This is a genomic window from Schumannella luteola, from assembly GCF_013408685.1.
Classification (GTDB): domain Bacteria; phylum Actinomycetota; class Actinomycetes; order Actinomycetales; family Microbacteriaceae; genus Schumannella; species Schumannella luteola.
This window is the reverse complement of the sequence record NZ_JACBZY010000001.1, coordinates 1,307,052-1,362,290: the sequence shown is the minus strand read 5'-3', so window position 1 is coordinate 1,362,290 and position 55,239 is coordinate 1,307,052. Positions and strand designations below refer to the sequence as shown.

The following is a 55,239-nucleotide window of genomic DNA, read 5'->3' as shown; positions in this document are numbered from 1 at the left end:
CCGTCTCGAGACAGCCGCGGTTGCCGCAGTGGCACACGGCGCCCTGCTCGTTGATCGTCGTGTGGCCGATCTCGCCGGTGACCCCGATGTTGCCGTAATAGGGCTTGCCGTTGATGATCAGCCCCGAGCCGATGCCCGAGCCGATCTTGACGAACATGAGGTTCTCGACCTCGCTGTAGGCGCCCCAGGTCACCTCGGCGAGCGCGCCGAGATTGGCGTCGTTGTCGAGCAGCACGGGCAGGTCGAGCTGCTCGCTGAGGTCGTCGGCGGTGACGCCGATCCACTCGGGCAGGATCGTGCCCTGCACGACCGTTCCGCTGCGGCGATCGATCGGGCCGGGCATGCCGAGGCCGGCGGCGAGCACCGCCGAACGGCGCACACCGCGCTCGGCCATGAGCTCGTCGAGCACGTCGCGCACGGCCCGCACGCCCTCGAGAGCGGGGTAGCCGCGCGGCAGCTCGATCGCCCGCTCGGCCACGACCTCGTAGCCCGGGGTGACGAGCACGATGCGCGCGTGGCGACGGCCGAAGTCGAGGCCGACGACGAGGCGGCCGTCGTCGGAGAGCCGCACGGAGGTGGCGCGGCGACCCGAGCTCGTGGTCGTGTCGGTGCTCACGGCGCCCTCATCGGCGAGCAGGCGCACGATGTTCGAGATCGTCGCCGCGCTGAGCCCGGTGCGACGCGACAGCTCGGCCTGCGTCAGCGGCCCCGCGTCGCGCAGCGCGTCGACGATGCGCTGGCGATTGCGGCCGCGCAGGGCGCTCTGTGACCCGGGACGCGGGCGTCGCTCTGCCTCAGAGAGCCCCGTCGTCCTCATGGCGTTCAGAGTGCCCCACCTCTCGTCTTGTCGTCAACTCGTGAACGCAACGATCGCATAACCACACGCGTGCGCGCCGATCCGCGCATCCGCTCCGCGCAGCCGCGTGGCGCATCTCCACGACACGGACCCGAGAAGGCGTCGTCGAAGCGCCGCGATGGTCCGAGATCGTCGCGGCGCGGGGCCGACTGCTCAGAGGCGGTCGAGCGCGCCCAGCAGGTCGCCGGTCAGATCGTCGATGTTCTCGAGGCCGACCGAGAGGCGCACGACGTTGTCGGGCACCTCGAGCGCGGTGCCTTTGACCGAGGCGTGGGTCATCTCGGTCGGGTAGCCGATCAGCGACTCGACGCCGCCGAGCGACTCCGCCAGCTGGAACAGCTGGGTCGACTCGGCCAGCTTGCGCGCCGCCACTCCCCCGCCGCTCAGCGCGAGGGAGATCATGCCGCCGAAGGAGCGCATCTGCTTCGCCGCGATGTCGTGACCGGGGTGCTCGGGCAGGCCCGGGTAGTAGACGCGGTCGATCTTCGCGTGACCGACCAGGCGCTCGGCCAGGGTCTGCGCGTTGCTCGAGTGGCGATCCATGCGCACCGGCAGCGTCTTGATGCCGCGCATCGTCAGCCAGGCGTCGAACGGCGACGACACGGCGCCCACGCCGAACTGGATGAAGCCGAGCTTCTCGGCCAGCTCGCGATCCTTGAGAATCACGGCGCCGCCGAGCAGGTCGCTGTGGCCGCCGATGTATTTGGTGGTCGAGTGCACGACCACGTCGGCGCCGAGCGACAGCGGCTGCTGCAGGTACGGCGAGGCGAAGGTGTTGTCGACGACCACGATCGCGCCGGCCTCGCGGCCGATCGCGGCGAGACCCTCGATGTCGGTCACCTTCATGAGCGGGTTGCTCGGGGTCTCGACCCAGAGCACGCGGGTCTGACCGGGCTTGACCGCGGCGCGCACCGCATCCGGGTCGCCCATCTCGACGGTGTCGAGGTGCACGCCCCAGGGCACGTGCACGCGGTTGACCAGGCGGTGGGTGCCGCCGTACACGTCGTTGCCCATGACGACGTGGTCGCCCGGCTTCAGCACGGCGCGTAGCAGCGCATCCTCGGCGGCGAGCCCCGAGGCGAAGCTGTAGGCGACCTCGCCGCCCTCGAGCGAGGCCAGCAGCTCCTGCAGGTGGTCACGGGTCGGGTTGCCGCCGCGCGCGTACTCGTAGCCGCCGCGGAAGCCGCCGATGCCGTCCTGCACGAAAGTCGAGCTGAAGTGCACGGGCGGGTTGACCGCACCGGTCGCCGGGTCGAAGGCCTGACCGGCGTGGATGGCGCGGGTCTCGATGGCGGAGTCGGGCGTGAGGAAGTCGGACATGGTGCTCCGGTGGTGTCGGTCGGGTCGGTCGAGGAGTTCGGAGAGCTCGGCGCTCTGAGCGCGCCGGTCAGGGCGCGCCGGTCGGGGCGCGCCGGTCAGGCGTCGCGGAAGTCGAGCAGGTCGGCGCGGGTCAGCACCGTGACGGGCAGACCCTCGTCGAGCACGAGCAGCGCATCCGTCTCGCGGAGCGCCGCCGTCGCCGTCTCGACCGGCTGGCTCAATCCCACGGAACGAAGGGCCGGGCCGGTGAATTCCCGGATCGGGGTGTCGAGCCCGGCGCCGTCGGCGAGCGCGGCGAGGATGTGCCGCTCGTCGATCGACCCGATGATCTCGCCCAGCACGAGCGGCGGCTCGGCGGTGATGACCGGCATCGTCGAGACGCCGTACTCGCGCAGGATGTGCACGGCCGTGCCGAGGGTCTCGTCCGGATGCACGTGCACGAAGGCGGGGATGGCGTCGCCCTTGCGCGCGACCACCTCGCCGACCGTGGGTCCCGGCTCGGCGGGCAGGAAGCCGTGGCTGCCCATCCACTCGTCGCTGAAGATCTTCGCCAGGTAGCCGCGGCCGCCGTCGGGCAGCAGGATCACGACCGTGTCGTCGGGTCCGAGGCGGCGGGCGAGCTTGAGGCCCGAGGCGACGGCGAGTCCGCTCGATCCGCCGACCAGCAGGCCCTCCTCGCGGGCGAGGCGGCGCGTGTAGTCGAAGCTCTCGGCGTCGCTCGAGGCGATGATCTCGTCGACGACGCTGCCGTCGTAGGCGGTCGGCCAGAAGTCCTCACCGACGCCCTCGACCAGGTAGGGCCGGCCGGTTCCACCCGAGTAGACGGAGCCCTCGGGGTCGGCGCCGACGATCTGCACGCGGCCGTCGCTGACCTCCTTGAGGTAGCGGCCGACGCCGCTGATCGTGCCGCCGGTGCCGACGCCGGCCACGAAGTGCGTGACCCTCTGCTCGGTGTCGCGCCAGATCTCGGGGCCGGTGGTCTCGTAGTGGCTGAGCGGCCCGTTCGGGTTCGAGTACTGGTCGGGCTTGAAGGCGCCCGGGATCTCGCGGGCGAGCCGGTCGCTCACGTTGTAGTACGAGCGCGGATCCTCGGGCGCGACGGCCGTCGGGCAGACGACGACCTCGGCGCCGTAGGCCTGCAGGGTGGAGCGCTTGTCGGCGCTCACCTTGTCGGGGCAGACGAACACGCAGCGATAGCCGCGCTGCTGGGCGACCAGCGCGAGGCCGATCCCGGTGTTGCCGCTCGTGGGCTCGACGATCGTGCCGCCGGGCTTCAGCCGCCCCTCGCGCTCGGCCGCGTCGATGATGCGCACGGCGATGCGATCCTTCGACGAGCCGCCGGGGTTCACGTACTCGACCTTGACGAGCACGGTGGCCTGGATGCCGTCGGTGACGCTGTTGAGCTTCACGAGCGGGGTGTTGCCGACGAGGTCGAGAACGGACTCCGCGTATGCCATGGTTCCGAGGGTACCGGCGGCGTCTCGCGCTGTTACGCCGGTGACAGCCGGATGCGCGCGACGCCGACGCGGGGGCGCACGGAATGCGCGTCGTGGCGGGCGAGTTGCCAGCTTCGTGAGGACAATATCTATGTCTTCGCATACACCGCGCTCAGCCAGCGCATCCGCCCGAGGAGAATCATGCCCCGCGACGAATCCGCACCGAGCGCCGGTTCCGGCAAGCCGACCACGAAGCAGGCCCGCGCCGAGCAGCGCGCCGAGAAGGTCGCCGCCTTCAAGAAGAAGGAGGCGGCACGCAAGCGCAACCGCCGCCTCGCCATCGGCGGCGGCATCACGGTCGCCGTCGCGGCCGTCGTCGCGATCACCCTCGCGATCGTGCTGCCGCTGAGCTCCGGCGGCGGCAGCACCGCTTCGGGCCCGGTCAAGCTCAACACCGTGCAGACGTGGGAGGGACTGTCGTCGCAGCACACCGCGAAGAAGGTCGACTACCGCATGTCGCCGCCCGCGGGCGGTCCGCACAACGCGACCTGGCTCAACTGCGGCGTTTACGACCAGCCGGTGCCCAACGAGAACGCGGTGCACGACCTCGAGCACGGCGCGCTGTGGTTCACCTACAACCCGGACGAGATCTCGGGCGGGAAGCTCGACGCGCTGAAGAAGATCGTGCCCGACGTCTACGCGACCCTCTCGCCGTATCCCGGCCTCGACGCCCCGATGGCCGTCTCGGCCTGGGGCGCGCAGATCAAGTTCTCGAACCCCGAGAACGCCAAGGTGACGCAGTTCATCACCGACTACTACCGCTCCCCCAACGCGCCCGAGCCGGGCGCCCCGTGCACCGGAGGCCTCGACGCCCCCGGCAAGGTGAGCTGATCGCATCCGCTGACCTCGAACACGACAGTGGGAGCATGAGCCGGTGAGAAGCGCCGCGAAGGACCCCTCGGCCGCGAGCCGACGGCCGAGCCGCCCCTGGTGGATCGTCGCCGCCGCCCTCGCGCTGCTGCTCTTCGCGTCGGGGCTGCTGCTCGGTCGTGTGGGCGCCGCCCCCGCGACGCCGACGACCGAGAGCGCCGCTGCCGGATTCCTGCGCGACATGCAGGTGCACCACGCCCAGGCGGTGCAGATGTCACTGCTCGTGCGCGACCGCAGCACCGACGAGGAGCTGCGCCTGATCGCCTATGACATCGCCGTCGGGCAGGGCGGGCAGGCCGGGCAGATGTACGGCCTGCTCGACGCCTGGGATCTGCCGCAGGCCTCCAGCCAGCCGCGCATGACCTGGATGACGTACCCGACGATCGACGGCAGCGGCGGCGATCACGGTCACGCGGTATCGGGGCAGAAGGCCGGCGGGCCGATGCCCGGCATGGCGACGGCGGCGCAGCTGACCGAGCTGACGGCGGCGAAGGGCGAGGCGGCCGACAAGCTCTTCCTGACCCTGATGATCGCCCACCACCAGGGCGGTCTCGAGATGGCGGAGGCGATCCTGCACCGCACCGATCAGAAGCAGGTCGTCGCGATGGCGACCCAGATCGAGGCCTCGCAGAAGGCCGAGATCACGACCATGCAGGAGATGCTGAAGAAGCTCGGCTGAGCCGGCTGGGCTGAGCTGGATCGGCTGAGCCGGCTGAGCCTGCTGGGCTGGATAGGCTCAGCTCAGTCGGCGCTCGGCGTCGACCCGGCGGTCGACCCGGCCGCCGCGAGCTGCTCGGCGAAGAGCTGGGCGTAGACGCCGCCGGCGGCGAGCAGCTCGGGGTGCGTGCCCTGCTCGACGATGCGGCCGCCGTCGACCACGAAGATGACGTCGGCGCCGACCACCGTCGACAGCCGGTGCGCGATCGCGATCGTGGTGCGCCCGCGGGCGGCCGCGTCGATCGCGTTCTGCACGATGCGCTCGCTCACGGTGTCGAGCGCGCTGGTCGCCTCGTCGAGCACGAGCACCGCCGGATCCTTCAGCAGCACGCGCGCGATCGCGATGCGCTGCTTCTCTCCGCCGCTCAGCCGGTAGCCGCGCTCGCCCACGACCGTGTCGTAGCCGTCGGGGAAGGAGGCGATGGTGGCGTGGATGTTGGCCGCCTGCGCCGCCGCGATCAGCTCGTCGTCGCTCGCCTCGGGCTTGGCGTAGCGCAGATTCTCGGCGATCGTCGCGTGGAAGAGGTAGGTCTCCTGGCTGACGAGGCCGATCGACTCGGCGAGCGAACTGAGCTGCAGCTCGCGCACGTCATCGCCCGCGAACAGCACGCGCCCCTCGGTCACGTCGTGCATGCGCGGCACGAGGTACGACACGGTCGTCTTGCCGGCGCCCGACGGCCCGACGAACGCGGCGTACTGGCCCGGCTCGACCGCGAAGCTGACGCCGCGCAGCGTCGCCGGGCTCTCGGCCGGCGCATCCGGATAGCGGAAGACGACGTCGTCGAAGGCGATCCGCCCGAGCTTGCTCGTGTCGACGGCACGCGCGTCCGCGCGCTCGGTGATCGCGGGCTTCAGGTCGAGATACTCGAAGATGCGGGCGAACAGCGCCTGCGAGGTCTGCAGGTCGAGGGCGACCCGCAGCAGCCCCATGAGCGGCCACATCAGGCGCGCCTGCACGGTCGTGAAGGCGACGACGGTGCCGGCCGTCACATCCACCCGGTCGAGGATCAGCCAGGCCGCGACGAGGTAGACGATCGCCGGGATGATCGACAGGAAGATGTTGACCAGCGCGAAGAACCACTGCCCGCTCATCGCCTGGCGCACCTGCAGCCGGATCTGGTTCTCGTTCTCGTTCGTGTAGCGCGCGATCTCGGCGTTCTGCCGGGCGAAGCTCTTGGTCAGCAGGATGCCCGAGACGCTCAGCGCCTCCTGCGTGATCGCGGTCATCTCCGACAGCGACTCCTGCGTCTGCGTCGCGATGCGGGCGCGCACCTGGCCGACGCGGCGCTGGGCGATCACGAGCACCGGCAGCAGCACGACCGCGACGATCGTCATCTGCCAGCTCAGCACGAGCATCGAGACGAGCGCGGCGATCACGGTCACCGTGTTGCCGATCACGCTCTGCACCGTGTTGCTGAGCACGCCGGCGACGCCGCCGACGTCGTTCTGCAGGCGCGACTGGATGATGCCGGTCTTGGTGCGGGTGAAGAAGCCGAGCTCCATGGCCTCGAGGTGCGAGAACAGGCGGATGCGCAGTCGCCCCATCACGCTGTTGCCGACGCGGGCGGTCAGCCAGGTCTGCCACACGCCGAGCGCGGCCGAGGCGACCCAGAGCAGCACCATCCCGAGCACGAGCTCGAGCAGCACCGGCACGTCGGGCCGGCCCGCCGCCGGGAAGAGTCCGCGGTCGAAGGCCTGCTGAGTGAGCAGCGGCGGCAGCACGCTCAGGCCGGCGCCGATCAGCACGAGCACGACGATCGTACCGAGGGCGCGACGGTGCGGCTGGAACAGCTCGGCGATGCGGCCGATCAGGTGCGGGATACGCGGCGCCTCGGCGTTCGCGGCGCGCTGCGCTGCGGCGTCGCTCGACGAGATCCGACCACCGCGGCCTCCGCCGCCCCCACCTCCGCGCATGCTCACGCGCTGAGCCTAGAACTCGCGTCCGACCTCGCGCGGGGCTGTGCGCCGTGGGCGGACGCTTCGGCGGGCAGCCCCGCGCCCGCCGCCGCACCATGCCGGCACGCGAAAGACCGGAGGCCACGACAGCCAGCCGCCCTCCGCGCACCATGCCGGCACGCGAAAGACCGGAGGCCACGACAGCCAGCCGCCCTCCGCCGCACCATGCCGGCACGCGAAAGACCGGAGGCCACGACAGCCAGCCGCCCTCCGCGCACCATGTCGGCACGCGAAAGACCGGAGGCCACGACAGCCAGCCGCCCTCCGCCGCACCATGTCGGCACGCGAAAGACCGGAGGCCGGGCGCCCTCCGCGGCACCCGACCTCCGGTCGTTTTCTCGTTCGACGGGGAGCACCGGGAGCGTGAACGGGTCACGCTCCCGGCCAGCTGATCGTCCCCGTCAGCTGCGGATCCGGGCCTCTCGTCCCATCAGCCCGGATCCGGGTCTCATCAGCCCTGCTGGCGGGCGGCCTTGCGGCGACGGATGGCGGCGACGGCGAGCAGCGCGATGCCGAGCTGCAGCACGAGCAGCGCTCCGATGCCGGGGATCAGTCCGTCGACGCCGGTGGCCGCGAGGCCCGTGCCGCCACCGGCCTGCGGCTTGGCGGGAGTCGACGGCGGGGTGGTCGGCGGCGTGGTCGTCTCGTCGGAGACACCGCAGTTCTTCACCGTGATGTCGGTGCTCTCCTGCAGCTTGCCCGTCGAGTCGACCGCCGTCACCCGGTAGGTGGCGTCGTTCTTGATGTCCTTGAAGACCACCGGGTCGGCCAGCTCGGCCGAGGTGACGGTCTTCTCGTCGATGACGGTCCAGGCGTCGTCGTCGCCCTGGCTGACGCGCACGGTCCAGTCGCGGTCGGGCTCGACGCCGGTCACATCGACCTCGAGGCTCGACGTCTTCGGGTCGGCCTTGCAGTCGACGGCGACGGCCGAGAGGCCCGGGTTCTTCGGGCAGTCGGCGAGGGTGGTCTCGCTCGTCACCACGGTCGCGTCATCGGCGGCGTCGGTGAGGGTGACCGCGTAGGAGGTTCCCGGCTTGAGGTTCTCGAAGGTCGGCACGGCGACGGTCGCGGTGGTCGCGGTGACGCGCACCGGGTCGGCACCCGTGACGGCCTTGCCGCCCGAGGTCAGCGTGATCACGTAGGTGTGACCGACGATCGCTCCGGTGATGGTCGGCGTCAGACCGCCCTTCTCACCCGGGGCGAGGCACTGAGCCGTCTCGAGCGCGACCTTCGGCACCTCGGGGCAGTCGGCGAGCGTCTCGGTGGCGCTGGCCTTCGCCGAGCCCTCCTGGTCGTCGACGACGGTGACCTTGTAGGTCGCGCCGGGCTTCAGACCGGTGAAACTGACCGGGAAGGAGGTCGACGTGGGCGTGACGTGCTGCGCGGCGACGCCGTCGACGGCCTTGCCGCCCGAGGTCAGCGTGACCGTGTAGCCGCGGTTCGCGACGACGCCGGTGACGGCGCCGCTGAGGCTGCCCTGCTCGTGCGGCGCGAGGCACTGCGCGGCGGTGATGGCGAGCTTCGGGGTCGTGGCGCAGGCCTCCTGCAGGATGCTCGCGCTGGGCGACGTGGCCGCGTTGCCGGCGGCCTGGTCGACGATCGTCACGGTGTGCTCACCGGCCGCCGTCGGGAACGTCTTGGTGTACGCGCCCGAGGCGATGAAGGTGTCGACCACGGCGCCGTCGACGACGACCTGGTAGACGCGGCCGTCGAGCAGGCCGTCGCTCGCGACGGTCAGGCCGCGGGTGGGGGCGTCGACTGTGCAGGCGCCGAGCGTCAGCTTCGGCGCGCCCGGGATGATCGGGCAGGCGATCGTGTCGAGCGAGACGGTCGCGACCGCGACGCCCTCGGTGCTGACGACGATCGTGATGCCCTTGGTGGCGACGGGCACCGGCACGGTGACCTTCGACGAGCCGGTGGCGAAGGTGGCGACGGCGCCGTTGATGGCGTTGCCGTTCACGCTGGCCTGCGCGATGTAGGTGCGGCCGGGGACGAGGCCCTGGACGGTGACCGTGGCGGGCACGGTTCCCTGTCCGGGCGCGAGGCACTGCTGCACCGTGGCCGAGGCGTCACGCTCTCCGCCGGGGCAGCCGACCGAGGTGGCCTCGGCCTTCCACTGCTGAGAGCTGTCATTCGCGTCGACCAGGGTCACGACGTACTTGCCGCCGGCCGTCTGACCGGGCCAGTTGATGATCGGCTTCGGGGCGCTGCTGCTGCCCGTGAGCGTCTTCGTGTCGACGCGGGTGCCGTCGTGGTCGAGCCAGACGTTGTAGGCGCGGCCGTTCACCAGGTTGGTGAAGGTCGCGGTGAGGTCGGTCTTGCCGCCGACGGCGTTGCACGCCGTGGCCGCGAGCGCGGCGGACGGGGTCGGGCAGGCCGCCTCGTTGCCCGACTTGTCGAGGTTCCACTTGCTGCTGTCGCTGGCCGTGACCTGCACGCGCCAGGTGTGCTGGGCGCCGGCGGCAGGGAAGCTGTAGGTCTTGGTCGGGAACGAGTTGCCGAACTTCGTGTTCTCGACCTGCTTGCCGTCGATCGTGACGACGAGCGAGTTGTTGTCGTTGCTCGACGTGCCGGCGTAGCTCTTCAGCGTCACGGTCAGGCCGGAGCAGCTGGGGGCGAGCGTCGGCGTGTGCGCCTCGGCGGCGGCGCCGACGAGGGCGATGCCGGAGGCGGCGACGGCCGCGACGGCCACACCCGCCACCGCGGTGACGATCTTGGCCTTGAGGGTGCGGGGGCCCCGGCGCGCGAGGCGCGCGAGGGCCCTGTCGATGATCCGGGCAGGGGACGATGCCGTGGAGCGCATACGGGGGTTGCTCTCTACTTCAAGGCACGCGCAGACAGCACTCGCCATTCAGGGGGACGGGCTGGGCGGAGGGTAAGACCGACCAGACCTGGCGGGTGCACGGCGCGATGCCGTACTGATCCGATCGCGGGGGACGATCGGCCCTCTGACTACGGGGGTCGCCAGAGTTGTCCTCATTATGGTGGACACGTTTCGCGGTGCGCAAGTAGCATCGGGGGTGAGATTCAGACCACCGCGCGGAACTGGGAACCACACGGGGGTGTGCATCACTCCGAAGCGTGCCCGCCTCGCGCGCCGGACCCGAGACCGGCGCACGTCTGCAGCACCCGACGTGTGGAAGCGACACCGAATTGCCCCGAAGCACCACTCTCGACGCCCTCCGCCGGGAGGTGGACGCCCGACTCGACGCGGGTGATCCCCCCGGTGCCGTGATACTCGTGCGCAACGCCTGGCGCGGACTCTCCGCCGAGTCGCCGGCCGGCCTGCGCGAGCTGATCGAGACCATCCCCGATGAGGCCTGGCGCGATGATCCCGTCATCGCGGCGGCGTTCGGCGCGAGCTACCGCACCGCCCGCGGCGACCGCTCGCGCTCGGCGCTCGCCTACTTCGAGGCGGCGCTGGCGACGCTGCCCGCCGACGACCCGGACGCCGTGATCGTGCGCCTGCAGTCGGCCGCCGCACTGCGCACCCTGGGCCGGCTCGACGACGCCGACGACGCCCTCGACCTCGCCGCCGAGCAGGCGCAGGCGGCCTCCGCCCCCGGAATCGAATGGCGTGTGACCGTGCGCGCGATGGCCGCACTGCAGCGCGGCATGGTGCAGCTGCATCGCGGGCGCTACTCCGACGCGGCGCCGCTGCTGGCGTTCGCCGACGGTCTGGGCGAACGCCACCTCAGCCGCGCCGAGCACGTCGAGTGCCTCGGCGGCCGCGCGCTGATCGCGATCGGAGCCGGCGAGCTCGACGACGCGGCCGGCTTCGTGGGCCAGGCACGCTCGATCGCCGAGGGCACCCTGCTGCTGCGCAGCCCCTTCGCGGCGACCGCGCTCATCGCCGAGCTCATGGTCGCGGTCGAGCGTCTCGACAGCGACACCGCCCACCGCCTCGAGGTCGAGATCGCCGCCGCCGCCGAGGGCAGCGACTGGGAGCCCTTCGGCTGGATCGCCACCGCCCGTCTGCACGCGCTCGAACGCGACTTCTCCGGCGCCCTCGAGCTCATCCGCCGCGCGGGCGAGAGCTACCGCGGCTGGCACCCCGCGGGCAGCGGCGCCGCGCTCGGGGAGCTGCTGCGGGCCGCGATCCTCATCCGTCACGGCCAGGGCGACGCGGCCTGGCAGGTGCTCTCCGAGCTGCCTTCCGACGCCCGTCACGACCTCTGCGCGGGGCGCTACATCGCCCAGCTGCGACTCGTGAACGGCGACGTCGAGGGCGCGTCTGCAGCGCTCGCGGAGTGCGACGCCCTCGGTGAGGCTCACGCCGCCCGCACCCTCGCCGAGGTGCAGCTGCTGCGCGCCGCGATCGAGGCCGAGCGCGGCAACCCGGTCGAGTCGGCGCTGTGGTGCGATCGCAGCCTGCACCACATGCAGCGCACCGGCACCCGCTCGCCGCTGGTGATGGTGCCGCCGCTGATGCTGCGCGAGCTGATGAACCAGGCCGCCGCACGTCGGCAGTCGCCGGAGATCGCGACGCTCGTCGAGCGCATCCGCTCGGCCGTGGATGCGCGTCTCACCGCCGCCGGCGACGAGGGCGGGATGCTCGCGCCGCTGACCAGCCGGGAGACGATCGTGCTCGACCAGCTGCGCCAGGGCAAGACGGTCGCGACGATCGCCCAGGAGCTCTTCGTCTCGGGCAACACGATGAAGACGCACCTGCGCAACATCTACCGCAAGCTCGGCGTCGGCTCGCGCGGCGAGGCCGTGCGCAAGGCGCAGACGCTCGGGCTCTACGTCACCCCGGGATCACCCCGTGGTCACTCTGCGTCGCCCGAGGCCGATGCGCTTCACTGATTCAGCGCTCGCGCTCGGCCGTCCCTGATCCCGGCCTGCGCGCGCGCCGACGGACGGGGAGAACGGCTGGTTACCCGATCCCCGTCCGTCAACTCGGCGCGAGCTGCCCGACGCCGCCGCGGCGTCTGACCGGCCGCGATGCCGCGATGCCGCATCCTCGACGGTGCGCCGGGAACACGACGACGGCGCCGCCCCCGGACGAACCGGGAACGACGCCGTCGTTGAAGTGAGGAAGAACCTTACTTGAGGGTGACCGTGGCGCCGGCGCCCTCGAGGGCCTCCTTGGCCTTCTCGGCCGCCTCCTTGTTGGCGCCCTCCAGAACGGTGCTGGGCGCGCCGTCGACGAGAGCCTTGGCCTCCGAGAGGCCGAGGCTCGTGAGGCCGCGCACCTCCTTGATGACCTGGATCTTGGCGGAACCGGCCGACTCGAGAACGACGTCGAACGAGTCCTTCTCCTCCTCCTCGGCGGCGGCAGCGCCACCGGCGGCCGGGGCGGCGGCCACGGCGACGGGGGCGGCGGCGGTGACCTCGAAGGTCTCCTCGAACTTCTTGACGAAGTCGCTGAGCTCGATGAGCGAAAGCTCCTTGAACGCCTCGAGCAGCTCGTCGGTGGTGAGCTTGGCCATGTCTGTCTCCTTAGTGCTGAATGTCTAGCCGCGGGCGGGTTACGCCGCGGACTCCTGCTTCGCGCGCAGCGCGTCGACCGTGCGAACGGCCTGCGCGAGCGGTGCGTTGAACATGTATGCGGCACCGAACAGCGAGGCCTTGAAGGCGCCGGCCAGCTTGGCCAGCAGCACCTCACGCGACTCGAGATCGGCGAGCTTGTTCACCTCGTCGGCGGTCAGCGGGGCACCGTCGAAGTACCCGCCCTTGACCACCAGCAGAGGGTTCGCCTTGGCGAAGTCACGCAGAGTCTTCGCCACGGCGACAGTGTCACCGTGGACGAAGGCGATCGCGGAGGGACCGACGAGGGCGTCGTCGAACGACGTGATGCCCGCTTCGTTGGCCGCGATCTTGGTGAGCGTGTTCTTCACCACGGCATAGGTCGCGTTCTCGCGGAGGTTCTTGCGCAGCTCCTTGAGCTGAGCAACCGTGAGACCGCGGTACTCGGTGAGCACGACCGCGTTCGAGCTGCGGAAAGACTCCGTCAGCTCGGCGACCGTTGCTTCCTTGTTCGCCATGGCGCTCCTTGTGGTTGGATTCGGCGCCGAGGGCCGCGGGCATCCCGAGTGGGATCAGACATCCGCCAACGAAAAGAGCTCCGGCGCAGACGCACGGAGCTCGAACCACAGAAGGGCTTATTGCTTCACACACCTGCGCGGGTCTCTTCACGAGGAAGGACTTCGTCCGGGTGACGCCTTCGAGAAGGCGGCACATCGGAGACCAGCGGTCTTCGGCCGGGTCGAGGCTAACCCGAGAGACGGCGGATGCGCAAACCGAGTCGGCGGGTCGGCGATCGCGCGCCGGGCGTCGTCAGCCTTCCGGATCGGGGTCGAGCTCGTCTCCCCCGACATCTCCGTCGCCGTCGCCGGGCTCGCGCCGCAGCACGAAGGCGCCGATCATCGCGACGGCGGCCAGGGCGATGAGGAGGGCGATCGGCACCCAGGGCACGCACTCGGCGTCGAAGATCCCGGCATCGGCGAGCAGCCGGACGGTGCTGACCATGGCGCGCCCTTCGTCGGTGCCGGCCGTCGTGCTTCGGGTTCACGCGACCTCGCGGTGCGAGGTTACCTCACCTCACCACCGGTGCCGCAGTCCCGCGATCGGGGCGCGCTCGTCGCGTCGCCAGCCGGTGTCGCCGGCCGGGGTGAGAATGGGGGCGTGACCCGTGCTCAGCCGATGCTCTCCCTCTGGGAGGCGCCGCCGGTGCACTGGCGCGACCGGGTCGTCGCCGACTCGACGGATCGGCGCGGCTGGTTCATCGCCCGCGCGAACGGGGTCACCGCGACCGACGCGGCGCGCTTCTCGAGCGACAAGCCCCTGCCGGGCATCGCCATGGAGAAGATGCTCGGCACCGGCTTCGGCGGCAACGCCTACACCGACCACGGCCGCGCCCGTGAACCCGAGATCGCCCGCTGGGCGCGCGCGGAGCACGGCATGCAGCCGAGCACCCAGCTCTTCCACGCCGACGGCGAGCGCGGCCACCTCGCCACCCCCGACGGGGTGCGCGAGCGCAGCGCCACGCTCGAGCTCTGCGAGATCAAGACGACCTCGAAGGCGTGGCGCAGCATCCCCCGCACCTACCTGCGTCAGGTGTGGTGGCAGCAGTACGTGCTCGGCGCCGAGCGCACTCTCGTCGTCTGGGAGCAGCACCGCGACTTCGTGCCCGTGGATGCGGTGCCCGAGTCGCGCTGGGTGGATCGCGACGACAACGAGATCCATCGCCTCGTCGTGCTAGCCGATCGGCTGCTCGAGCTGCTGCGCCGCCGCTGAGTCGGCGACGCCGGCAGGGTCTGCCGGACGCGCCGTATCCGCCTCGCCCGCCACGTCGCGCGGCGCCGACACCCTCTGCCGCGCCAGCGCGACCGACAGGCCGAGCACCGCGACCCAGGCGAGCCCGATCGTCGTCGCCGTGAACTCGAAGCGGCTGCCCATCCACGAGTAGAAGCTCAGCACCGACATCAGGCCGCCGATCGCGGCGATGCCCGCGACGGCGATCGCCGACGCCCGCGACAGCACCGCGAGCACCGGGTGCCCGAGCGCGAAGCCGCACTGCAGCATCGCCACCGCTGCCGCGCCGAAGGCGATCACCGCGGCCGAGGTGTGCGTGAAGTCCTGCCAGGTGAACAGCGGCGAGCCGGGCGCGGGCACCGGGCAGCCGGCTGTGCACGGCACCTGGGATGCCAGCAGGAAGAAGGCGCACGAGACCAGCAGCGAGACGGTCGGCGTCCAGCGCCGCAGCACGCGCGCCCGGCTGCGGATGCCGCGGCAGGCGAGCGCGACGAGCGCTCCCCCGGCGACGAGCAGCAGCAGCGCGAGGCGGAACGCGCCGGCCGTCGGCATGCCGTCGGCGCCGAGCTCGCTGACGTAGAGGTCGTGCGGCAGGCTCAGCCGCGCGGCCCAGATCAGGGCGAGCGCGGCCAGGGCGAGCAGCGCGCCGAGCGCGGCGACGAGCCGACGCGCGACGGAGCGGAAGGCCGGCGCCTTCAGAACCGAGCCGGACGTCACGGGGTCGGCCGCGCATCCCTCTCGGACGCCGAGTCCGCCGGCACACCGGTCGACGACGCACCAGCGGGCGACGGCAGCGGCCAGCGGCCGCCCTTGCGCGACACCCAGATCGCGCCGGCGCCGACGAGGCCGATGATCGCGGCGATCAGCACCATGTAGAGGAACACGGTGAAGTAGCCCTCGGGCGCCGTGTTCGGGTTGAGGAAGGGGTACGGGTACCAGTAGTCGCGGCCGGTGACCCCGTCGACGACCAGCGGCCCGCGGATCATCGTGTAGAGCGTCCAGACCAGCGGGAAGGCGATCACGACCCAGATGGCGGTCCACTTGAGCGGACGCCGGCCGGGTGCGAAGAACCAGTCGAGGATGACGAGCACCGGCGCGACGACATGCAGCACCTCGTTCGACCACGGCACGGTGCTGCCCTGCGGCAGCTCGATGCCGCGCAGCAGCAGGTTGTAGACGATGCCGGTCGTCGCCATGTAGGCGGTGACGCTGCCCCGGAAGACGCCCCACGCGGCGGTGTCGTCGCGCTTCAGGATGAGGAACACGGCGCCGACCAGGAACGACACGACGCTGAGCAGGTTCGAGTCGATCGTGAAGAAGCTGAAGAAGTGGCCGATCTGCGTCGCCGTGTCCTTGACCGGCACCTCGGCCCACACCTGCAGGCTCAGCATGAGCTGCGCGACGACGGCGGCGATGATCGCCACCGCGCCGCCGAGTCGGATCAGGATGAACAGCGCCCGCATGCCGGCTCCTCAGATCTCGCGTGCGACCCGCCGTCAGCGAGCCTGTTCAGGAGGTTAGGGCATCCCGGCGTGGGGCGGACAGGGTTTTCCACCCCGGTACATCGCCGAAACACCCGCGGAACATCGGCCCGCTTCACTGAGGTCACGGTCGGCGGCGCTCCCGTCGCGACCGCACGAGGCAGGGAGGCCCAGTGAGCAGGATGCGCGCCATGACGTTCGCCACCGCGGGAGACCCCGACGTGCTGCGCCTGGAGAAGGTGCCGATGCCGGTGCGCACGAACGCCGAGCTGCTGATCAAGGTCGTCGCCGCCGGGGTGAACCCCATCGACGCGAAGACGCGCGCCGGCCGCGGGGCGTTCGGTGCGATCTCGAGCTTTCCCGCCGTGCTCGGCAACGACTTCAGCGGCATCGTCGTCGAGGCGCCGTACGAGGCCCATGCGCTGCAGCCCGGCACCGAGGTCTACGGCATGGGGATGGTGCCGCGACTCAGCGGCGCCTACGCCGACTACCTCACGGTCACCGAGCTCAGCGTCGTGCGCAAGCCGCCGACGTTGTCGCACGTCGAGGCGGCCGCCGTGCCGCTCGCCGCGCTGACCTCCTGGGGCATGGTCGTCGACACGGCGCGGGCGCACGAGGGCCAGCGGATGCTCATCCACGGCGCCGCCGGCGGAGTGGGCCACCTCGCGGTGCAGCTGGCCTCGTACTTCGGCGCGCACGTGATCGCGACCGGCTCGACCCGCAACCTGCGCTGGCTGAGCGATCTGGGCGCGGACGAGGTCGTCGACCACAGCACCGAGCGCTTCGAGGACGTCGTCGGCGAGGTGGATGCGGTGATCGACCTCGTCGGCAACGTGCACGACGACACCGCCACGCGATCACTGCAGGTGCTGCGGCCCGGCGGGATCATCGTGAACGGGCCGACGGGATCATGGCCGACCATGCGCGCGGAGGCGCAGGCGGCCGGGGTGCGGGCGACGGGTTACCGCGTCGCCCCCGACGGCGCGACGCTCGCGATCGTGTCGCGGCTGATCGAGTCGCGCGACCTGAAGGTCTTCGTGGATGCGGTCTACGACCTGCCCGACGCCGCCGAGGCGCACCGGGCGATCGAGCGCGGCCACACCCGCGGCAAGCTCGTGCTGCGCGTCTGCGACGGCTGAGCGCCGCCCCGACTCCGCGCGTGAGGGTTGACGCGTGGCGCGGCGTGGCCTTATATTCAACTCATCGGTTCTGAACCAGATGGTTCAGCAGGAATGAGGGAGGGCGCGATGGCCGACGACCAGCTCAGCCGCACCTTCGCGGCCCTCGCCGATCCGACCCGGCGCGACATCCTCGCCCGGCTCTCCCGCGGACCGGCGACGGTCGGCGAGCTCGCCGAGCCCTACGCGATGAGCTTCGCCGCCGTCTCGAAGCACCTCCGCGTGCTCGAGCAGGCCGGACTCGTGACCCGCGGGCGCGAGGCGCAGTACCGCCCCGCCTCGCTCGACGCCCGCCCGCTGCGCGACGCCGCGCGCTGGGTCGGCGACTACGAGCGCTTCTGGGCCGACAGCTTCGACGCGCTCGGCACCTACCTCGCCGGGCTCGCCGCGACCGGCGGCGGGGCCGGCGACGCCGAGGCCGGCGGCGCGGACGACCCGGCCGAGATCACCCCGAGCATCCAGACCACTCAGAACGCCCAGAACGCCCAGAACACCGACATGAACGGATAGGACCCATGGCCGACCTCACGATCACCCGCACCTTCCCCTTCGCCCAGCTGCTCGTCTGGGACGCCTGGACCAAGCCGGAGCACTTCGCCGTCTGGTTCGGCGGCGACCAGGTCGAGGTGCCCGCCGAGACCCTCGACTACGTGGCCGAGCTCGGCCGCAGTTGGAAGGCCGACATGGTGCTGCCCGATGGCACCCGCATCCACTGGGTCGGCGAGTTCATCGAGGTGGATGCGCCGAACCACCTGCGCCTGACCATCACCGACCAGCCCGACAGCCCCGAGCGCTCGCACCTCGTCGTCGACTTCGCCGAGACCGAGGGCTCGACCGAGGTGACCATGACGCAGTCGCCGATCCCCGAGGGCGCCGAGGCGGCGCTGCGCCAGGGCTACGCGCACTTCTTCGACACGCTCGAGGCCGAGCTGGAGCGCATGGCCGCCGCCTGATCGGGCGCTCGAGCGCGGAAGGGGTGCCACGCGAGTCGCGCGGCACCCCTTCCTCGCTCGTCGAGCCGACCGGTCAGCCGGCGTTGTGCGAGAACGCGGCGTCGAAGGATGCGGTGGGCAGATCCCAGAGCAGCTCGCGCACGAAGCGCTGAGCCTCCTCGGCGCCGACGAGGCGGTCCATCCCGGCGTCTTCCCACTCGACCGAGATCGGCCCGGCGTAGCCCACGCGGCGCAGCGCGCGGAAGGCATCCTCCCACGGCACGTCGCCGTGCCCGGTCGAGACGAAGTCCCAGCCGCGGCGCGGGTCGCCCCAGGCGAGGTGCGAGCCGAGCACGCCGGAGCGGCCCGACTGCGGCCGGATCCGCGTGTCCTTGCAGTCGACGTGGTAGATCCGCTCGGCGAAGTCGACGATGAAGTCGACCGTGTCGATGCCCTGCCACATCATGTGCGACGGGTCCCAGTTGAAGCCGAAGGCCGCACGGTGGTCGACGGCCTCGAGCGCGCGCTGGCAGGTCCAGTGGTCGTAGGCGATCTCGCTCGGGTGCACCTCGTGGGCGTAGCGCACGCCCTCGCCGTCGAAGACGTCGAGGATCGGGTTCCAGCGGTCGGCGAAGTCCTCGTAGCCGGCGTCGATGACGTCCTGCCCGACCGGCGGGAACATGGCCACGTACTGCCAGATCGACGAGCCGGTGAAGCCGGTGATGACATCCACGCCGAGCTTGCGGGCGGCCTTCGCGGTCAGCTTCAGCTCCTCCGCGGCGCGCTGGCGCACGCCCTCCGCATCCCCGTCGCCCCACACCTTCGAGCGCAGCAGCGCCTTGTGACGGAAGTCGATCGGGTCATCACACACCGCCTGGCCGGTGAGGTGGTTCGACAGCGCCCACGTCTTCAGGCCGTGCTTCTCGAGCACCGCGCGACGCCCATCCAGGTAGCTCGGATCCTCGTCGGCGCGCCACACGTCCAGGTGCTCCGCCGAGCAGGCGATCTCGAGCCCGTCATAGCCCCACGAGGCGGCGTGACCCGCGACCTCGTCGAGGGTCAGGTCGGCCCACTGGCCGGTGAACAGGGTCACGGGATGCGTCGTCATACGATGCGGTCTCCTTCCGGGCGCACGCCCAGTTCGAGGGGGATGGGGCCGGGGGCCACCCGCTCGTCATTGAGCAGACAGGCGACCTGGCGCTCGGGCTCGGCCGCGCCGAAGCGCGTCGGGCCGAGGACCGGGTCGGTGAGCTTGCACTCGTCGAAAGCGTAGGGACAGCGCGGGTGGAACTTGCATCCTGTGGGCAGGTTCACCAGATCCGGCGGCGAGCCGGGGATGCCGGCGAGGTCGCGCTTGGGTCCGCGCAGCGGCGGGAAGGAGTGCAGCAGGCCGGCGGTGTACGGATGCCGCGGCATCTTGTACACCTCCTCGCTCGACGCGTCTTCGACGATGCGGCCGGCGTACATGATCGCGATGCGGTCGGCGAGCTCGAGCAGCAGCGACACGTCGTGGGTGATGAAGATCACGCTGAAGCCGAGCTCGTCCTTGAGCTGCATGATCTGCTCGACGATCTGGCGCTGCATGACGACGTCGAGGGCGGTCGTCGGCTCGTCCATGATGACGATCTCGGGTTCGAGGGCGAGCGCCATCGCGATCATGACGCGCTGGCGCATGCCTCCCGAGAGCTGGTGCGGATACGAGCCGAGTCGGTCTTTCGGGATGCCGACCATGTCGAGCAGCTCGAGGGCGCGCGCCCGGGCCTCGGCGCGCGCATCCCGGCTGCGGGGCTTGTGGGCGAGGATGCCGTCGACCAGCTGACGCCCGACCGTGTAGACGGGGTTGAGCGAGTTCATCGCCCCCTGGAACACGATCGCGGTGTCGCGCCAGCGCTGCGCCCGCAGCTCGGCCTCGCCCATGCGCAGCAGGTCGCCGCCGTGGCCGTCGCGGGCCGAGGTGAAGGTGACCGAGCCGCCGGTGATGACGCCGGGCGGCGGCAGCAGACGGGTGGCGGCGTAGGCGAGCGTCGACTTGCCGCATCCGCTCTCGCCGGCGAGGCCGAGCACCTCGCCCGCGTGCAGCGTCAGGTCGACACCCTGCAGCGCGTGCACCGCGTTCTGGTCGTAGCCGTAGTCGACGCTGAGGTCGCGGATCTCGAGCACGGGTTTGCGCTCGCGCGGCGGCAGCGCCGCGGTCGTCGGGTCGAGCAGCGTCATCGCTGGGCCTCCTTCTGGCCGCGGGCGGCGGCACCGCGGTACACCGGCGTGAAGCCGATGCGGGCGCGGATCTTCTTGCGACGCAGCACGCCGGCGTTGGCGGCGGTCGAGCGCAGTCGCGGGTTGACGAACTCGTCGATGCCGAAGTTGATGAGCGTGAGCGAAGTGCCGACGGCCGCGATGCAGAGGCCCGCGGGCACGAACCACCACCACGCTCCCTGCACGAGCGCCTGCGAGCTCTGCGCCCAGAAGAGCACGGTGCCCCAGTTCCAGTCGCTGATGCTCGTGACGCCGATGAACGCCAGCGTCACCTCGGAGAGGATCGCGAAGATCACCGTGCCGATGAAGCCCGAGGCGATGATCGCGGTGAGGTTCGGCATGATCTCGAAGAACACGATCCGCCAGAGCGGCTCGCCGTTCGCGCGGGCTGCCTCGACGAAGTCGCGCCGACGCAGCGACAGCGTCTGGGCGCGCATGACGCGGGCGCCCCAGGCCCATCCGGTGACGGCGATGACGAAGGCGACCGTGAGCCCGCCGGCGCCGGGCAGCAGCCCCGTGATGATGATGATCAGCGGCAGCGCCGGGATCACCAGGAACACGTTCGAGATGAGCGAGAGGATCTCGTCGCCGATGCCGCCGACGAATCCCGAGACGACGCCGACGATGACCGAGATGAGCGTCGCGACGATGCCGGCGGTGAGGCCGACGAGCATGACGCCGCGGGTGCCGACGAGCAGCTGCGACAGGATGTCCTGACCCGTCGCGGTCGTGCCGAGCCAGTGCTCGGGCGACGGTGGCTGAAGGCCCTCGGGGGTGACCGTGTCGGGGTTGTAGGGCGCGATCCACGGCCCGATGATCGCGAGCAGGATGAAGATCGCGAGCACGACGATGCCGACCATCGCCTTGCGGTTGCGCAGGATGCCGAACTGCACGCGGCGCCCCCGCTTCGACCGCACGGCGACGGCGGTCAGGGTGGCGGTCGAGGTGGGGTCGGCGGCGACCGGGTCCATCTGAACAGACATCGCTCAGCCCTCCTGTCGGGTGCGCGGGTCGAGCACGGCGTAGGCGAAGTCGGCGACCATGTTGGCCACGAGCACGCTCAAGGTGATGATCAGGAAGATGCCCTGCATGAGCGGGTAGTCCTTCGAGCTGATCGCCTGGAACAGCGTGAAGCCGATGCCCGGGTAGCTGAAGACCATCTCGGTCACGAGCGTGCCGCCGACGATGAAGCCGAGGCTGAGCGCGAAGCCCGAGATGCTCGGCAGCACGGCGTTGCGAGCGGCGTAGCCGAACATGACCTTGCGCTCGCTGAGGCCCTTCGCCTGCGCGACCGTGACGTAGTCCTCGCTCGAGACGGTGACCATCATGTTGCGCATGCTGAGGATCCAGCCGGCGATCGACGAGATGACGATCGTCAGCGCGGGCAGGATGCCGTGGTAGATCGCCGAGCCGATGAAGTCGGCGCTGAAGTCGGGGATGAGCCCGCCCTCGTAGCCGCCCGAGGCCGGGAAGATCGGGATGATCACGGCGAACAGGCTGATCGCGATGAGGCCGAGCCAGAAGTAGGGGATGGCCGAGAAGAAGTTCGCGACCGGCAGCAGGCCGTCGGCCCAGGTGCCGCGCCGCCAGCCGAGGCCGACGCCGGCGAGCGTGCCGAGGATGAAGCCGAGGATCGTCGAGATGCCGACGAGCAGCAGCGTCCACGGCAGCGACTGGCTGATGACCTCGCTGACCGGGGTCGGGAAGTAGGTGAACGAGATGCCGAAGTCGCCCTTGAACAGTCCGGCCCAGTACTTCACGTAGTCGTCCCAGAGGCTCGACTTCTCGTCGAGGCCGAACAGTACGTAGAGCGACTGGATGGCGTCGGTCGAGAGCCGGCCCTGGTACTTGTTGATGAGCGACTGCACCGGGTCGCCGGGCAGCAGGCGCGGGATGAAGAAGTTCAGCGTGACGGCCGCCCAGGCGGTGATCACGTAGAAGATCACGCGGCGGATGAGGAACTTCATGCTCCGGCTCCCCCGTTCGTGATGCCGCGGGCGGCGCCGGCGGGGCCGGCGGTCGCGCCGACCGGCACGGGCACGCCGGCGGCGGCATCCGCGCCGAACGCGGCGGCGCGCTGCTCGGCGCGGCCCTCGTCGTAGAGCCAGCAGGCGGCCTTCTGGCCGTCCTCGAGCTCGAACATCGGCGGGCGCTCCTGACGGCAGACATCCATGGCGAAGGGGCAGCGCGGATTGAACCGGCATCCCGTCGGCGGGTCGATCAGGCTCGGCGGCTCGCCCTTCGCGGGGCGCTCCTCGCGGCCGGCGAGCTGGTCGGCGTCGGGGGCGGAGGCGATGAGCAGCTGCGTGTAGGGGTGACGCGGGCGCTGCGTGACCTCCTCGCTGGGGCCGCGCTCGATGACCTGCCCGGCGTACATGACGACGGTCTCGTCGGCGAAGTAGCGGGCCGAGGCGATGTCGTGGGTGATGTAGAGGATCGCGAGGTCGAGATCCTTCTTGAGCCGCTGCAGCAGATTGAGCACGCCGATGCGGATCGACACGTCGAGCATCGAGACGGGCTCGTCGGCGAGCAGCGCCTTCGGGGTGGCGCCGAGTGCGCGGGCGATCGCGACGCGCTGCCGCTGACCGCCGGAGAGCTCGTGCGGGAACTTGGTGAGGTAGCGCTCGGCGGGGCGCAGCTCGACCTGCTCGAGCAGGCCGCGAACCTTCTGCTCGCGCTCGGCGCGCGACAGGCCGGGGTTGTGGATGCTGACCGAGCGGGTGAGCACGTAGCCCACGGTGTGCACCGGGTTCAGCGAGGCGAAGGGGTCCTGCAGGATCATCTGCACGTTGCGCACGTAGCGCCGGAAGCTGCGGCCGAGCCGCACGCGCACCGACTGCCCCTGCAGCAGCACGTCGCCGGAGGTGCGCGGCAGCAGCTGGGCGATGAGCCGCGCGACGGTCGACTTGCCCGAGCCGGACTCGCCGACGAGCGCGACGACGCTGCCGGCATCCAGTCTCAGGTCGACGCCCTCGACGGCGTGGACGACCTTGCCGCGGGAGCCGCGGCCGCGGACGGGGAAGTGCTTGGTGAGGGCGACGGTCTCGATGACCGGCACGCGCGCAGCGGCCGACGGGGAGTCGGCGGCAGCGGGTGCGGCGGAAGACGGGTCGCCCGACGTGGGGGTTGTCATGGCATCCTCATGCGCTCGGAGCTGACGAACAGAAGCGTCGGAGTGGATGCGGGGCCCGGCCCGGTGGTTCGAACCGGACCCCGCACATGGTCGGGGAAGCGGGGGTGAGACCTACTTCTTGACCGGCTCCAGCTTCATCAGCACCTGCGAGATCGAGGGCTGGGTCGGCTGCGACACCGCGTAGGGATCCTTCTCATCGGGCCATCCGGTGAAGTGCTTCGTGGAGTACTCCGCACCCATCGGGCCGGCGGCGACCGGGATGGCCGGCACCTGCTCGACGAAGATCTTCTGCAGCGTGTTCATGGCCGTCGTGCGCTCGGCGTCGTCGGTCGTGTTGGCGTAGGCCGCGAGCGCCTGGGTGGCCTCGGGGCTGTCGAAGCGCCCGAAGTTCCAGTTCGCGGTCGTGCCGATCGGCTTCAGCTGGGTGCCGTCCATGATGTTCGAGTAGATGTCCCACGGGGTGGCTCCCGTGTTCGTCCAGTGCAGGGTCGCCTGGAAGTCGCCGTTCTGCACGGCGGCGGTCCAGTTGTCGACCGTCGCGGTCTCGACCTTGGCGTCGATGCCGATCTTCTTGACGTTGTCGGAGATGATCTGCAGCGAGGCGAGGTAGTCCGACCAGCCGGCCGGGTCGACGAGCGTGAAGGTCACCGGGTTGCCGCTCGGGTCCATGAGCTTGTCGCCCGAGTAGGTGTAGCCGGCATCCGTCAGCACCTTCTTGGCGCCGTCGACGTCGATCTCGGCCTTCTTGTCTTTGAACTCCGGGGCGGCGAAGCTGTCACCGGCTGGCGAGGGCAGGCCGTTGACGTTGTCGACGAGGCCCTTGAAGCCCGAGTAGCCCTGCGTGTTGATCGACTTGCGGTCGACGACCATGTTGACCGCCTTGCGCACGGCCACGTTGTCGAAGGGCGCCTTCGTGGTGTTGAAGAAGAGCGCGTCGATGCCGAGGCCGGTGGGCTGCCAGTTCTTGTTCGTCTCCGACTTCGCGACCCAGGTCTTGTCGATGTCGGGGATGAAGACGTAGCTCCACTGCGCCTGGCCGTTGAGCAGCGCCGTCAGCATGGCGTTGTTGTCGGTGTACGAGGTCCAGCGCACCTCGGGCACCTTCGGCTTGCCGCCCCAGTAGTCGTTGTTCGGCACGAAGGAGATGGCCTGCTGCGTCCAGGTCTTCAGCGTGTACGGGCCGGTGCCGACGGGCTTCTGGTTGGCATCCTTCTCCGGGTCCTTGATCTTCGACCAGATGTGCTCGGGCACGATGAACTGGTTGATGACCTTGGTCTGGTTGACGAACTCGGGCACATCGAAGCTGAGCTTGACGGTGTCGCCCGAGACGCTGATGTCGTCGAACGGCAGGGCGTTCGCGTTGAAGGCCTCGTACTTCTCGAGCATCTTGAAGGTGTAGGCGATGTCGTCGGCGGTGAACTTCTCGCCATCCGACCACTTCACGCCGTCGCGGGCGGTGATCTCGACCGACTTGTAGTCGTCAGACCACTTCCACTCCTTGGCCAGCCACGGCACCGGGTCGCGATCGGGCAGGGTCGGGTTGATCTGGGCGAGGGGCTCGTACATCATGCCGCGGTAGCCGAGCACGACCGCCGACGAGGTCGGGGCGAAGGGGTTCGAGTTGTTGCTCTGCGGGCCGTTCGGCATGCCGATGGTGAGCACGTCGCCACTCGACGCGCCACCTCCCGAGCATCCGGACAGGACGGCGAGGGTGGCCGCCGCCGTGACGGCGGCGGCGAGCTTCGCCAGCATCGATCGTTTCACTGTGTGCCTCCTTGCACGGTGTGGTGGTGCCGCGCGAGGTGCAGGTGCGCGGGTGGTGCCGATGTCGCTGATGTTGCGGGGGTCGTACGGGTGGATCCGGTCGTTCGGTCTGGATCCGGTCGTGCGGGTCGTGCGGGTGGTGGTGTCCGCGGCTCCGGCGGCGTCGCCGGTTCGCGGTCGGCGCCGCTAGGCGGGCGCGTTCGCGCCGTGCCGGTCGGCTGCCCCGACGACCGCGTCGGGGACGTTGCTGACGACGATCGCCCCGCCCTGTGCGGCGCTCTGCTCGATCGCATCGAGCACGCGCTGCACGGCCAGGCCGTCGCCGAAGTCGGGGGTGATCGCATCCTGGTTCTCGATCGCGGTGAGCAGGTCGCGCACCTCGTGCACGAAGCTGTGCTCCCAGCCGAGGATGTGGCCCTGCGGCCACCAGGCGTCGAGGTAGGGATGCTCGGGCTCGGTCACGAGGATCGTGCGGAAGCCCTGGGTGGTGATCTCGTCGGAGAGGTCGAGGAACTGCAGCTCGTCGAGCCGCTCCAGGTCGAAGCGGATCGCGCCGCGGTCGCCGTAGAGCTCGATCTGCAGCGCGTTCTTGCGCCCGGTGGCGGTGCGCGAGACCTCGAGGCTGGCGCGGGCGCCGGTGTCGAAGGTCAGCGTCGCCCAGGCGGCGTCGTCGACGGTGACGCGCTCGAGCCCGTTCTCGCCGCGCCGCTCGGGAGTGAAGGTCGCGGTCTGCGCCGAGACGCCGACGACCGCGGCGCCGCTGAGTGCGAGCAGCTGGTCGACCGCGTGCGAGGCGAGGTCGCCGAGCGCGCCCGAGCCGGCCGTCTCCTTGCGCAGGCGCCAGGTCATGGGCGCGTCGGCATCCACCAGCCAGTCCTGCAGGTAGCTGGCGCGCATCTGCCGGATCTGCCCGAGGCGACCCTCGGCGACGAGCTGACGGGCGAGCGCGAGCGCCGGAACGCGGCGGTAGTTGAAGCCGACCATGGCGATCGCGCCGCTGGCCTCGCGCGCCTCGGCGGCGGCCGCGGCCATCCGCTCGGCCTCGTCGAGGGTGTTCGCGAGCGGCTTCTCGACCAGCACGTGCTTGCCCGCGGCGAGCGCCGCGATCGCGACCTCGGCGTGCAGGTGACCCGGGGTGCAGATGTCGATCACGTCGATGTCGGGGCGCGCGATGACCTCGCGCCAGTCGGTCGCCGTCTCGGCCCAGCCGAGCTCGGCGGCCGCCGCCTGAACCCCCGCGGCATCGCGGCCCACGAGCACGGCGCGCTCGAAAGCGGGCACGTCGAAGTACGCGCCCACCTGCCGCCAGGCGTTCGAGTGCGCGCGGCCCATGAAGGCGTAGCCGATGAGGGCGACGCGCAGCGGGCGGCCGGAGCTGCGGGGGATCAGCGACATGGGTGTGCTCCTGCTCTCAGAGCGTCTCGGCGGTCGGGTCCCAGTCCTCGGGCAGCGGCGGGATGGCCGCGACGCTGCTCTCGAGGTCGACGAACCGCTTCTGGTCGATCGACTCGGTGATCGCCGTCATGGCGTCGACCACGTGGAAAGCCTGCTCGCCGGGGGCGCGGTGCGGGCGGTCGGCGCGGATGGCACGGGCCAGCTCCAGCACGCCGGCGCCGCGGCTGTCGGTCGAGCCGACCGAGGGCAGCGTGCGCCATTCGTCGTCGTCGCGGCCGCGGATGCCGATCTCGCCGTCGAAGGTGTTGGGGTCGGGCACGCTCAGCACGCCCTCGGTGCCGGTGATCTCGACCAGCGGCGGGCGGCCCGAGAACGAGTCGAAGCTCAGGATCGACTGCGAGGTCTGGCCGCTCGCGAACTCGGCGATCGCGCTCACGTGCGTCGGCACGGTCACGTCGAACTCCTCGCCCGCCTTGGGGCCCGAGCCGATCGTGCGGGTCAGGCGCGAGCGGCTGCCGAAGGCGCCGACGCGGGAGATCGATCCGAAGAACTGCACGAGCGCGGTCAGGTAGTACGGGCCGATGTCGAACAGCGGTCCGGCGCCCTCCTGGAAGAGGAAGGCGGGGTTCGGGTGCCAGGCCTCCGGCCCGGGGCTCTGCATGAGCGTGAGCGCCGACTGCGGCTCGCCGATGTCGCCGCGCTCGAGCATGCGGCGGGCGGTCTGCAGGCCCGCACCCAGGAAGGTGTCGGGCGCGCATCCCAGTCGGATGCCCTTCGACGCCGCGAGGGCGAGCAGCTCCTGGCCGCTCGCGCGGTCGGTCGAGAAGGGCTTCTCGCTCCACACGTGCTTGCCGTTGTTCACGGCCTGCGTCGCGACCTCGACGTGCGCGGCCGGGATGGTGAGGTTGACGACGATCTCGATGTCGGGGTGGTTCAGCACCACGTCGGGCGAGCCGTGCTCGGCGATGCCGAACTCCTCGGCGCGCGCCTTCGCGGCCTCGGGGAAGAGGTCGCCCACCGCGTGCACCTGCACGTCGGGGAAGCGCGTGAGGTTGCCGAGGTACTCCTTGCTGATGACGCCCGCGCCGATGACGCCGACGCCGACCTTGCCCGTGCCGGCCATCAGTTGCCGCCCTTCGGGGTGCCGGCCGACGGAGTTCCCGCTGTCTGGCCGAGCTCTTCGGTGAGGTAGCGGAAGCTCTCGATCACCTCGTCGAACATGTCGCCGCCGGCGTGGTCGTCGAGCTCGACGACCGGGGTCGCGTGCGGAGCGGCGGCGAGGATGTCGGCGATGGGGATCTCGCCGCGTCCGGCGGCGGTCTGGGTCTTCACGTCGTCGACGCGCGGGCCGTCCTTGATGTGCAGGAACTGCACGCGGTCGCCGAGGCGGCCGAGCAGCTCGGCCGCGTTCACGCCGCCGATCTCGGCCCAGTAGGTGTCGACCTCGAGCACGACGGCCTCGTGCAGCGCGTCGGCGAAGACCTCCAGCGCGGTGGTGCCGTCGATGCGGCTCTGCAGCTCGTGGGCGTGGTTGTGGTACCCGATGCGCAGGCCGAGATCGTGGGCCGGGCCGACGAGCGCGCTGAGCTTCGCGGCGGTCGCCAGCACATCCTCGCGCGTCTGCCACTTCTCGGGGCCGACGTAGGGGTCGATCACGGTGGGCACGCCGAGGCGCTGCGCGACCGCGAGCACCTGGTGCGCATCCACGTCGTCGCCGACGAGGCCGTTGTGGGCGCTCGAGATGCCCAGGCCCGAGGCGGGCAGGGCGTCGGCCAGCGCATCCGCGAAGTCGACGATCGCGAAGGGCTCCACCTGCGTGAAGCCGATGTCGGCGAGGCGCTTCAGGGTGCCGGGGGTGTCGGCGGCGAGCGCGTCGCGCACCGTGTAGAGCTGGACGGAGAGGGGCTGAGCCACGGGGTGGTTCTCCAGATCGTCGATCGAGCGGGGGAGGTCGACGCGCTGCTGGGCGCACCCGGATTCCGGGATTCGTGCTCGACGACGTCGTCGACCTGGTCCCGACGCTAGCCCCACTTCTGTCGACGGTCAAGCAGAAGTGCGTCGGATGCTGACAGACATCTGTTCGGCTCTTCGCAGATCTGCTTGACTGTGCCGCATGAGCATCAGCACGCGACCGGCGTCGGGGCCGGGCGCCGCGTCCGGCAGCGCCGGTTCGACGAGTGCTGGCGCCGGATCGAGCTCGCCGGGCCCGGGCATCCCCGCCTCCGGCGCGGGCGAGCTGCTGCGCGTGCTGCGCGACGGCACCCCGCGCACCCGCGCCGAGCTCGCCGAGCAGCTCGGCGTCGCCCGCTCGACGCTCGGACTCCGCATCGACGCCCTGCTCGACACCGGCCTCGTCGGCCCCGGAGACGATGGCATCTCCACCGGCGGCCGACCGCCCAGCCGCATCGCCCTGCGCCCCGACGCCCGCATCGTGCTCGCCGCCGACCTCGGCGCCGGCCACGCCCGCATCGCGCTCACCGACCTCCTCGGGGTCACCCTCGCCGAGCACAGCGCCGACATCCGCATCGCCGACGGCCCGGATGCGGTGATCGCCTGGGTCGCCGACCGCGCCGAAGAGCTGCTCGCCGAGCTCGGCCGCAGCCGCGACGACCTGCTGGCCGCCGGCATCGGCGTGCCCGGCCCCGTCGACCACGGCAGCGGGCGCCCGGTCAGCCCGCCCATCATGCCCGGCTGGAACGACGTGGATGTGCCGCGCCTGCTGCGCGAGCGCCTCGACGTGCCCGTCTTCGTCGACAACGACGTGAACCTCGCCGCGCTCGGCGAGCGCACCCACGCGCATCCCGACGTCGACGACCTGCTCTTCGTCAAGGTCGCCACCGGCATCGGCCTCGGCCTGGTCGCCGACGGCCAGCTGCGCCGCGGCGCGCAGGGCACCGCCGGCGACCTCGGCCACGTGCGCGTCGCCCGCGGCGCCGGGGTGCGCTGCACCTGCGGCAACGAGGGCTGCCTCGAGGCGCTCGCCGCGTGGCCGGCGATCGCCGCCGCGCTCGCCGCCGACGGACTCGAGGTCGGCAGCGCCGGCGACCTGCTCGCCCTCGTCGAGAGCGGCGACGTGCGCGCGGTCGCCGCCGTGCGCCAGGCCGGCCGCGACCTCGGCGAGGTGCTCGCGACGTGCGTGAACCTGATCAACCCCTCGGTCATCGTGATCGGCGGATCGCTCGCCCAGATCGGCGAGCAGCTGCTCGCCGGGGTGCGCGAGGTCGTCTACAGCCGATCCACCCCCGCCGCGACCGCCGCGCTGCAGATCACGCTCTCGCAGACCCGCGAGCACGCCGCCGTCTACGGCGCGAGCATGCTCGCGATCGACGCGGCCCTCTCCCCCGACGCGGTCGAGGAGCTCGTGCGCGCCTGAGTCGCGCGCTCGCTCATCAGGCGCTCGATGACGAGGATCGCTGCGCGATCAGGTCGACGACGAGCGGGTCAGAGGGTGAGCGCACGCACGAAGTCGTGCTCGGTGCGGGTGCCGAGGCGGAAGGTCTTGCGGCCGACGACCTCGAAGCCGTGCTTGCCGTAGAAGCGGTTCGCGCGGGCGTTCTCGTCGTTGACGCCGAGCCACACGCTCGACACCCCGCGTTCCCGAGCGGCCTCGATCGTCGCCGTCATCAGCTCGCCGGCGACGCCGACGCCGTGGTGACCGGGATCGACGTAGCACTTGCTCAGCTCGATCGTCGGGCGCACCGTGACGGCGGTCGCGACGTCCGCATCCACCGGGTCGCCTGCGACGAGCATCGTGTACCCGACCGCGCGGCCGTCGGACTCGGCGAGCAGGACCTCGCGGTCGGCATCCGCGAGCCAGCCGGCGAAGGCCTCGCGCGTCAGCACCGTGTCGAGGTGCCGCTGGATCTCCTCGGCGGGGGCATCGGCGGGGCAGGCCAGCGGGAAGGTCAGCACGGCGACGCGGTGCACCTCGTCGAGGTCGGCGACGGAAGCGGGGCGGATCACGAGCGGCACGCGGTCAGACTAGCCGTGCGACCGCTCATGACGTTCCGCGCGCATCCCGCCCGCGCTCAGCCCATCCACGGCAGGATGGGAGGGTGCCCGGCACGACGGTCTTCGAACGCTACCCGCCCAGCGACGCCGTGCTCGACGCCGCCCTCGCGGATACCCGGCTCGCGCCGCTCTGGCTCGACCTGCTGCCCGCGCGACGCCCCCGCCCCGAGCTCGTGGGCGACGCGACCGCCGATCTGTGCGTCGTCGGCGGCGGGCTGACCGGCCTCTGGACCGCGGTGCTCGCGGCGCAGCGCGAACCCGGGCGCCGCATCCTGCTCGTCGAGGGCAAGCGGCTGGGATGGGCGGCCTCGGGTCGCAGCGGCGGCATCGTCGACTCGCGCCTCGCCGGAGCGCACGCGGCGCAGCGCTGGCCCGATGACGCCGCCGAGCTGCAGTGCCTCGGCCGCGCGAACCTCGACGCGATGGAGCTCGACGTGGGCGCGCTGCGCCTCGACGTCGACTGGCACCGCAGCGGCGAGCTGCTCGTGGCGGCCGAACCGCACCAGCTGGCGCAGCTGCGCGGCGGCCAGCGCAGCCCGGACACGATTTCAGCCGGCACTGTGCTGCCCGACACCGCGCTGCTCGACACCGCGCAGGTGCGCGCCGAGATCGACTCCCCCGGGGCGCTCGGCGGCACCTGGCGGCGACGGGATGCGGCGACCCTCGACCCGGCGCGGCTCGTGATCGAGCTGGCGCGCGTCGCGCAGGATCTCGGGGTCGAGATCGTCGAGAACTCCCCCGTGCGCGCGCTCATCGACCGCCCCGACGGCGTCGACGTCGTCACCGCCGGCGGACGGGTGCGGGCGTCCTACGTCGCGCTGGCGACGAGCGCGTTCCCCTCGCTGCTGCGCCGCACCCGGCTGCTCACGCTGCCCGTCTACGAGTACGCGCTCGCGACCGAGCCGCTGTCACGGCGGCGGATGGCGACGCTCGGCTGGGAGCAGCGTCAGGCCCTGCGGGGCCTCGGCCGACGCTCGCACTGGATGCGCCGCTCGGGCGACGACCGGGTCGTCTTCGGCGGTTACTTCTCGCAGTACCACTACGGCGGGCGACTGCGCGCGGCCCACGAGGACCGCCCAGACCTGCACCGCGAGCTTGCCGCTCACCTGCTCACGACGTTCCCGCAGCTCGAGGGCGTGCGCTTCAGCCATCGCTGGGCGGGCGCGGTCGACCGCGATACCCGCGGATCCGGCCACTACGGCACGGCCCGCGAGGGGCGCATCGCCTACGCCGGCGGCTTCAGCGGCGTCGGGCTCGGCACGGCGCGCTTCGCCGGCGAGGTCATGCTCGACCTGATGTCGGGCCAGCGCACCGAGCGCACCGCGCTGGGGGTCGTGCGCGAGAAGCCGGCGCCGTTCCCGCCCGAGCCGGCCGTGTTCGCCGCGATGACGACGGCGCAGCGCGCCCTCGACCGCGCCGACCACCGCGGCGGCGCACACGGGCCGCTGCTGCGCGCCCTCCGCGCCGTCGGCCTCGCGCCCTAGACGGGCACGAGTCGAGCCCCGAAGGTCGGTCGGGTCAGCGGGGGCCGAGCACCGCGTCGAGCAGGCCAGGGAAGCGCGACTCGAGGTCGGCATCCCGCAGCGTGAGGCGACGGTTGCGTCCGTTCGGCTCGTTGCGGATGACGCCCGACTCGCGCAGCACCTTCATCAGGTGCGACTTGGTCGACTTCGGCAGCGCCGGGTCGATCGCCATGCAGTTGGCCGCGTCCTGCGGGCCGTCGCGCAGCTCGCGCACGAGCTCGCGGCGCTCGGGGTCGCTGAGGGCGAAGAGCACGGCGCCGATCTCGAGCGCCGCGCGATCGGGATGCGGGAGCTCGGTCGTCGACTTCATGGTTCGAGAATAGTTGAACCAATGACCGAATGCGAGTACGGTGCGATAGTTCGATTTTCTTGGAACCGAAGGGTCGCCCCGTGACCACCACTCTGAACGCCACCCCCGACACCGGATCGCTCTCCCTCACCTCGGCCGAGCGGTCCGACCTCGACCGCGCCGAGCGCGAAGCCGGCCGGCGCATCGCCGCCGAGCGCGCCGCCCGCGACGCTGCCGCCCGCGAGGCCGGCATCCCCCGCGCCCAGTCGTCGCTCGAGCGCGCCGGCCGCCCGAGCACGGCGTCCACTGCCGCGCCCACCGCATCCACCGGATCCGCCGTATCCGCCCCCGCAGTCGGCCACCCGCGCCGCACCTTCGGCTTCGTGCTCGCCGGTCTCGCGACCACGCTCATGCTCGCCGGCGCGAGCGCGCCGTCGCCGTTCTACCCGCACCTCGAGCAGTCGCTCGGCATCGGCGCGCTCGGCGTCACGATCGCCTTCGCGGTCTACGCCGTCGTGCTGCTGGCGACGCTGCTGACGGCCGGATCCATCTCCGACCACCTCGGCCGCCGCCCCGTCATCGCGGTCGGCTTCGTCGTGCTCGCCGTGAGCGTCGTCGTGCTCTTGCACGCGGACTCGGGCGGGATGCTCTACCTCGCCCGCGCGATCCAGGGCGCCGCGAGCGGCGTGCTGGTGTCGACGCTCTCGGCGACGATCCAGGACTTCGCCCCCGCGAAGCACCCGCAGCGCGCGACGCTCGTCAACGCGCTCGCCCCGGGCATCGGCCTCGCCTCGGGCACCGTGATCGCGGGCATCCTGCTGCAGAACATCGGGGATGTGGCCACGGCCGCCACCTGGACCTTCCTGCCGATCACGCTCATCTACGTCGCTCTCGCCGGCCTCATCTGGATCGCGCCGGAGAGCTCGCGCCGCGAGCCCGGCTGGCAGCGCTCGCTCGCCCCGCGCGCGGCCGTGCCCGTCGCCGCCCGTCGACTCTTCGCGATCAGCGTGCCCGTCGTGCTCGGCGGCTGGGCGACCGGCGGCCTGTTCTTCTCGCTCGGGCCGACGATCGTGCGCGCCGAGCTCGGCGTCGACAGTCAGATCGGCGACGCCCTCGTCGTCGCGCTGCTGCCCGCCTCGGGCGCGGTCGCGGGGTTCATTCTGCGCAACCGCCGCCCGAAGGTGCCCGCCGTCTACGGCGCCGCCGCCCTCGCCGTCGGCACCGCGCTGATGATCGTCGCGCTGTCGCTGACCTCGCTGCCGGTCTACCTGGTCGCGGTCGTGATCGCCGGAACCGGCTTCGGCACCGCCTTCATGGGCACGATCGGATCGCTGGTGCCGCTCGCCGCCCCGCACGAGCGCGCCGAGCTGTTCGCCTCGCTGTACATCGCCGCCTACCTGTCGTTCGGCATCCCCGCCGTCGTCGCCGGCCTGCTCAGCGGCGTGCTCGGCCTGCACACGACGGTGCTCGCCTACGCGGTCGTCGTCGCGATCGCCGCGGGCGTCGCGGCGGTGCTGCGCGCCAGCCCCGGGCGGGCGCCGCGCACACCGGCGGACGCCTCCGCCGACAGCGCGGCGACCGCCTGACACCGCGTCACCGCGGCACCGCGTCACCGCGGCACCGCGGCACCGCATCACCGCGGCGCCGCGGCACCGCATCCGATCCACCGACCCGCACATCCGATTCGCCGTCGCCCTCGCTGTGACCATCTCAAGGAGTTGCTGTCACTGCTGTGGCTGGTGTTGCACACACGCAACACGACTCACAGTGACTCCGTGAGATCGTCACCCGCGCGCGAACTCGACTTCGCGGTCACGGGGTGACGGTCGCGGCGGGAGCTGGAGCCGGAACCCGTCTCAGAGGAAGTCGGCCTCGATCCCCCGCGCCTGCAGCGCCTCGAGATCGGCGCGGGTGCCGCCCATCAGCGTCACCTTGCGCAGATTCGGCAGCAGCGCGAGGTCATCCACCGAGCGGAGGTCGAACAGGTCGTCTTCGCCGTCCCACCCGGGCGCGACCTGCAGGTAGACGCGGTTGCCGCCGTCCATGGCGATCTCCTCGATGTCGGCGAGCAGCTCGCCAGGGATCGGCAGCGCCGCGAAGTGCGCGAGCACCTCGGGGATCGCACCCCAGCCGGACCCCTCGGGATCGATCGGCGGCAGCTGCTCGGCGCAGAACCGGTGCACGTCGAAGGTCGGCCCGAGCAGCCCCTTCTCGTACATCAGCACCTCGATCACAGCGAGCTTCGCGTTCACGTCGGTGAAGGGCGCGAGGCCGGGCAGCGCATCCGTCATGCCCGCATTCTGGCGCAGCAGGCCGACGGGCGGAACCGCCGGGCCGCGAGCGGGACGGTGAGCGGATGCGGAATCCGGATACGCAGAAGGGGCCCGCACCTTCCGGTGCGAGCCCCTGCTGTCAGCTGAGCTGTGTCGGCTCGATCAGAGCGCGGCGACGTCCAGCGGGACACCCGGGCCGAACGTCGTCGACAGGGCGCCCTTCTGGATGTAGCGGCCCTTCGACGAGCTCGGCTTGAGGCGCAGGATCTCGTCCAGCGCGGCGCGGAAGTTCTCGTCGAGCTGCTCCTGCGTGAAGCCGGCCTTGCCGATCACGAAGTGGAGGTTGTTGTGCTTGTCGACGCGGAACTCGATCTTTCCGCCCTTGATCTCCTCGACGGCCTTGGCCGGGTTGGGGGTCACGGTGCCGGTCTTGGGGTTCGGCATGAGGCCACGGGGTCCGAGGACCTTGCCGAGGCGACCGACCTGGCCCATGAGCTCCGGGGTGGAGACGGCCGAGTCGAACGAGGTGTAGCCGCCGGCCACCTTCTCGATGAGCTCGGCGCCGCCGACCTCGTCGGCGCCCGCGGCGATCGCGGCCTCAGCGGCCGGACCCGTCGCGAACACGATGACGCGGGCGGTCTTGCCGGTGCCGTGCGGGAGGATGACGGTGCCGCGCACCATCTGGTCGGCCTTGCGCGAGTCGACGCCCAGCTTGAGCGCGACCTCGACGGTCGAGTTGAACTTCGCCGAACCGGTCTCACGCGCGATGGTGACGGCCTCGGTCGGTCCGTAGAACTTGCCGGCCTCGATCTTGTCCGCGGCGGCGCGGTATGCCTTGCTCTTCGCCATGATTACGCCTCCACCGTGATTCCCATGGAGCGGGCGGTGCCCGCGATGATCTTCGCCGCGGCGTCGATGTCGTTCGCGTTCAGGTCGGCCTGCTTCTGCTCGGCGATCTGACGCACCTGCTCCTGAGTGAGCTTGGCGACCTTGACGGTGTGCGGGGTGGACGAGCCCTTGGACACGCCGGCGGCCTTCTTGATGAGCTCGGCGGCCGGCGGGGTCTTGAGGATGAACGTGAACGAACGGTCCTCGTAGACGGTGATCTCCACCGGGATGACGTTGCCGCGCTGCGACTCGGTCGCCGCGTTGTAGGCCTTGCAGAACTCCATGATGTTCACGCCGTGCTGACCCAGGGCCGGGCCGATCGGCGGGGCGGGGTTCGCGGCGCCGGCGTTGATCTGGAGCTTGATCAGGCCGGTCACCTTCTTCTTCGGTGCCATGAAGGCTCCCTTTCTCTCGTGTGCCCGCGGGCACGCTCCCACGAACCGGACGAAGTTCCGGACGCGGTGGGGATGTCCGCATCACGCACGGAGGCGGACGCAAACCACTCGAGCTTACGCGACGCCCGCCGCATCCGCCAGCCGGGGTCGCGGTGAGATCGCACGAGATCGCCACGGAACCGCATCCAGGACGACGAAGGCCCCACCGGCGGACCGGCGGGGCCTTCGAGCGACGTCAGTGCGTCAGAGCTTGGTGACCTGGTCGAACGACAGCTCGACCGGGGTCTCGCGCTCGAACAGCGAGACGAGCACGGTGAGCTTGCCGCTCTCCGGCTTGATCTCGTTGATCGTGCCGGGAAGACCCGCGAACGAGCCCTCCTTGATCGTGATGGTCTCGCCGATCTCGAAGTCGACCTCGGCGGGGATGACGCGGGCCGACGCGGTCGCGCCGCCCGAGGACTTCGTCGCACCGGGCTTGGCGGGGGTCTCGACGACCTGCACCAGGCTCTTCAGCATGTTGAAGGCCTCTTCGAAGCGCAGCGGCGTCGGGTTGTGGGCGTTGCCCACGAAGCCGGTGACGCCGGGGGTGTGACGCACGCCCGACCAGCTGTCCTCGTTGAGCTCCATGCGCACCAGCACGTAGCCGGGGATGCGCACGCGGTTGACCAGCTTGCGCTGGCCGTTCTTGATCTCGACCACGTCCTCCATCGGCACCTGGACCTCGTAGATGAAGTCCTCCATGCCGAGCGACTGGCGACGCGACTCGATGTTCTGCTTCACGCGCTTCTCGAAGCCGGCGTAGGAGTGGATGACGTACCACTTGCCCGGACGGATGCGCAGGTCGAGACGGAACTCCTCGTAGGGGTCGACCTCGGCCTCGGCCTCGTCTTCCGCATCCAGGATCTCCTCGACGGGGTCCACGCCCTCGGCGGCCTCCTCGGCCAGCTCCGACTCGGTCTCGTCGTCGGTCGCCTCGGCGGCGGCCTCGGCCTCGTCGGCGGAGTCGATGTCGAGTGCGTCGTCGACGACGGCGTCGGCCTCCGGGTCTTCAGCGGCCTCGAGGTCGTCGAGCAGGTTGTCGAGGTCGCGGGTCTCCTCGCCCTCGTTCTCGTCGTCGACCACGTGGATGGCGCGGCTCTCGGCGTTGCCGGCGGCCTTCTCGGTCCACTCCAGGGTCGAGCCCTCCTGGGCCTCGTCCTCCTCGGACGACTGCTCGGCAGCCGTGGCGAGGTCGATGTCGGGGCGCTCGGATGCGGTCACGTTCTGACTCCTGATGTGTTGTGGGCGGGTCGCGGGAGGCGGCGGAGCCGGCTCAGCCCGCGACGGTGCCGTTGCTGAACACGAGTTTCACGAGCTCGCTGATCCCGAAGTCGAGGCCGCTCACCAGCAGCATCATCACGACGACGAAGCCGAGCACGACGCCGGTGTAGCTGAACAGCTCACGGCGGGTCGGGGTGACGACCTTCCTCAGTTCGTTGATCACCTGACGGAGGAAGAGCACGAGACGACCGAACGGGTTGCGCCGCTCGGCGCGCTCACGCTTGGCGTTCGCGACGATGTCCTCGCTGGGCTCGTCGACGATCCTGCGTGCCATCAGTTCTCACCTTCCACCGGACATTCCCCTGGCTGAAGCCAGGGGAATCGCAGGGCGGACAGGACTCGAACCTGCAACCTGCGGTTTTGGAGACCGCTGCTCTACCAATTGAGCCACCGCCCTAGGGCCGGGATCCGATCACTCCGCTGTCGGGGACCCAACATCCCACGACCCCTGCGGAAGAACCATCCGGGGCACAGCGAAGCTTGGCGATCTTCGCCAGCCGAAGGCAAGCATACGGCATGCCGCGAGCGGGTCGGCCCGCCGCGGCCTGAGCGGGATGCGGCCCGGGCGCGTCGCGGCCGGATGCCCATCCACTCGGCACGGATCGGCCGCTGTCACACGCCGCACCCCTCGGTAGGCTCGTGCCGTGGCACGCATCTCCCAGCGCATCGGCGCGATCTCCGAGTCCGCGACCCTCAAGGTCGACGCGAAGGCGAAGGCCCTCAAGGCTGCCGGACGCCCCGTCATCTCCTTCGCCGCCGGCGAGCCCGACTTCCCGACCCCGGCGCACATCGTCGAGGCCGCTGTCGCCGCCGCGCAGGATCCGAAGAACCACCGCTACACGCCCGCCGCCGGCCTGCCCGAGCTGCGCGAGGCCGTGGCCGCCAAGACGCTGCGCGACTCGTCGCTCGCCGTCGAGCCCTCGCAGGTCATCATCACCAACGGCGGCAAGCAGGCCGTCTATCAGGCCTTCGCCACGATCGTCGACCCGGGCGACGAGGTGCTCGTGCCGGCGCCGTACTGGACCACCTACCCCGAGGCGATCCGCCTCGCCGGCGGCGTTCCGGTCGAGGTCTTCGCCCCTGCCGAGCAGGACTACCTGGTCACGGTCGAGCAGCTCGAGGCCGCCCGCACCGAGCGGACCAAGGTGCTGCTCTTCGTGTCGCCGTCGAACCCGACCGGCTCGGTCTACAGCCCCGAGCAGACCGCCGCGATCGGCGCCTGGGCCGAGCAGCACGGCCTCTGGGTGATCAGCGACGAGATCTACCAGAACCTGACCTACGACGGCGTCCGCGCCGCCTCGATCGTCGAGGCGACGCCCGCGCTCGCCGACCGCACCATCCTCGTCAACGGCGTCGCCAAGACCTACGCGATGACCGGATGGCGCGTGGGCTGGATGGTGGGCCCGGCCGACGCGATCAAGGCCGCATCCAACCTGCAGTCGCACCTCTCGTCGAACGTGTCGAACGTGTCGCAGCGCGCCGCGATCGCCGCGCTCACCGGCCCGCAGGACTCGGTGCTCGAGATGCGCGAGGCCTTCGACCGCCGCCGCAAGCTCATCGTGTCGGGGCTCAACGCGATCCCCGGCTTCGAGACGCCGACGCCGACCGGCGCGTTCTACGTCTACCCCGACGTGCGGCAGCTTCTCGCCCGCGAGTGGGCGGGCACGACCCCGACCACCACGCTCGAGCTGGCCGACCTGATCCTCGAGAAGGCCGAGGTCGCCCCGGTTCCGGGCGAGGCCTTCGGCCCCTCCGGCTACCTGCGCTTCAGCTACGCGATGGGCGACGACGCGATCAGCGAGGGCGTGGAGCGCCTGGCGAAGCTGTTCAGCTGAGGCCGTGACGCCGCGCTGCGCGGCGGAAGCGAGCGGATGTGCGGAGCGGGTCGGACCTGAGGGTCCGGCCCGCTCTGTCGTTCCCGGCCGGCGCCATCGCCTGCGCCGACGGATCAGGCGAGCGCCGCGGCGGCGGCCGTGCGCACCTCGTCGGCGAGCGCATCCAGCGACGCCGAGCGCAGATCCCACTGCTGCCAGTAGAGCGGCACCTCGAGCGGCTTGTGCGGCGCGAGCTCGACGAGCTCGTCGGGGTGCGCGGCGAGCTGGTGGTCGAGCAGCATCGCCCAGCCGAGCCCGAGCCGCACCGCGTCGGCGAAGTCGGCGGCGCCGGGGATGCGGTGGCGCGGCGGGTCGATCCGCTGCCGGGTGATCGAGCGGAGGAAGCGGGTCTGCAGGTCGTCGCGCCGGTCGAAGTCGATCACGGGGGCGGCGGCGAGCGCGGCCGCGGTGACGCCGTCGGGGAACCAGCGCGCGGCGAACTCCGGCGTCGCGGAGGCGCGGTAGACCATCCGGCCGAGCAGCACGCTGCGGCATCCCGGCACCGCCACCTCCTCGCTGGTCACGGCGGCCATGACGGTGCCGGCGGCGAGGCGTGCCGCGGTGTCGTTCTGGTCGTCGCGCACGACCTCGAGCAGCACGCCCTCGCGTTCGGCGACGCGGTGCAGCGCCGGCATGATCCAGGTCGCGAGCGAGTCGCTGTTGATCGCGACGGCGAGCTCGACGCCACGCGCCTCATCGAGCCCGAGCTCGGCGAGCGCCTCCCGCTCGAGCAGCTGCTGCTGACGGGCGAGCCGCAGCAGCACCTCGCCCGCGGGCGTCGCGCGGGCCGGCTTCGAGCGGATGAGCAGCACCCGGCCGAGGCGCTGCTCGAGCGCCTTGAGGCGTTGACTGACGGCGCTCGGCGTCACGTGCAGGGCGCGGGCCGCCGCATCCAGGCTGCCCTCGTCGACGACGGCCTGCAGCGTCGCGAGCGACTCGGCGGGGATCATGCGCCCACATTAGCCGTGCTGATGATGCGTGAGAATCCTGAACTGGTCTGCGCGAGCATCCGTCTCTAGCTTGGGGTCGTGCTCACCACCGTGCTCGCCGGATTCGGCCTCAGCCTGTCGCTCATCGCGGCGATCGGCGCGCAGAACGCCTTCCTGCTGCGGCAGGGGATCCGGCGCGAGCACGTGCTCGTCGTGATCGTGATCTGCACGCTGTCGGATGCGGTGCTCATGACCGTCGGCATCGCGGGCGGCGGCGCCGTGTTCGCGAGCGTTCCCGTGCTCGCGGAGGTCGCGCGCTGGGCGGGTGCCGCGTTCCTGCTGCTCTACGCGGTGTTCGCGGTGCGACGGGCGCTCAAGCCCGAGGCCCTCGCGGTGGATGCGGACGACACCACGGATCCCGGCGAGTCGGATGCCGGCGGCGCCCCGCTCGCCGACGCCGGGGCGATCGTGACACCCCGACCGGATGCCGACGCGGGCACCGCGGCGGATTCCGGAGCTGCGACGCTCACGGCGACCGCGCCGAGCACGACCGCGCGTACCCGCCGCCTCCGCCGCTCCCCCGCCGCCGGATCCCTCGCCGCGGTCGCGCTAACGGCTCTCGCGCTCACCTGGCTCAACCCGCACGTCTACCTCGACACGCTCGTGCTGCTCGGCTCGATCGGGTCGCGCTACGGCGACGACCGGCTCGCCTTCGGCATCGGGGCGTGGGCAGCCAGCCTGATCTGGTTCACGGCCGTCGGCTTCGGTGCGCGACTGCTCGCTCCGCTGTTCGCGAAGCCGGCCGCCTGGCGCGTGCTCGACATCCTCGTCGCCGCGATCATGGCGGTCATGGCCGTGATGCTCATCGTGCACTGATCAGGTCGGGATGCCGCCGGATCCGCGAAGCGACGCAGGCGGAGCATCCCGCTCGACTCCGGCCGCGGCGTCCCGTGCAAAGAGACGTCGCGGCCGGTCTTTCCTCTGCGCTTCGATTCCGGCCCGCCGGCTCGGCCGCGACCCGCGCGAGCACGAACCATCTCAAGGGGTTGCTGTGGCTGGCGTGACACGTGAGCAACACCAGTCACACCGGTTACAGCAACTCCTTGAAACGGTCTCCGTTCGGGCGGTGAGTGCGGGTCGGGGAGGCAGAGCAGAGGCAGAGCCTGCCGACACGACGACGCCCGGGCGACCGAGGTCGCACCGGGCGTCGTGCAGCCCGCGATGACCAGCGCGGGCGCGGGGCCCGTCGCGGCGGCGGAAGGGGATGCGGGGCTTACTCCGCGACGATCACCAGCTCGTCGAGCGGCTTGCGGCTGCGGGGCGCGGTCTCGCGCTCGCGGAAGCGCTCGTCGAGCTCCTCGGCGACATCCACGCGGCCGATCGCGGTGACCGTGACCGGCACGACGTTCTCGGGCAGGTCGAACGACTTCTGCAGCTCCTCGGGCAGGATGCCGCCCATCTGGTGCGCGTGCAGGCCGAGCGCGTGCGCCTGCACGGTCAGGTGCGCGATCGACTGGCCGAGGTCGTACTCGGCCCAGCGGTGCGGGCCCTGCTCGGGGTCGACGGCGGTGAGGCCGACGACGAGCAGGGCGGCCTTCGAGGTCCAGGGCTGGTTGCCGCTCGCGAGTCCGGCGTGGATCTTGTCGAAGGTCTGCGTGCCGCGGCGGCCGGCGATGAAGCGACGCGGCTGCGAGTTCGCGGCCGAGGGGGCCCAGCGGGCGGCCTCGAGCAGCGCGTGCAGCTCGGCGTCGTCGATCTCGGCGCTCTCGTCGTAGGAGCGCGGGCTCCACCGTTCGTCGAGCAGCGGGTGCAGCTCGGCATCGGTCTCGGCGTTGCGGATGGTGGAGGGGTGGATCTCGGTCGTGCTCATACTTCGCTTTCCCGATCAGGTTCCTGGTTGCCGGGCCGCCGGAGGGCGGCGGTCGGTCGGGATGCGGTTCCGGGCGCGCGACGACGCTCCCGCATCCTCGCGTCCATGTGAACGCATCAAGCTGTCGACGCTATTCCCGGCCGTGGGCATCCAGCGAATCGCGCCGTCACCGGGCGCAACCGACACCGCGCCTCTCGGGCGGAGGGAGAAGCGGGACGCCCGGTCAGTACAGGTCGTCGCTCGGGCCGAGGAACACCGGCTCGGGCTGCAGCACCACGCCGAACTCCGAGGCGACGCGCGTGCGCACGAACTCGGCGAGCTGCTCGATCTCGAGCGCCGTCGCCCCACCGCGGTTCGTGAGCGCGAGCGTGTGCTTCGACGAGATCGCCGCGTGCGAGCCCGGCAGCGCGAAGCCGCGGTGGATGCCGGCGCGCTCGATCAGCCAGGCGGCGCTGAGCTTGACGTGGCGCGGCCGGGTGTCGCGCGGGCGCGGCGCCGGCTCGTAGCCGAGCGGCAGCACGAGCGGGGTGTCGTCGTCCTGTTCGACCGGCCAGCGCGGCAGGTCGGCGGGAAGAGTGCGCGCGACGCTCTCCTCGACGATCGGGTTGGTGAAGAAGGAGCCGGCGCTGACCGAGTCGGCGTCGGCCGCATCCAGCACCATGCCCTTGCCGGCGCGCAGCCGCAGCACGGCCTCGCGCACCTCGCGGATCGGCGCGGCCTCGCCGACCTGCACGCCGAGGGCGTCGGCGAGCTGCGCGTAGGCGACCGGGCGGCTCAGCGGTACGCGATCGGTCGTCGCGGTGAGTTCGAGCTCGACCGCGATCACGATGCCCAGCCGGCCCCGCTTGATCGCGCTCGTGCGGTAGCCGAGACCGAGCTCGTCGGCGGTGAGGCGCAGGCGGTGCCCGGTCTCCCAGTCGAGGAAGTCGACGGCGATGAGAACCTGCGACAGCTCCTGCCCGTAGGCCCCGATGTTCTGGATCGGCGCGGCGCCGACCGAACCCGGAATGCCGCTCAGCGCCTCGATGCCCGACCAGCCGTTGTAGACGGTCAGGCCGACCAGCGCATCCCACGGCTCGCCCGCCTGCACGCGCAGGTGCACGCGCGCCGGGTCGTCACCCTCGAGGCGCTTCACGCCGTGGGTGGCGAGGCGGATGACCGTGCCGTCGAGCCCGTCATCGGGCGCGACCACGTTCGAGCCGCCGCCGAGCACCCACCAGTCGTCGCCCGTCGACCACACGTCGAGCGCGGTGCGCACGATCTCGAGCTCGCTGTCTGGCTGCACGAGCTCGCGCGCGGCGCCGCCGACGCGCAGGGTCGTCAGCTCGCTCAGCGGCGGCGAGGCAGCGGGCGGGGCGGCAGCCGAGGCGGATGCGGCGGCAGGGCTGCCGGCGGGCGTCGTGGGGTCGGTCACTCGAGGTCGACCCGCACCTGCGCCTTGCCGAGCACGGTCTGCCCGCCGAAGCTGACGGTCAGGTCGATGCGCGCGTAGCGCTCCTCGAGCACGCCCACCTTCGCGACGATCGTGAGCTCGGCGCCGTCGACCGGGTCGACGACCACGGGGCGGGTGAAGCGCGTCTGGTAGTCGACGACGCGGCCGCTGTCGCCATCCAGCCAGTCGACGACCGGCTGCACGGCGAGGCCCATCGTGAGCATGCCGTGGGCGAGCACGCCCGGCAGCCCGGCGTCGGCGGCGACGTCGTCGCGGTAGTGGATGGGGTTGAAGTCGCCCGAGGCGCCGGCGTACCGGACGAGCTCGTCGCGGTGCAGCGTCACGGTGCGCTCGGCGACGACCTCGCCGACGGTCAGGTCGGAGATGCGGGGGCGGGTCATGCGGAGGCCTCCTCGTCGCCGCGCACCACAAGGGTCGAGATCGCGGTGAGCACGAGCTCGCCGTCGAGGTCGACCACCTCGGTGGATGCGGTCACCATGCTGTGCGCGCCGAGGCTCTTGACGCTCGTGACGGTCAGCTCGGCCATGAGCTCGTCGCCGGCGACGACCGGGCGCACGAAGCTGAAGCGCTGGTCGCCGTGCACGACGCGGGTGAAGTCGATGCCGGTGTCGGGCTCGGCGAGCAGCTGCGCGAGCGTCGCCTCCTGCACCACGACCGGGAAGGTCGGCGGGGCGACCACGTCGGCGTAGCCGGCGGCGCGGGCCGCCTCGGGGTCGGAGTTGAGGGGGCTCTGCGCGAGCACGGCGCGCGAGAACTCGCGCACCTTCTCGCGGCCCACCAGGTAGGGGCCGACCGGCGGGAGCCGCCGACCCTGGATCTCGGGGTTCACTGCCACGGGTCGAGACTACCTACCGCCCCGGACACACAGAACGCCCCGGTGATCCGAAGATCAGCCGGGGCGTTCCGTACTGGTTTGGGCTCACGAGCCCTAGCCGAGGATTTGGATCACTGGCAGCTGTCGCACTGCAGCAGGTCCATCGGGTCGACCGGGATGTCGTAGCCGTCGATGCTGTCGTTGTCCATATCGGGACCCCCTTCGCGTTGGTGGATGTCTGAGCCGCAGAACCTGTCGGCGCCGCGGGATCACCACTATATAGCGCTAATGACAGGTGTGTCATTCCCCTACATGTTGTGGTTCGGCGTGTCGCAGGCCGTACGCCCAGATTACGGGCGACCACCGACATCCGACGCCCCGAAGAGGGGATGCGCGCGCGGCGTGTCGCCGTGTCCGCGTCGCCGGCGGCGATCGATCCGGGCCGGACGTCCACCTCCTCGGACGGGTCCGGATCGGACGAGTTCGAGCGCTGCCAGGGGACTGCCAGGCTTCGCCCACGGCCCCGGAAAGACGGGGCGCGCATCCACCGGGTCGGACCCCGTGACCCCCGTTCGAGGGGAATCCGACCAAACCCGATCCGGCAGGGCGGGGAACCACACCACGTCGATCGGGAACGACTCGATCGGCGCCGGTGCCACCTGGGAGTTGCACCGCGACCCGAACGGAAAAGGAACCACTTCATCGTGAACACCACCGTCAAGAAGACCGCTTTCGGAATCCTCGGAACCGCCGCCGCCGGCGCCCTCGCCATCGGCTTCTCGGCTCCCGCCATGGCAGCCGACTCCCACACGACTGACTCGCACGACTCCTCGTCGGTCACCAGTGACTCGACGCGCTCGACCGACACCGACAGCACCTCGTCGCTGCTCGACGGCAACCGCCTGCGCGAGATCATCAGCGGCAACAGCACGCCGGTGCAGCCCGACACCTCGGTGCCGGTGACGCTCGCGCCGTCGATCAACCTCGGCGACGTCGCCTCGGGCAACCCGATCGCCTCGGGCAACACCACGACCGCCCCGATCGCCTCGGGCAACGAGACGAACACCACCGCGCCGATCGCCTCGGGCAACGAGGTTCCGGTCGCGTCGGGCAACGACGTGAGCGCGGGCAACGGCTCGGCCAACGGCAACAGCGCCGCCAACGGCAACACGACCGGCAACGTCTCGGGCAACGAGACCAACGCCGGCAACCCGAGCACCTCGGTCGGCGACGTCGTCACCGACGCGACCTCGGGCATCGGCGCTGAGGTCGGCGACACCGTCGACGCCGCGCTCGGTGGTCTGCTCGGCCGCTGATCCGGTTCGGCTGACCAGCCGACACCGATCGGCCTGAGGGCCGATCAGAAGAGACACCGAAGGGGTCGCCCGCGTCCAGCGGGCGGCCCCTTCGTCGCGCCCGCGCTCCCCGCGCCGACGACATCTCCCGCGGAGCGGCTCTCGCGGCGCATCCGGGTGGACTCCCAAGAGAGGAGTGCAGAGTGGATGGAACCCCCGAGGAGACCCGTGCCCCGCTTCACCGCCGCATCCACCGCATCCGCCTCCCGCTCCGCGACCCGAGTGCTGCCCGCTCTGCTGGCCCTGCCGCTCGCCGCCGGTCTGCTCGCGGGCTGCACCGCCGCCACCGCCACCTCGGATCCGTCGAGCTCCTCGGCGGTCGGCGATCCCGGCGGCGACCTCGGCTCGGCTGCCGAGACGGCGCTCGATCAGGTCGGGTCGGGCACCGTGATCTCGATCGAGAAGGATGACGACGGCGCCGCCTGGGAGGTCGTGATCGCCGCCGACGACGGCAGCGAGACCGAGGTGAAGGTCAGCGCGAAGGACGCCTCGATCATCGGCAGCCCGAGCCCGAAGGCGACCGACGCCGACGACGCGGCCGAGAACGTGCACTACCTGCAGTGGGCCAAGATCGACTTCTCCGACGCCGCCAAGGCCGCCGCGGTGCAGTCGAAGGGCGTCATCACCGAGGTGAAGCTCGACGACGAGGACGGCACGGTGATCTGGCAGGTCGAGCTCGTCGATGGCGCGACGAAGCACGAGGTCAAGCTGGATGCCGGCACCGGCGATCTCTATCGCGCGCCGAGCGGGTCGCCCAGCGACGGCTGATCCGCTCCTCCCGCTCCGCGACGACCGGTCGGCTGGCTGGCCGGCCGGCCGGCCGCGATATCCGCCGCGAACGCGTCGCGTCAAGGGCATGGCCCCGCGCAACCGAGGATCGCTAGAGTGGCGCCACTGCACCGCCCTCGCATCGCCCGCCGACCACCCCGGGGAGAGCATGTCCGTTCTGCATGACGACGGCCCGCCCGTCGTGATCCTGCGCTCCATCGGCGAGCTGACGATCGCCTCCGCCGCCGTGCGCCGCGTTCTGCGCGGCCGTTTCGCCGACGACGTCGCCCCCGATGCGGCCGAGAAGTGGCGCATCAGCGCCCTGCAGGGTCAGGCCGACGCGGATCGCGTGGTCGAGGCGGCCGTGGATGCGAGCTTCGCCGGCGAGGCGCTCACGGTGCAGTCGCGCGACGGCTCGCGCATCTCGATGACGGCCGAGAACATCAGTCACCTCGCCGATCGGCTGCAGCGCCTCGCGCGCGCCGGACATCTGCTCGGGCTCGCCTCCGAGGTCGAGGAGACCGGCGCGGCGAGCTAGCCGGCAGCAGCTTCAGCCCGACGACGGCGAGCACGATCCCGGCCAGGAACACCGCCTTGAGCGGCGAGAACTCCTCTGTGCCGGTCACGAGCGCGAAGCCCACGGTCAGCGCCGCGCCGATGCCGACCCAGACCGCGTAGGCGGTGCCGATCGGGATGCACTTCGCCGCCCGTCCCAGCCCCGCCATGCTCAGCGCGAGCGCGACCACGAAGACGACGGTCGGCAGCGGCTCGGTGAAGCCGTGCGAGCGGCCGAGCGCCGTCGCCCAGACGGCCTCGAGCACACCCGAGACGACGAGCGCGATCCACGCGCGTGCGGCGCCGGACATCTAGCTCACCGCCTTGAGGCCCGCGACCGAGGCCACGAGGAGAAGGAGCAGCAGGATGCGCGCGACCGAGGCGCGCTCGGTGCGGCGGATGAGCGCCCACACGACCGTGAGCGTCGCGCCGATGCCGACCCAGACGGCGTAGGCGGTGCCGACCGGGAGGGCGGTCATCGCGATCGCGAGACCCGCCATGGATGCGACGAGCGCGACGGCGAAGACGACCGTCGGCACGCGGCGACGGAATCCCTTCGAGGCGGCGAGCGCCGAAGCCCAGACGGCTTCGAGCACGCCGGAGGCGATGAGGAGGAGCCAGAACACGACAGACCTTCCGAGTCAGTCTTGTCGTGGTGCGGGTACTGCTCCCTCGTCCGCAGGCCGGGTGACGGCCTCTGCGGTCGAGAATAGCCGCGCAGCGGCGCCCGCGACGAGCTGCACCGGGGTTGCGCAGGTTCGGGCGGGGCGCGCTGCAGGGGCGCAGCCGATCCCGCCCGGGCCGCGCCGTCGGCGGCGCGCTCTACTCTTGAGGCGTGAGCCTTCCCGCAGCCGTCGCGACGCCGACGCTGCCCGACCCGCTCACCTGGGGGCTCGGTGCCCTCTTCGCGTTTCTCGACAACGGCCTCGGGCTCGGCTTCCACCTGCCGGGCGAGGGCGTCATCCTGCTGCTCTCGGCCGCGATCACCGGCGTGATCCCGGCGATCATCATGTTCGTCGCGGTCACGATCGGCGCCTGCGCGGGCGACCACCTCGGCTATCTGCTCGGGCGGCGCACCGGCACGGCGCTGCGCGATCGTCCGCTCGTGCGCCGACTGGGGCTGCGCAACTGGGATCGCGCCCTCGTCACGCTCGAGCGCCGCGGCGGTCTCGCGATCTACCTGACTCGACTCGTGCCGATCGTTCGCACCCTCACTCCGCTCGCGGCCGGCGTCGCGAAGGTGCGCTACTCGACCTTCCTCGTCGCCTCGCTGCTCGGCGCCGCGACCTGGGCGCTCGTCTACGTCGGCGCGGGCTTCCTGCTGCGGGCCTCGCTGGATGCGGTGCGCGACGCGCTCGGCGACGGCGGGCTGCTCGTGCTGGCCGGCATCGCCGCAGCCGTCGTGATCGCACTGCTCGTGCGCGCCGTGCGCCGCACCCACGCGACCGCCGCGACCGTGATCGACGCCGTCGCCAGCGCGACCGCGCGGGCGAGCGCGCCGGTCGAGGCCGACGTTCCGCGCGTGCCGCTGTTCACCCGCCTGTTCAAGCAGGACGAGTGGCGCACCTGGCCGAACCTCATCTCGCTCGTGCGTCTGCTGCTGCTGCCCGTGTTCCTGGTGCTGATCATCGTCGAGCAGTACTGGGCCGCGATCGTGCTCATCGCGATCGTGTTCAGCACCGACTGGGTCGACGGCTGGCTCGCCCGCCGCACCGGAACGGTCTCCGAGCTCGGCAAGTGGCTCGATCCGCTCGCCGACCGCTTCACCACCTTCGCCGTCGTGATGTCGCTCGCGGCCGGCGGGCTCATCCCCTGGGCCGCGGTCGTGCTGCTCGTGGTGCCCGACCTGACCCTCGGCATCCTCAGCGTGACCGTGTTCGACGGCGACCCGAACCTGCCGGTGACGTGGACGGGCAAGATCCGCACGGCGCTGCTCTTCGTCGGGCTGCTGGCCGTGCTGCTCGGCACCGCCCTCGTCTCCTCGGGCGTCGCGGCGATCGGCGCCGCGATCATCGGCAGCGGCTTCGTGCTGTTCCTCTGCGGCGTCGTGGGCCACTACCTCGCCGCGGCGCAGTACGGCCGGGCGATGATCGTGCGCAAGACCGGCTGGGTGCACGCGGCCTGACCGCCACGGTCGGCCCGGATGCGGCGGACCGGATGCCAGCGCGAGGCCAAGCGGACACACCGCGTCCGGTAGCTGTGCCAGGCTGGAGGCGATGCCTCGCCCTACCGCCCGCGTTCTGACCATGCTCGAGCTGCTGCAGTCGGCCCCCAAGCGCTCCGTCGGCGAGCTCGCCGCCGTGCTCGAGGTGGATGAGCGCACCGTGCGCCGCTACGCCGAGCACCTGCGCGAGCTCGGCGTGCCCGTCGAGACGGTGCGCGGGCGCTACGGCGGCTACCGCATCGGCGAGGGCTTCGCGATGCCGCCGCTCATGCTCACCGACGAGGAGGCGCTCGCCGTCATGCTGGCGCTCGCGCTGGGGCGGCGAGCCGGCATCCTGCCCGAGAAGGATCGCGGACTCGACTCCGCCACGGCGAAGGTCGAGCGCGCGCTGCCGACGCCGCTGCGCAAGCGCTTCGAGGGCCTCGTGGCGATGCCGTTCTTCGACGCGACCGCCGGCGGGAGCGCGAAGGGCGCCGACGCCGCGAGCTGAGATCGAGCGCGAGGGCACGGGCGGTCCGTGCCCGATGCCGGGATCTGTGCACGAACGGGCAAGCGTCCGGGGCCGCCGACCGGCAGAGTGGACGGGTGAGCCCGAGCGAGCGCAGCGCATCCACCTCGTCCCTCCCCGAGCTGGCGGTGACCGGCGCCACCGGACGCGTCGGCGGACTGGTCGCCCGCGAGCTGGCGGGCGACGGCATCCCTCTGCGACTGCTCGCACGCCGGCCCGAGGCCGCGCCGCAGCTGCCCGACGCCGTCGTCGTCGAAGCGGAGTACGCCGACGACGAGCGCACCCGCGCGGCGCTGGACGGGGTGCGCACGCTCTTCCTCGTGTCGGGCGCCGAGAACGCCGACCGGCTGGCGCAGCACTACGCCGTGATCGACGCGGCGGCCGCCGCCGGGGTCGAGCACGTCGTCTACACGTCGTTCTTCGCGGCGGCCGACGACGCCGTGTTCACACTCGCGCGCGATCACGCGGCGACCGAGCGGCACATCCGGGCGAGTGGGATGTCGCACACCTTCCTGCGCGACGACTTCTACCTCGACTTCTTCGCGCACCTGCCGGGCGAGGACGGCGTCATCCGCGGCCCGGCCGGCTCGGGGCGCGTCGCCGCCGTCGCTCAGGCGGATGTCGCCCGCACGGCGGCCGCGATCCTGCGCGACCCCGCAGCCCACGCCGGCGCGACTTACGACCTGACCGGGCCCGAGTCGCTGACGCTCGATGAGGTGGCGGGCATCCTGTCGGCGTCGACCGGGCGGTCGATCACCTTCCACGACGAGACGCTCGACGAGGCCTACGCCTCGCGCGCGAGCTACGGCGCCCCGGACTGGCAGGTGGAGGCGTGGGTGTCGACCTACACCGCGATCGCCGCGGGCGAGCTCGACGGCGTCACGGATGCGGTCGAGCGGGTGACCGGACGCCCGCCGCTCAGTCTGCGCGAGCTGCTGGCCGACTGACGCCTGAGCAGGGGATCTGCTGGCGCCGGGTCAGCTGCAGGTGTAGGTGACGCCGTTGTGGTCGTGCACGCCCGGTCCGAGGTCGGCGCAGGTCTGGAAGATGCCCGCGAAGAGCGTGACGAACAGGACGACCGCGACGATGTCGAGCACGAGGCGCACGATCGAGACGATGATGCCGGCGGTCGCGAACTTGCTCACCGCCCCCGCCTTCTTCGCCTGCCGGCGGGCGACGATGCTCACGATGAGTCCGACGATCGAGAAGATGAAGGCGAAGACGAAGCCGACTATCGCGATGATCTTCCACGATTCGGTCGCGCCGTACGAGCGGGTCGTGACGCGGGCACCGGGAGTGCCGCCGCCGAAGTTGATCGTGGCCGACGTCGAGGTGCCCGACGCCCAGCCCGACTGCGGGGCCTCGTACTGAGGAGCGGAGTTCGGCACGACCGCGTAGGGATTGTCGGCCGCCGAGCGTGCGGGAGCGCCGGGTGCCGCGGCATACGGATTGCCGGCGGCGTAGGGGTTCGCCGGCGCGTCCGCCGGGGATGCGGGATCCGCGGGGGCGGGATTCGCCGACGCGGGATCGACGGGCGCGGAGTCGGGGAGGTCGGCGGGCCGCTGGGGCTGCTGGCCGGGCTCGGGCGTGGACATGGCATCCTCTCGTCGGAGATTCCTCAGGTCCATCGTGCCCGATGGGGACGGCGGTCGACACCGGCGACGCGCGCGAGCGCCGTGCCAGCATGGACGCGTGACCGATGCGAACTCCGTGATCCCGGCCGACTTCCGCTCCCTGCTCGAGCAGCCGCTCTACGCGCACCTCGGAACCGTGCGCCCCGACGGCAGCGTGCAGGTCAACCCGATGTGGTTCCTCTTCGACGGGGAGCACATCCGCTTCACGCACACGACGAAGCGCGGCAAGTTCCGCAACCTGCAGCAGAACCCGTCGATGGCGATCTCGGTCGTCGACCCCGAGAACCCGATCCGCTACCTCGAGGTGCGCGGGCGCCTGGTCGCGGCGGAGCCCGACCCGACCGGCGCGTTCTACGTCGAGCTGTCGAAGCGCTACGGCATGGAGAGCCCGGCGCCGGCCGACTCCGCCGACCGCGTCGTGCTCGTGATGAGCGTCGAGAAGACCACCAAGCAGGGCTGACCCCAGGCCGGCCGAGTCTCGTGGAGACGACGAGGGGGTGGATGCGCGACGCATCCACCCCCTCGTTCCGTGTCGGCGCGGGGGCGCCGACCGCACGAGCAGTCGGGTCAGCTCACGAAGGTCGCGTTGAGCGTGATCTCGACGCCGGTGAGCGCCTTGCTGACCGGGCAGCCGGCCTTGGCGTCGTCGGCGGCCTTGAGGAACGTGGCCTCGTCGATTCCCGAGACCTCGCCCTCGACGGTGAGCACGATGCCGGTGAGCTTGAAGCCGCCGTCGGAGGAGTCCGGCCCGAGGGAGACGTCGGCCTTCACGTCGAGCTGCTCGACCGTGCCGCCGGCGCCGCCGAGCAGGGCCGAGAACTGCATGGCGTAGCAGGCGGAGTGAGCGGCGGCGATGAGCTCTTCGGGGCTCGTGGTGCCGTCGGCGTCGTCGGCGGCGCGCTTGGGGAACGAGACGTCGTAGGTGCCGACCTTCGAGCTGCTGAGCTCGACCTGGCCGCCGCCGGCCTCGAGCGAGCCGTTCCAGGCGGTGCGTGCGGTGCGCGTGGGCATGTGGTGCTCCTGACGATCGGGGATGCGAGAACGTACGTTCTCGAATGAGGGCAACGCTAGCCGGAACGAGCGTTCTCACGCAAGTACACTGGCCGCATGAGCAGTGGATCGGCAGTGGAGGCCGAGACGCGCGAGCACGTCGTGGAGGTGGCCGACGCGCTCTACTACGCGCGCGGCGTGCAGGCCGTCGGCATGGACGATCTGCGCAGCGCCTCCGGCCTCTCGCTGCGTCGGCTCTACGGCCTCTTCCCCTCGAAGGAGTCGATCGTGCTCGAGGTGCTGCGCCGCCGCCACGAGCTGTGGACCTCGACGCTCGCCGCCGCCGTGAGCGCCGTCGCGGCCGAAGGCCCGCGCGCGCAGCTGCTCGCGACCTACGACTATCTCGCCGTGTGGTTCGACGACGACGACTTCCGCGGCTGCGGCTTCATCAACACCTTCGGCGAGCTCGGCGCCGCCTCCCCCGCCGTCGCCGCGGCGGCGCGCGAGCACAAGGCCTCGTTCCAGGCGTACATGGCGTCGTTGGTGGATGCGGCCGGCGGCAGCGCCGACCTCGCGGCGCAGCTGGCCATCCTCGCCGAGGGCGCGCAGACGACCGCGGCGATCGCCGGCACCGGCGAAGCCGCCGGGCAGGCGCGCCGCGCCGCCGCGACGCTCATCGACGCGGCGCTCGGCTGAGACGAGCGTCCGGCCCGGGTCACGCTGACGACGCGGTGACCCGAGCCGACCGGATCAGACCTCCCGACGGCGGCGCAGCACGAGCAGCGCGAGGCCGGCGAGGACGAGCAGGGTCGCCGCGATGACCAGGCCCGAGGGGTCATCACCCGTCGAGGCGAGCGCACCGCCCGACGCCGAAGCGGAATCCGAGCCGGTGCCGGAGCCCGCTCCCGAACCCGCGCCGGGCGCCGACGGGTCGCCGGGGCCCGTCGCGTCCCGCGGCAGCACCGTGATCGACGCGGAGGCCGACGATGACGGAGCCGCCGCGTCAGCCGGGACGAAGCGCACCGAGTAGGTGTGCACGCCGACGCCGGTGGGCGTGATCGTGACCGTCGCGGCGCCGTTCACCAGCGGCACGCCATCCGCCGCCGCGACGGCGGCGACCCGCAGTCGCGCCGAGCGCTCGACGATGCCGTCGCTGACGAACACCGTGCCCTCGGCGACCGGGTCGACGCGGATCGACAGCTCGACGCTGCCGCCCTCGACCACCTGAGCCGCCGAGAAGTCCAGGTTGACGGTGGCGGGCTTCGGGCCCGACGGGTCGGTCACCACGACCTCGGTCGCGTCGGAGGTCGCCGCGGTCTGCAGCGCCGGATCCGCCGGCACGAAGGCGGCGCGGTAGGAGTGCGTTCCCGCGGTCGGCGTGAGCGGGAAGGCGGCGACGCCGTCGACGACGCGCGCGCGTCCGAGCTCGCCGGTACCCGCATCCGCGCCGGCGCCCGCGTCGGTTCCGGCGGCCGCCGCATCGGTCAGCACGACGACGCCGTCGCGCTGCACGCCCGAGACCGTCGCGGTCAGCGTGACCGTGTCGCCCGGCTTCGCCGAGGCCGGGTCGGCCGCGAGAGTCACGCCGCTCGCCGAGGGCTCGGCCGCGATCGCGAAGAGGTGCATGCGCGTGTCGGTCGGCAGAGTGATCGACACCAGACGGGATCCGGCGGCGACGCCGGTCGCGATCGGCGCCGTCGCGAACAGGCCGCAGCCGACGTTGCCGACCCGGTCGTCTCCCTCGACGCGCTGACCCATCTGGATGAGGCTGCTGTTGTCGCCGTCGGGGCTGCCCTTGCACCAGTCGGTCAGGCGCACCGGCGCCGTCGTCGTGCGGGTGGCTCCGCTCGGGTCGGCGAAGGTGAGTGTCGCGGTTCCGGTGGCCGAGGGGCTCGCGTTGGTCGCCGAGCCGACGAGCGCGATCCGCGAGGTCGAGCCGATCGAAGCGGGAACGGCGATCGTCTGGCCGTTCATGGGGATGTTGTCCTTCGCCCCGGGACCGTAGGCCGGCATCGTGAAGACGAGCCCGGTGTCGCCGAGGGCGTGGGTCGACGACGGCGTGAAGCCGCCCTTCTCGAGCGCCTCGCGCAGGTAGTAGGCGCCGCCCTCGTCGAAGCTCGCGTCCGGCTGACCCGGGGTGCCGATACCGGTCGCCGAGTAGGCGGCCTGCAGCCATGGCGAGCGGCTGACGATCGTGAGCGTGAAGTCCCGCGAAGCGCCGCCGTCGGCGACGACCCGCAGCACGACCGAGCCGTCGCTGTCGACCACGTTCGAGGCGCTGACGCCGACCGGCTTCGAGACGGCGACCGGCGTGCGGGCGCCGCTCGCGCGCACCGCGCCGTCGCCCACATCCACCGTCAGCCCCGGCGTGGCCGAGACGACCTCGACGCGCCCCGAGAAGTCGCCCTCCGACTGCACGAGCAGCTCGAGCGAGGTGCGGGCGGATGCGCCGGGCGCGACCGTCAGCACGGAATCCGCGAGCGATCCGGTCACCCGCGACGGCACGGCCGTCTCGGGATTGATCGCACCGGGAGCCGCATCCTTCCCGGTCGCCCAGCTGCCCGGCTTCGTCGCGACGGCGAAGTCGAGCGTGCCGGCGTCTTTGAGATCGGCTCCGCTGAGGTACCCCGTGTCGACCGCGTGTCCGCCGGCGGTGACGCCGGTCGTGTAGCGCGCCTGGTCGCTGACGCCGTCGGCCGTGATCGTCAGGCCCGCCGCGGTCTCGTCGCCGCGCCGCACCTCGATGCGGTCGTAGGCCGGCGTCGTGAGACCCCAGACGTCGCTGCCCGGGATGATCGGGTAGACGCCCATCGCCGACAGCACGTACCAGGCCGACATCGTGCCCATGTCGTCGTTGCCGGTCACGCCGCGCGGCGAATCGGTGAAGAGGCCCATGGCGGCGCGCACCACATCCACCGTCTTGTCGGGCCGGCCCGTCCAGAGGTACATGTACGGCGCGTGCAGGTCGGGCTCGTTGTTCGGGTTGTAGGTGCTGCGCCCGTAGCCGCCCTCGTTGGC

Annotated in this window: 56 protein-coding genes, 1 tRNA gene and 1 riboswitch (2 of these 58 running past the window's edge); of the genes, 20 read left to right on the top strand and 37 right to left on the bottom strand. The window is 71.6% G+C overall.

Annotated features, from left to right (window positions below; translation table 11 throughout):
* The 3 genes from BJ979_RS06100 to BJ979_RS06090 all read right to left on the bottom strand — a co-directional run.
* Positions 1-817 carry the 5' portion of an ROK family transcriptional regulator gene (locus BJ979_RS06100; RefSeq protein ID WP_179566181.1) on the bottom strand. 377 nt of this gene lie to the left of the window's left edge, so only the first 817 of its 1,194 coding nucleotides appear in the window; its start codon is at positions 815-817; its stop codon lies beyond the left edge, outside the window.
* Positions 818-1,009: 192 nt separating this feature from the next.
* Positions 1,010-2,176 carry a cystathionine gamma-synthase gene (locus BJ979_RS06095; RefSeq protein ID WP_179566179.1) on the bottom strand — a complete coding sequence of 389 codons (1,167 nt, stop codon included), beginning with the start codon at positions 2,174-2,176 and terminating at the stop codon, positions 1,010-1,012.
* 95 nt (positions 2,177-2,271) lie between these two features.
* Entirely contained in the window at positions 2,272-3,633 is a 1,362-nt protein-coding gene (locus BJ979_RS06090) for a cystathionine beta-synthase (RefSeq protein WP_179566177.1), read from the bottom strand.
* A 180-nt stretch (positions 3,634-3,813) separates the two neighbouring features.
* Between BJ979_RS06090 and BJ979_RS06085 the strand changes: the two genes are divergently transcribed.
* Both BJ979_RS06085 and BJ979_RS06080 read left to right on the top strand, forming a co-directional pair.
* A complete protein-coding gene (locus BJ979_RS06085) occupies positions 3,814-4,503 on the top strand; it encodes a thioredoxin-like domain-containing protein (protein WP_218853453.1) in 690 nt (229 codons plus the stop codon).
* A 43-nt stretch (positions 4,504-4,546) separates the two neighbouring features.
* Entirely contained in the window at positions 4,547-5,221 is a 675-nt protein-coding gene (locus BJ979_RS06080) for a DUF305 domain-containing protein (RefSeq protein ID WP_179566175.1), read from the top strand.
* Positions 5,222-5,283: 62 nt separating this feature from the next.
* Here BJ979_RS06080 and BJ979_RS06075 read toward each other — a convergent pair whose 3' ends face one another.
* Both BJ979_RS06075 and BJ979_RS06070 read right to left on the bottom strand, forming a co-directional pair.
* Complete coding sequence (locus tag BJ979_RS06075; protein WP_179570064.1) at positions 5,284-7,173, bottom strand: ABC transporter ATP-binding protein; 1,890 nt, start codon at positions 7,171-7,173, stop codon at positions 5,284-5,286.
* Positions 7,174-7,666: 493 nt separating this feature from the next.
* Positions 7,667-10,018, bottom strand: a complete 2,352-nt coding sequence (locus BJ979_RS06070) for a hypothetical protein (RefSeq protein ID WP_179566174.1) — start codon at positions 10,016-10,018, stop codon at positions 7,667-7,669.
* 437 nt (positions 10,019-10,455) lie between these two features.
* Here BJ979_RS06070 and BJ979_RS18085 point away from each other — a divergent pair, with 437 nt between their 5' ends.
* Entirely contained in the window at positions 10,456-12,021 is a 1,566-nt protein-coding gene (locus tag BJ979_RS18085) for a LuxR C-terminal-related transcriptional regulator (RefSeq protein WP_179566172.1), read from the top strand.
* Positions 12,022-12,260: 239 nt separating this feature from the next.
* Here the strand turns inward: BJ979_RS18085 and rplL are convergent, their stop codons facing one another.
* The 3 genes from rplL to BJ979_RS06050 form a co-directional block, all read right to left on the bottom strand.
* Positions 12,261-12,647 carry a 50S ribosomal protein L7/L12 gene (rplL, locus tag BJ979_RS06060; protein WP_179566170.1) on the bottom strand — a complete coding sequence of 129 codons (387 nt, stop codon included), beginning with the start codon at positions 12,645-12,647 and terminating at the stop codon, positions 12,261-12,263.
* 39 nt (positions 12,648-12,686) lie between these two features.
* Positions 12,687-13,202 carry a 50S ribosomal protein L10 gene (gene rplJ, locus BJ979_RS06055; RefSeq protein ID WP_141161885.1) on the bottom strand — a complete coding sequence of 172 codons (516 nt, stop codon included), beginning with the start codon at positions 13,200-13,202 and terminating at the stop codon, positions 12,687-12,689.
* A 292-nt stretch (positions 13,203-13,494) separates the two neighbouring features.
* Positions 13,495-13,686: a hypothetical protein gene (locus tag BJ979_RS06050; protein ID WP_179566168.1), complete on the bottom strand. Its 192-nt coding sequence runs from the start codon at positions 13,684-13,686 to the stop codon at positions 13,495-13,497.
* Between the two features lie 156 nt (positions 13,687-13,842).
* On the opposite strand from BJ979_RS06050, the gene BJ979_RS06045 reads away from it, so the two are divergent.
* Complete coding sequence (locus BJ979_RS06045; protein ID WP_343046613.1) at positions 13,843-14,454, top strand: PDDEXK family nuclease; 612 nt, start codon at positions 13,843-13,845, stop codon at positions 14,452-14,454.
* Here the strand turns inward: BJ979_RS06045 and BJ979_RS06040 are convergent.
* Positions 14,416-15,189: a DUF998 domain-containing protein gene (locus tag BJ979_RS06040; protein WP_343046612.1), complete on the bottom strand. Its 774-nt coding sequence runs from the start codon at positions 15,187-15,189 to the stop codon at positions 14,416-14,418. The two genes, BJ979_RS06045 and BJ979_RS06040, sit on opposite strands and share 39 nt — an antisense overlap.
* Positions 15,186-15,935, bottom strand: a complete 750-nt coding sequence (locus tag BJ979_RS06035) for a Pr6Pr family membrane protein (RefSeq protein WP_179566166.1) — start codon at positions 15,933-15,935, stop codon at positions 15,186-15,188. The genes BJ979_RS06040 and BJ979_RS06035 overlap by 4 nt, the downstream gene beginning before the upstream one ends.
* A 209-nt stretch (positions 15,936-16,144) precedes the next feature.
* Between BJ979_RS06035 and BJ979_RS06030 the strand changes: the two genes are divergently transcribed.
* The 3 genes from BJ979_RS06030 to BJ979_RS06020 all read left to right on the top strand — a co-directional run bounded on the left by BJ979_RS06030 (position 16,145) and on the right by BJ979_RS06020 (position 18,084).
* A complete protein-coding gene (locus BJ979_RS06030; RefSeq protein ID WP_425502461.1) occupies positions 16,145-17,092 on the top strand; it encodes an NADP-dependent oxidoreductase in 948 nt (315 codons plus the stop codon).
* 108 nt (positions 17,093-17,200) lie between these two features.
* A complete protein-coding gene (locus tag BJ979_RS06025; protein WP_179566163.1) occupies positions 17,201-17,641 on the top strand; it encodes an ArsR/SmtB family transcription factor in 441 nt (146 codons plus the stop codon).
* 5 nt (positions 17,642-17,646) lie between these two features.
* Positions 17,647-18,084 (top strand): SRPBCC family protein, encoded by a 438-nt coding sequence (locus tag BJ979_RS06020; protein ID WP_179566162.1) that lies wholly within the window; start codon positions 17,647-17,649, stop codon positions 18,082-18,084.
* 73 nt (positions 18,085-18,157) lie between these two features.
* On the opposite strand, the gene BJ979_RS06015 is transcribed toward BJ979_RS06020, so the two are convergent.
* From BJ979_RS06015 to BJ979_RS05975, 9 genes are all read right to left on the bottom strand, one after another.
* Entirely contained in the window at positions 18,158-19,171 is a 1,014-nt protein-coding gene (locus tag BJ979_RS06015; protein ID WP_179566161.1) for a sugar phosphate isomerase/epimerase family protein, read from the bottom strand.
* Positions 19,168-20,277, bottom strand: coding sequence for an ABC transporter ATP-binding protein (locus BJ979_RS06010; protein WP_179566160.1), 1,110 nt, complete (start codon positions 20,275-20,277; stop codon positions 19,168-19,170). The genes BJ979_RS06015 and BJ979_RS06010 overlap by 4 nt, the downstream gene beginning before the upstream one ends.
* On the bottom strand, positions 20,274-21,299 hold the full coding sequence (locus tag BJ979_RS06005; protein WP_179566159.1) for an ABC transporter permease: 1,026 nt from the start codon (positions 21,297-21,299) through the stop codon (positions 20,274-20,276). The genes BJ979_RS06010 and BJ979_RS06005 overlap by 4 nt, the downstream gene beginning before the upstream one ends.
* A gap of 3 nt (positions 21,300-21,302) precedes the next feature.
* Positions 21,303-22,283, bottom strand: coding sequence for an ABC transporter permease (locus BJ979_RS06000; RefSeq protein WP_179566157.1), 981 nt, complete (start codon positions 22,281-22,283; stop codon positions 21,303-21,305).
* Entirely contained in the window at positions 22,280-23,449 is a 1,170-nt protein-coding gene (locus tag BJ979_RS05995; RefSeq protein ID WP_179566154.1) for an ABC transporter ATP-binding protein, read from the bottom strand. Before BJ979_RS05995 ends, BJ979_RS06000 begins: the two co-directional genes overlap by 4 nt.
* A 111-nt stretch (positions 23,450-23,560) precedes the next feature.
* Positions 23,561-25,213 carry an ABC transporter substrate-binding protein gene (locus BJ979_RS05990; protein ID WP_218853452.1) on the bottom strand — a complete coding sequence of 551 codons (1,653 nt, stop codon included), beginning with the start codon at positions 25,211-25,213 and terminating at the stop codon, positions 23,561-23,563.
* 186 nt (positions 25,214-25,399) lie between these two features.
* Positions 25,400-26,608, bottom strand: coding sequence for a Gfo/Idh/MocA family protein (locus BJ979_RS05985; RefSeq protein ID WP_179566152.1), 1,209 nt, complete (start codon positions 26,606-26,608; stop codon positions 25,400-25,402).
* Between the two features lie 16 nt (positions 26,609-26,624).
* Complete coding sequence (locus BJ979_RS05980; protein WP_179566150.1) at positions 26,625-27,731, bottom strand: Gfo/Idh/MocA family protein; 1,107 nt, start codon at positions 27,729-27,731, stop codon at positions 26,625-26,627.
* The gene (locus tag BJ979_RS05975; protein ID WP_179566148.1) at positions 27,731-28,522 is read right to left on the bottom strand and encodes a sugar phosphate isomerase/epimerase family protein; all 792 of its coding nucleotides are present in this window, start codon (positions 28,520-28,522) and stop codon (positions 27,731-27,733) included. Before BJ979_RS05975 ends, BJ979_RS05980 begins: the two co-directional genes overlap by 1 nt.
* Positions 28,523-28,721: 199 nt before the next feature.
* On the opposite strand from BJ979_RS05975, the gene BJ979_RS05970 reads away from it, so the two are divergent.
* The gene (locus tag BJ979_RS05970; RefSeq protein ID WP_179566146.1) at positions 28,722-29,981 is read left to right on the top strand and encodes an ROK family protein; all 1,260 of its coding nucleotides are present in this window, start codon (positions 28,722-28,724) and stop codon (positions 29,979-29,981) included.
* A 68-nt stretch (positions 29,982-30,049) separates the two neighbouring features.
* On the opposite strand, the gene BJ979_RS05965 is transcribed toward BJ979_RS05970, so the two are convergent.
* Positions 30,050-30,580 (bottom strand): GNAT family N-acetyltransferase, encoded by a 531-nt coding sequence (locus BJ979_RS05965; protein ID WP_179566144.1) that lies wholly within the window; start codon positions 30,578-30,580, stop codon positions 30,050-30,052.
* A gap of 83 nt (positions 30,581-30,663) precedes the next feature.
* Between BJ979_RS05965 and BJ979_RS05960 the strand changes: the two genes are divergently transcribed.
* The gene (locus BJ979_RS05960; protein ID WP_179566142.1) at positions 30,664-32,103 is read left to right on the top strand and encodes an NAD(P)/FAD-dependent oxidoreductase; all 1,440 of its coding nucleotides are present in this window, start codon (positions 30,664-30,666) and stop codon (positions 32,101-32,103) included.
* 34 nt (positions 32,104-32,137) lie between these two features.
* Here the strand turns inward: BJ979_RS05960 and BJ979_RS05955 are convergent, their stop codons facing one another.
* A complete protein-coding gene (locus tag BJ979_RS05955) occupies positions 32,138-32,452 on the bottom strand; it encodes an ArsR/SmtB family transcription factor (protein ID WP_179566140.1) in 315 nt (104 codons plus the stop codon).
* Positions 32,453-32,532: 80 nt separating this feature from the next.
* Between BJ979_RS05955 and BJ979_RS05950 the strand changes: the two genes are divergently transcribed.
* Positions 32,533-34,017, top strand: coding sequence for an MFS transporter (locus tag BJ979_RS05950; protein WP_343046611.1), 1,485 nt, complete (start codon positions 32,533-32,535; stop codon positions 34,015-34,017).
* A gap of 270 nt (positions 34,018-34,287) precedes the next feature.
* Here BJ979_RS05950 and BJ979_RS05945 read toward each other — a convergent pair whose 3' ends face one another.
* From BJ979_RS05945 to BJ979_RS05920, 6 genes are all read right to left on the bottom strand, one after another.
* On the bottom strand, positions 34,288-34,722 hold the full coding sequence (locus BJ979_RS05945) for a DUF6892 domain-containing protein (protein WP_179566138.1): 435 nt from the start codon (positions 34,720-34,722) through the stop codon (positions 34,288-34,290).
* Positions 34,723-34,866: 144 nt separating this feature from the next.
* On the bottom strand, positions 34,867-35,553 hold the full coding sequence (rplA, locus tag BJ979_RS05940; protein ID WP_179566136.1) for a 50S ribosomal protein L1: 687 nt from the start codon (positions 35,551-35,553) through the stop codon (positions 34,867-34,869).
* A 2-nt stretch (positions 35,554-35,555) separates the two neighbouring features.
* Positions 35,556-35,987, bottom strand: coding sequence for a 50S ribosomal protein L11 (gene rplK, locus BJ979_RS05935; RefSeq protein ID WP_179566133.1), 432 nt, complete (start codon positions 35,985-35,987; stop codon positions 35,556-35,558).
* A 243-nt stretch (positions 35,988-36,230) separates the two neighbouring features.
* Positions 36,231-37,247 carry a transcription termination/antitermination protein NusG gene (nusG, locus tag BJ979_RS05930; protein ID WP_179566131.1) on the bottom strand — a complete coding sequence of 339 codons (1,017 nt, stop codon included), beginning with the start codon at positions 37,245-37,247 and terminating at the stop codon, positions 36,231-36,233.
* 52 nt (positions 37,248-37,299) lie between these two features.
* A complete protein-coding gene (secE, locus tag BJ979_RS05925) occupies positions 37,300-37,581 on the bottom strand; it encodes a preprotein translocase subunit SecE (RefSeq protein ID WP_179566129.1) in 282 nt (93 codons plus the stop codon).
* A gap of 50 nt (positions 37,582-37,631) precedes the next feature.
* Positions 37,632-37,704: transfer RNA gene (locus BJ979_RS05920), tRNA-Trp, on the bottom strand.
* A gap of 247 nt (positions 37,705-37,951) precedes the next feature.
* Between BJ979_RS05920 and BJ979_RS05915 the strand changes: the two genes are divergently transcribed.
* Positions 37,952-39,142, top strand: coding sequence for an aminotransferase class I/II-fold pyridoxal phosphate-dependent enzyme (locus BJ979_RS05915; protein WP_179566127.1), 1,191 nt, complete (start codon positions 37,952-37,954; stop codon positions 39,140-39,142).
* A 113-nt stretch (positions 39,143-39,255) separates the two neighbouring features.
* Here BJ979_RS05915 and BJ979_RS05910 read toward each other — a convergent pair whose 3' ends face one another.
* On the bottom strand, positions 39,256-40,131 hold the full coding sequence (locus tag BJ979_RS05910) for a LysR family transcriptional regulator ArgP (RefSeq protein WP_179566125.1): 876 nt from the start codon (positions 40,129-40,131) through the stop codon (positions 39,256-39,258).
* Between the two features lie 78 nt (positions 40,132-40,209).
* On the opposite strand from BJ979_RS05910, the gene BJ979_RS05905 reads away from it, so the two are divergent.
* Positions 40,210-40,986: a LysE/ArgO family amino acid transporter gene (locus BJ979_RS05905; protein WP_179566123.1), complete on the top strand. Its 777-nt coding sequence runs from the start codon at positions 40,210-40,212 to the stop codon at positions 40,984-40,986.
* Between the two features lie 397 nt (positions 40,987-41,383).
* Here the strand turns inward: BJ979_RS05905 and BJ979_RS05900 are convergent, their stop codons facing one another.
* The 4 genes from BJ979_RS05900 to BJ979_RS05885 all read right to left on the bottom strand — a co-directional run bounded on the left by BJ979_RS05900 (position 41,384) and on the right by BJ979_RS05885 (position 44,268).
* Positions 41,384-41,980 carry a nitroreductase family protein gene (locus BJ979_RS05900; RefSeq protein ID WP_179566121.1) on the bottom strand — a complete coding sequence of 199 codons (597 nt, stop codon included), beginning with the start codon at positions 41,978-41,980 and terminating at the stop codon, positions 41,384-41,386.
* A 223-nt stretch (positions 41,981-42,203) separates the two neighbouring features.
* Complete coding sequence (locus tag BJ979_RS05895; RefSeq protein ID WP_179566118.1) at positions 42,204-43,394, bottom strand: UDP-N-acetylmuramate dehydrogenase; 1,191 nt, start codon at positions 43,392-43,394, stop codon at positions 42,204-42,206.
* Positions 43,391-43,813: a MaoC/PaaZ C-terminal domain-containing protein gene (locus BJ979_RS05890; protein ID WP_179566116.1), complete on the bottom strand. Its 423-nt coding sequence runs from the start codon at positions 43,811-43,813 to the stop codon at positions 43,391-43,393. Before BJ979_RS05890 ends, BJ979_RS05895 begins: the two co-directional genes overlap by 4 nt.
* A complete protein-coding gene (locus tag BJ979_RS05885) occupies positions 43,810-44,268 on the bottom strand; it encodes an FAS1-like dehydratase domain-containing protein (protein WP_179566114.1) in 459 nt (152 codons plus the stop codon). Before BJ979_RS05885 ends, BJ979_RS05890 begins: the two co-directional genes overlap by 4 nt.
* A 683-nt stretch (positions 44,269-44,951) precedes the next feature.
* On the opposite strand from BJ979_RS05885, the gene BJ979_RS05880 reads away from it, so the two are divergent.
* The 3 genes from BJ979_RS05880 (at position 44,952) to BJ979_RS05870 (ending at position 46,908) form a co-directional block, all read left to right on the top strand.
* A complete protein-coding gene (locus BJ979_RS05880; RefSeq protein WP_179566112.1) occupies positions 44,952-45,563 on the top strand; it encodes a hypothetical protein in 612 nt (203 codons plus the stop codon).
* Positions 45,564-45,770: 207 nt separating this feature from the next.
* Positions 45,771-46,370 (top strand): PepSY domain-containing protein, encoded by a 600-nt coding sequence (locus tag BJ979_RS05875; protein WP_179566110.1) that lies wholly within the window; start codon positions 45,771-45,773, stop codon positions 46,368-46,370.
* 169 nt (positions 46,371-46,539) lie between these two features.
* Positions 46,540-46,908 carry a hypothetical protein gene (locus BJ979_RS05870; protein ID WP_179566101.1) on the top strand — a complete coding sequence of 123 codons (369 nt, stop codon included), beginning with the start codon at positions 46,540-46,542 and terminating at the stop codon, positions 46,906-46,908.
* On the opposite strand, the gene BJ979_RS05865 is transcribed toward BJ979_RS05870, so the two are convergent.
* The gene (locus BJ979_RS05865) at positions 46,814-47,236 is read right to left on the bottom strand and encodes a DMT family transporter (protein ID WP_179566099.1); all 423 of its coding nucleotides are present in this window, start codon (positions 47,234-47,236) and stop codon (positions 46,814-46,816) included. The genes BJ979_RS05870 and BJ979_RS05865 overlap by 95 nt on opposite strands.
* A complete protein-coding gene (locus BJ979_RS05860; RefSeq protein WP_179566097.1) occupies positions 47,237-47,551 on the bottom strand; it encodes a DMT family transporter in 315 nt (104 codons plus the stop codon).
* Positions 47,552-47,560: 9 nt separating this feature from the next.
* A riboswitch (guanidine-III (ykkC-III) riboswitch) is annotated at positions 47,561-47,626 on the bottom strand.
* A gap of 134 nt (positions 47,627-47,760) precedes the next feature.
* Here BJ979_RS05860 and BJ979_RS05855 point away from each other — a divergent pair.
* From BJ979_RS05855 to BJ979_RS05845, 3 genes are all read left to right on the top strand, one after another.
* Positions 47,761-49,050, top strand: coding sequence for a CDP-alcohol phosphatidyltransferase family protein (locus BJ979_RS05855; RefSeq protein ID WP_179566094.1), 1,290 nt, complete (start codon positions 47,761-47,763; stop codon positions 49,048-49,050).
* Between the two features lie 91 nt (positions 49,051-49,141).
* Positions 49,142-49,579, top strand: coding sequence for a helix-turn-helix transcriptional regulator (locus BJ979_RS05850; RefSeq protein ID WP_179566092.1), 438 nt, complete (start codon positions 49,142-49,144; stop codon positions 49,577-49,579).
* Positions 49,580-49,674: 95 nt separating this feature from the next.
* Positions 49,675-50,544: an SDR family oxidoreductase gene (locus BJ979_RS05845; protein ID WP_179566090.1), complete on the top strand. Its 870-nt coding sequence runs from the start codon at positions 49,675-49,677 to the stop codon at positions 50,542-50,544.
* A 30-nt stretch (positions 50,545-50,574) separates the two neighbouring features.
* Here the strand turns inward: BJ979_RS05845 and BJ979_RS05840 are convergent, their stop codons facing one another.
* The gene (locus tag BJ979_RS05840; protein WP_179566088.1) at positions 50,575-51,192 is read right to left on the bottom strand and encodes a DUF4190 domain-containing protein; all 618 of its coding nucleotides are present in this window, start codon (positions 51,190-51,192) and stop codon (positions 50,575-50,577) included.
* 97 nt (positions 51,193-51,289) lie between these two features.
* Here BJ979_RS05840 and BJ979_RS05835 point away from each other — a divergent pair, with 97 nt between their 5' ends.
* Complete coding sequence (locus BJ979_RS05835; protein WP_343046610.1) at positions 51,290-51,691, top strand: PPOX class F420-dependent oxidoreductase; 402 nt, start codon at positions 51,290-51,292, stop codon at positions 51,689-51,691.
* Between the two features lie 107 nt (positions 51,692-51,798).
* Here BJ979_RS05835 and BJ979_RS05830 read toward each other — a convergent pair whose 3' ends face one another.
* On the bottom strand, positions 51,799-52,242 hold the full coding sequence (locus BJ979_RS05830; RefSeq protein ID WP_179566084.1) for an OsmC family peroxiredoxin: 444 nt from the start codon (positions 52,240-52,242) through the stop codon (positions 51,799-51,801).
* 96 nt (positions 52,243-52,338) lie between these two features.
* Between BJ979_RS05830 and BJ979_RS05825 the strand changes: the two genes are divergently transcribed.
* Positions 52,339-52,917 (top strand): TetR/AcrR family transcriptional regulator, encoded by a 579-nt coding sequence (locus BJ979_RS05825; protein ID WP_179566082.1) that lies wholly within the window; start codon positions 52,339-52,341, stop codon positions 52,915-52,917.
* A 54-nt stretch (positions 52,918-52,971) separates the two neighbouring features.
* On the opposite strand, the gene BJ979_RS05820 is transcribed toward BJ979_RS05825, so the two are convergent.
* Positions 52,972-55,239: the 3' portion of a GH92 family glycosyl hydrolase gene (locus BJ979_RS05820; protein ID WP_179566080.1), read on the bottom strand. It continues 1,938 nt past the right edge of the window; only the last 2,268 of its 4,206 coding nucleotides appear in the window; its start codon lies beyond the right edge, outside the window — the gene reads right to left on this strand; it ends in the stop codon at positions 52,972-52,974.

Excerpts from the sequence above, each read along its gene's own strand:
- BJ979_RS06095 (WP_179566179.1), bottom strand. The coding sequence starts at position 2,176 with ATGTCCGACTTCCTCACGCCCGACTCCGCCATCGAGACCCGCGCCATC.
- BJ979_RS06090 (WP_179566177.1), bottom strand. The coding sequence starts at position 3,633 with ATGGCATACGCGGAGTCCGTTCTCGACCTCGTCGGCAACACCCCGCTC.
- BJ979_RS06085 (WP_218853453.1), top strand. The coding sequence starts at position 3,814 with ATGCCCCGCGACGAATCCGCACCGAGCGCCGGTTCCGGCAAGCCGACC.
- BJ979_RS06075 (WP_179570064.1), bottom strand. The coding sequence starts at position 7,173 with ATGCGCGGAGGTGGGGGCGGCGGAGGCCGCGGTGGTCGGATCTCGTCG.
- BJ979_RS06070 (WP_179566174.1), bottom strand. The coding sequence starts at position 10,018 with ATGCGCTCCACGGCATCGTCCCCTGCCCGGATCATCGACAGGGCCCTC.
- rplL (WP_179566170.1), bottom strand. The coding sequence starts at position 12,647 with ATGGCCAAGCTCACCACCGACGAGCTGCTCGAGGCGTTCAAGGAGCTT.
- rplJ (WP_141161885.1), bottom strand. The coding sequence starts at position 13,202 with ATGGCGAACAAGGAAGCAACGGTCGCCGAGCTGACGGAGTCTTTCCGC.
- BJ979_RS06050 (WP_179566168.1), bottom strand. The coding sequence starts at position 13,686 with ATGGTCAGCACCGTCCGGCTGCTCGCCGATGCCGGGATCTTCGACGCC.
- BJ979_RS06035 (WP_179566166.1), bottom strand. The coding sequence starts at position 15,935 with ATGCGGGCGCTGTTCATCCTGATCCGACTCGGCGGCGCGGTGGCGATC.
- BJ979_RS06030 (WP_425502461.1), top strand. The coding sequence starts at position 16,145 with ATGACGTTCGCCACCGCGGGAGACCCCGACGTGCTGCGCCTGGAGAAG.
- BJ979_RS06025 (WP_179566163.1), top strand. The coding sequence starts at position 17,201 with ATGGCCGACGACCAGCTCAGCCGCACCTTCGCGGCCCTCGCCGATCCG.
- BJ979_RS06020 (WP_179566162.1), top strand. The coding sequence starts at position 17,647 with ATGGCCGACCTCACGATCACCCGCACCTTCCCCTTCGCCCAGCTGCTC.
- BJ979_RS06015 (WP_179566161.1), bottom strand. The coding sequence starts at position 19,171 with ATGACGACGCATCCCGTGACCCTGTTCACCGGCCAGTGGGCCGACCTG.
- BJ979_RS06010 (WP_179566160.1), bottom strand. The coding sequence starts at position 20,277 with ATGACGCTGCTCGACCCGACGACCGCGGCGCTGCCGCCGCGCGAGCGC.
- BJ979_RS06005 (WP_179566159.1), bottom strand. The coding sequence starts at position 21,299 with ATGTCTGTTCAGATGGACCCGGTCGCCGCCGACCCCACCTCGACCGCC.
- BJ979_RS06000 (WP_179566157.1), bottom strand. The coding sequence starts at position 22,283 with ATGAAGTTCCTCATCCGCCGCGTGATCTTCTACGTGATCACCGCCTGG.
- BJ979_RS05995 (WP_179566154.1), bottom strand. The coding sequence starts at position 23,449 with ATGACAACCCCCACGTCGGGCGACCCGTCTTCCGCCGCACCCGCTGCC.
- BJ979_RS05985 (WP_179566152.1), bottom strand. The coding sequence starts at position 26,608 with ATGTCGCTGATCCCCCGCAGCTCCGGCCGCCCGCTGCGCGTCGCCCTC.
- BJ979_RS05980 (WP_179566150.1), bottom strand. The coding sequence starts at position 27,731 with ATGGCCGGCACGGGCAAGGTCGGCGTCGGCGTCATCGGCGCGGGCGTC.
- BJ979_RS05970 (WP_179566146.1), top strand. The coding sequence starts at position 28,722 with ATGAGCATCAGCACGCGACCGGCGTCGGGGCCGGGCGCCGCGTCCGGC.
- BJ979_RS05955 (WP_179566140.1), bottom strand. The coding sequence starts at position 32,452 with ATGAAGTCGACGACCGAGCTCCCGCATCCCGATCGCGCGGCGCTCGAG.
- BJ979_RS05945 (WP_179566138.1), bottom strand. The coding sequence starts at position 34,722 with ATGACGGATGCGCTGCCCGGCCTCGCGCCCTTCACCGACGTGAACGCG.
- rplA (WP_179566136.1), bottom strand. The coding sequence starts at position 35,553 with ATGGCGAAGAGCAAGGCATACCGCGCCGCCGCGGACAAGATCGAGGCC.
- rplK (WP_179566133.1), bottom strand. The coding sequence starts at position 35,987 with ATGGCACCGAAGAAGAAGGTGACCGGCCTGATCAAGCTCCAGATCAAC.
- secE (WP_179566129.1), bottom strand. The coding sequence starts at position 37,581 with ATGGCACGCAGGATCGTCGACGAGCCCAGCGAGGACATCGTCGCGAAC.
- BJ979_RS05910 (WP_179566125.1), bottom strand. The coding sequence starts at position 40,131 with ATGATCCCCGCCGAGTCGCTCGCGACGCTGCAGGCCGTCGTCGACGAG.
- BJ979_RS05900 (WP_179566121.1), bottom strand. The coding sequence starts at position 41,980 with ATGAGCACGACCGAGATCCACCCCTCCACCATCCGCAACGCCGAGACC.
- BJ979_RS05890 (WP_179566116.1), bottom strand. The coding sequence starts at position 43,813 with ATGACCCGCCCCCGCATCTCCGACCTGACCGTCGGCGAGGTCGTCGCC.
- BJ979_RS05870 (WP_179566101.1), top strand. The coding sequence starts at position 46,540 with ATGTCCGTTCTGCATGACGACGGCCCGCCCGTCGTGATCCTGCGCTCC.
- BJ979_RS05865 (WP_179566099.1), bottom strand. The coding sequence starts at position 47,236 with ATGTCCGGCGCCGCACGCGCGTGGATCGCGCTCGTCGTCTCGGGTGTG.
- BJ979_RS05850 (WP_179566092.1), top strand. The coding sequence starts at position 49,142 with ATGCCTCGCCCTACCGCCCGCGTTCTGACCATGCTCGAGCTGCTGCAG.
- BJ979_RS05840 (WP_179566088.1), bottom strand. The coding sequence starts at position 51,192 with ATGTCCACGCCCGAGCCCGGCCAGCAGCCCCAGCGGCCCGCCGACCTC.
- BJ979_RS05830 (WP_179566084.1), bottom strand. The coding sequence starts at position 52,242 with ATGCCCACGCGCACCGCACGCACCGCCTGGAACGGCTCGCTCGAGGCC.
- BJ979_RS05825 (WP_179566082.1), top strand. The coding sequence starts at position 52,339 with ATGAGCAGTGGATCGGCAGTGGAGGCCGAGACGCGCGAGCACGTCGTG.